Raw genomic sequence first — 57,671 nt, forward strand, 5'->3', positions numbered from 1 at the left:
TAGCAGCTGGAACGATCGTAAAAGTCTACGATTTGGAAACAGCAGGCAAAGTGCTGGGCACAGCAACGGTAGCTGCAGGTAAAAAGGAAGCGATCGTATCGATTGCCCAAGTTGGCACAGCCGAAACAAAAGTGTATGTAAGTGCAACGGAAGCAGGCAAGCTGGAAAGTGATCGTTTGGAAGTAACGGTAGCAGCGGAAGCGAAAACTGCGAAAGTAGCGGCATCGGATGTAGTAGCCGTGAACAACGTAGGTAAAGCAGATACACTGACCGTAACGGCAGCGGCTGGAACGATTGTAAAAGTCTACGATTTGGAAACAGCAGGGAAAGTGCTGGCAACAGCAACGGTAGCGGCAGGTAAGACCGAAGCGATTGTATCTATAGCTCAACTCGGCGCAGCCGAAACAAAAGTGTATGTAAGTGCAACGGAAGCAGGCAAGCTGGAAAGTGATCGTTTGGAAGTAACGGTAGCAGCGGAAGCGAAAACTGCGAAAGTAGCGGCATCGGATGTAGTAGCCGTGAACAACGTAGGTAAAGCAGATACACTGACCGTAACGGCAGCGGCTGGAACGATCGTAAAAGTCTACGATTTGGAAACAGCAGGGAAAGTGCTGGCAACAGCAACAGTAGCGGCAGGTAAAACGGAAGCAGTTGTATCGATTGCCCAAGTTGGCACAGGCGAAACAAAAGTCTATGTAAGTGCAACGGAAGCAGGCAAGCAAGAAAGTGATCGTCTGGAAGTAACGGTAGCAGCGGAAGCGAAAACTGCGAAAGTAGCGGCATCGGATGTAGTAGCCGTGAACAATGCAGGCAGCGCGGATACCTTCACGGTAAAAGCGGCAGTTGGAACGATCGTAAAAGTCTACGATTTGGAAACAGCAGGCAAAGTATTGGGCACAGCAACAGTGGCTGCAGGTAAAACGGAAGCGGTCGTATCGATTGCCCAAGTTGGCACAGCCGAAACAAAAGTTTACGTGAGTGCAACCGAGACAGGCAAGCTGGAAAGCGACCGTCTGGAAGTGACACTAGCGGCAGAAGGCAAGACTGATAAAGTAGCAACAGGGAATATTACGGTAGCGAACAATGTGGGTAAAGCAGATACGATTACAGTTCCAGCAGCAGTTGGTGCAGTTGTAAAAGTATATGATGCTGCTACAGCTGGTAAACTTTTAGGCTCTGCAGCGGTAGCTACTGGCAAAACAGAAGGAATCGTTTCTATCAGTCAATTAGGTGTGGATGCGACAAAAGTTTATGTATCTGTAACGGAAACCGGTAAACAGGAAAGCGAACGTGAGGAAGTGGCGGTAGCAGCAGAAGCTGTAACAATAGCTCCAGCAGAAAGTGCAATTACAATTGTAAATAATGCTGGCAAAGCAGATACTATTACCGTTACAGATGTCGTTGCAGGTGATATCGTTAAAATCTTTAGAACGGGTACGACTACGGTTATCGGTTCTGCTATAATTGCAGCTGGTAAATTAGAAGCAACTATCTCGATTGCTCAATTGGGCGTGGACGCTTCCAGCGTAGATGTGACGATCACAAGCAAAGACAAACGGGAAAGTACAAAAACAACAAAATCGTATGATGCAGAAGCTTAAGCAATAAATAGCTAAAGAAAAACCACCTTCCTGAAAATGGAAGGTGGTTTTTCTCATTTATAACAGGTTCATGTTATTATGAACTTCATATTGGGTCATTTATAACCGATAAATGAACTATAGCTTAAAATCGAACGATGTCCCGAAGAAGTAAGACTTAGGAGGAACACATGAGTAAATATGGAAAAGTACTAGTGACTGGAGCAGATGGATTTATTGGCTCCCATTTAACAGAGACGCTTGTTCGTCAAGGATACGATGTGCGAGCTTTTACATTGTATAATTCGTTCAATACTTGGGGCTGGCTGGATGAATGTGCAGAAGACGTTCGTGGACAATTTGAGGTTTTTGCAGGGGATATCCGTGATGCATATGGGGTTCGGGAGGCATTGAAAGGTTGTGATGCTGTACTGCATTTGGCTGCTCTTATTGCCATACCCTACTCGTATCATTCCCCAGACACTTACGTAGATACCAATATCAAAGGAACATTGAATGTATTGCAAGCTGCACGTGAATTAAAGCTTTCTAAAGTAATACATACGTCTACAAGCGAGGTTTATGGAACTGCGCGCTTTGTTCCTATTACGGAAGAGCATCCATTGACTGGACAATCGCCATATTCCGCTACAAAAATTGGTGCCGATCAAATGGCTATGTCATTTTATCGTTCCTTTGAAACGCCGGTTGGCATTATCAGACCTTTTAATACATATGGACCGCGTCAATCAGCAAGGGCAGTTATACCGACCATCATTACGCAAATTGCAGCAGGTCAAGAGAAAATAAAGCTGGGAACTATTCATCCTACAAGGGATTTTAACTATGTTGCCGATACAGTGAACGGCTTTATAGCAATGCTGGAGTCGGATAAATGTATTGGAGAAGAGATTAATATTGGAAGCAACTATGAAATATCTATTGGTGACACGGCTAAGATCATCGGTGAAGTGATGAATAAAAACATTGAAATCGTGAGTGACGAAATACGTCTGCGTCCAGAAAAAAGCGAAGTGGAACGCCTATGGGCAGATAACTCGAAAGCAAAACGGTTATTACAGTGGCAGCCAGAATACGCTGGATTAGAGGGATTTAGGCGAGGACTTGGGGAAACGATTGAATGGTTCACAAAACCAGGCGCCCTAAGCAAATACAAAGCCGGACAATACAATGTATAGCTGACATTATGGAGGCTTTAGTTATGAAAACAGGAATTTTAGCCAAGCAAATAGTAGAGTCTTTGAAGCAGGCTTTACCCAATCGTCAGGCTTTTACAGCGCTGCACGAGCCCGTTTTTCAAGGAAACGAATGGGACTATATAAAAGAGTGTCTGGATACCGGCTGGGTGTCTTCAGTAGGGAAGTTTGTTGATCGTTTTGAACGAGATATTGCGGCTTATACCGATTCACCTTATGCCATAGCTGTTGTGAATGGTACAGCGGCGCTGCATATTAGTTTGCTGCTTGCAGGTGTTGAGAAAGACGATGAGGTTCTTATACCCTCTCTAACTTTTGTGGCCACAGCAAATGCTATATCTTATTGCCAGGCCGTCCCCCATTTTGTTGATGCTGCAAGAGATACATTTGGTGTAGACCCCATTAAATTGGACGAATACTTACAGGATATAGCAGAAATTCGTGCGGACGGTTTTACTTATAACCGGAAGACACAAAGAAGAATTACGGCTGTTGTTCCGATGCATGCGTTTGGACATCCTGTAGATCTAGATACGTTAATGGGTGTATGCGAACGTTACCGTCTGGTTCTAGTGGAGGATGCTGCAGAATCACTTGGTTCGTATTATAAGGGGAAGCATACAGGTACTTACGGCAAATTAGCAGCTTTAAGCTTCAACGGCAATAAGATAATTACGACAGGCGGGGGCGGCATCATTTTGACGGCTGACGAGGGGCTTGCCAAACAGGCAAAGCATCTTACAACTACGGCAAAAACTCCGCATCGATGGGCTTTTCAGCATGATCAAGTGGGTTACAACTATCGTCTTCCCAATTTAAATGCAGCGTTAGGCTGTGCTCAACTTGAGAAGCTCCCGCATATTTTGAAGAAAAAAAGACAGCTGGCTGAGCATTACAAAGCGGTTTTTTCACAGCTAGAGGGTGCGGCTTTTGTCGAAGAAAAGGAAGAAGGAGCTTGCAACTACTGGCTTAATACGTTATTGCTGGATCAGCCAGATGAGCTTGTTCGCGATCAGATTTTGGAGTTCACAAACGATGCTGGATTTATGACGCGTCCCATTTGGACACCGATGCATCGTCTTCCTATGTATAGTCATTGTCCTCAAATGGATATGACAGTAACGGAAGAGTTGGAGCATCGTGTTATCAACATTCCAAGCGGTTCTTCTTTGTTCAGTGACATAGTAAGCGAAGAGGTAACCAGATGAGGAAAATATGCGTAGTTACTGGTTCTCGAGCTGATTATGGGCTGTTGTATCCTCTGTTAAAGGAAATTAAAGCAGATAATGAGCTGGTTTTACAAATAGCTGTCACCGGCATGCATCTTTCTCAAGAGTATGGACTTACCTATCAAGAAATTGTAAGCGATGGTTTTATCATTGATGAAAAGATAGATATGCTGCTTGCAAGTGATACGCAGGCAGGAATTACCAAATCCATGGGTATGGGCTTAATTGGGTTTGCTGATGCTTATCAACGACTTAAGCCTGACATTGTAGTGGTACTAGGTGATCGCTATGAAATTATGATTGCTGTACAAGCGGCCATGATGGCTAATATACCAATTGCCCATTTGCATGGAGGCGAAAGTACCGAAGGAATGGTTGATGAGGCAATCAGGCACTCGATATCAAAAATGGCACATTTGCACTTTGCATCAACAGAAAAATATCGCAAGCGCATCATTCAACTCGGGGAGAATCCCGCCAAAGTATTTAATGTTGGAGCCATCGGTTTAGACAATATCCGTGATTTGGATTTGCTTTCTAAAGAAGAGTTCGAACAATCTATCGGCTTCAAATTGTGGGCGGTTACCTTTTTAGTTACTTATCATCCATTAACGCTTGCCCATCGAAGCTCGGAGGAGCTGACGAACGAGTTGCTTGCAGCGTTGGATCAATTTCCACAGGCTGGCATCATTTTCACGAAACCAAACTCAGATACGGATGGACGAATCATTTCAAGAATGATAGACGATTATGTGAAAAAGAATGCTGAGCGAAGTGTTTCCTTTGAATCACTCGGAAAGCTGAGGTATCTAAGTGCCTTACAGCATGTGGATGTTGTAATTGGTAATTCATCCAGTGGCATTATCGAAGTGCCTATGTTCAAAAAACCAACGGTTGACATTGGAATTCGTCAGCAAGGCAGAATAAAGGGAACGACGGTTATCCAGACAGGTGAGACGAGGGAACCTATTATTCAGGCGATTAATCAGGCAATGGATAAAACATTCCTCCAATCATTGGTGGAAGGCTCCTCTTCTTTGTATGGAAATGGTGGTACTGCCGTTAAAATCAAGGAACAGTTAAAACGGACGGACTTAACTGGCATTTTGAGTAAAAGGTTTTATGATATTGCGGATTCAACGGATTAAGGAGGTTATCAAATGAAAGTATTCATCATAGCTGAGGCTGGCGTTAATCATAACGGCTCGCTGGATCTTGCCAAGCAGCTCGTTCATGCAGCTGCAAATGCTGGGGCGGATGCAGTGAAATTTCAAACCTTTCAAGCCTCCCAACTAGTCAGCAAACACGCTTCGAAAGCGGATTATCAGAAAAAAACGACAGCCTCTGATGAATCACAGTTGGAGATGATAAGCAAGCTGGAGCTTTCTGCCGAAGATCATGAAGAACTACAGAATGAATGTGATAATGCGGGTATTGCGTTTATGTCGACGCCGTTTGATTTTCCAAGTCTGACTTTATTAACAGAAAAAATGAACCTTTCGATACTCAAGATATCGTCTGGAGATTTAACCAATTTGCCTTTACTTTATAAGGCTGGAAAAAGTGGAAGGGATATTATTTTATCAACAGGGATATCTACTTTAGGGGACATTGAGGAGGCGCTTGGCGTCTTGGCTCATGCTTATTTATCAATGACGGAGCCCCCTACTGAAGCCGCTTTTAGAGCAGCCTATTTCTCTGATGCTGGCCAAGCCGTGTTGAAGCAAAAGGTTTCATTGCTGCATTGTACGACGGATTATCCCGCCTCATATGAAGATGTTCACCTGAATAAAATGCTTACGCTGAGGCAGGCTTTTGGTTTGAAAACCGGTTATTCCGATCATACGATTGGAAATGAGGTTTCAGTAGCAGCTGTGGCGCTGGGGGCACAAATTATAGAGAAGCATTTTACATTGGATAAGCAAATGGAAGGGCCGGATCATCAGGCTTCAATGAATCCTAGTGAATTAGTGAGTTTAGTAAAGCAAATTCGAAATGTCGAGCAGGCTATGGGTATTTCCTCCAAAATTCCAGCGGTTTCCGAATTGCGCAATGCTGCACCTGCTCGTAAAAGCATTGTAGCTGCCGTGCCAATTAAAAAAGGAGAGATTCTGCAAGAATTCCATCTTACGTTGAAACGGCCGGGAACGGGTATTTCCCCTTCGAAATACTGGAGTATTTTGGGTAAAGCGGCTGCTGAAGATTATGAAACCGATGATCTAATAGAATGAGGAGCAAATCGTTCATTATTATAGGTGGCAGCGGTCATGCCAAAGTATGTGCAGACCTATTACTTCGGCAAGAGTGCAAAATCTTGGGTTATGTTGATGTGAGCGATCAGGGTCTATTGCTTGGCAGTATTCCCTATTTGGGTGACGATTCAGTCGTGTTTTCTTTCGATCCATCTGAAGTTGCTCTTGTTAACGGAGTAGGAAAACTAGGTAGCTCTTTAAAAAGAAGTGAGCTGTATATAAATTTCACTTCACAAAATTATATATTTGAAACAATCATTCATGATTCTGCCACAGTCTCCTCCTTCGTCGAAATTAAGCCTGGCGCACAAATTATGGCTGGAGCCATCGTCCAAGCAGGTAGTTACCTGGGCGAAAATGTCATTATTAATACAAGGGTAGTAATAGAACATGATTGTAAGGTAGGTGAGCATGCTCACATCTCTCCAGGTGCAATTCTTTGTGGGAATGTAAGTATCGGAGAACATACACATATTGGAGCTGGGGCAACTGTGATTCAAGGTATGTCCGTCGGGAGGCATGCGTTAGTAGGCGCAGGTGCATTAGTACGCAAGCCCGTATTAGATCAAACTACTGTATATGGTGTTCCGGCAGAGGAGGCTCTTCGATGAAACATACAGACCAACTATTTATTTCTCCTAATTCCTCTATACTTGAGGCCATAAAGGTCATTGATCGCGGATCGGTTCAAATCACTCTTGTCGTTGATGAAGATCAACGGTTGTTAGGCACAGTAACAGATGGGGATATCCGTAGAGGGATATTGAAGAATATCGACTTAAATGATGAAGTTCGACAAGTTATGAATACACAGCCCGTCACTTCGCGTGAGGAAGATAGCAAAGAATATATTCTTTCAATTATGCGGCATCATAACTTGAAGCAGATACCTGTGTTGGATAGATTGGGACGAGTTGTTCGGCTGCATTTGCTTGAGGAAATAATCAAACCGGAACGCTGCGATAACTGGGTGGTGCTGATGGCGGGCGGTCTTGGAACAAGACTAGGGGAATTAACAAGGAATTGCCCTAAGCCTTTGCTCCTAGTAGGCAATAAACCTATTTTGGAAGTCATCCTTGAAAACTTTATTGCAAATGGTTTTCATAGATTTATGATATCCGTTAACTATAAAGCAGAAATGATTATGGCTCATTTTGAAGACGGCTCCAAATGGGGAGTTGAAATTGAATATATAAGGGAAGATAAGCGTCTGGGTACTGCGGGTGCTTTGAGTCTGCTCCCATTTGTTCCAGAAGAGCCGCTGCTTATTATGAACGGGGATTTATTGACCAAGGTTAACTTCCGGCAGCTGCTTGATTATCATAATGATTCTGAAGGACCAGCTACTATGTGCGTTAGGGAGTATGAATATCAGGTCCCGTATGGCGTTGTAAAGGTTGAAAATAATAGGCTTCAAAGTATTGAAGAGAAGCCGCTGCAGCGTTATTTTATTAGTGGAGGAATTTATGTCATTTCTCCCGAAGTCTTGCCTTACATACCTAGCGACACTTTTTATGACATGCCAACCCTGTTTGAGAGGCTAATAGAAGAAGGGGCCTCTACCTCGGTGTTTCCGATTAGAGAATACTGGTTGGATATCGGCAGAATGGACGATTTCAATCGGGCAAATGGAGAGTATTCGGAGATATTCAAATGAGGGCCTTAGTCGTGGGGTACGGGTCAATTGGTGAACGTCATACCCGGCTTTTGCAGCAGTTGCAGGTTGAGACGGCTGTTGTCAGCAGTAGAGCAATCGATTTTCCGGTCACTTTTCGGACGTTGGAACAAGCCGTAGCAGAATTTCAGCCCCATTATATTGTTATTGCCAACAAAACGTCAGAGCATTTTGCGTCATTATCTATTTTGGCGATGCTTAAATGGCAGGGCAAGGTGCTTGTGGAAAAGCCGCTGTTTCACACGAATACAGCATTGGAAAAGAAATCGAATTTACAAGTTTATGTAGCGTATAATCTTCGGTTTCACCCTATCCTGCAGCGTTTAAAGTCTGTGCTGGCACAGGAAAAGATATTATCCGTTGCTGCATATGCGGGACAATACTTGCCGGATTGGAGACCGCAGCGGGATTACCGGCTTAGTTATTCCTCTAATAAAGAAGAGGGCGGCGGTGTACTTAGAGATTTAAGCCATGAGCTTGATTATTTGATCTGGTTGTTTGGTCCATGGTCAAGGCTGACCGGTCTTGGCGGGCATTACAGCACTTTAGCAATGACAGGTGATGATATTTGTGGTGTCATGATGGAGACCCAAACAACGCCGCTTGTGACGCTTCAACTGAATTATATGGATAGGCCTGGCCGCCGCGAAGTAGTGGTTGTGACGGATCGTCATACATATAAAGCGGATTTAACGAAAGCATCGCTCGAAAGAGATGGGCAAGTGGAGTATTTTCAGGTGGAGAGAGACTTTACTTATCTTGCACAGCATAAGGCGATCTTGAACGATACGGTTGAGCATGTATGTTCTTATGATGAAGGTTTGCAAACCGTTCAAATGATTAATAGTATCGAGCAAGCTATCGTCAGTAAGGAGTGGGTTTATAATGAGTAGGCTTTGCACCATTTGTGCAAGAGGCGGTTCTAAAGGAGTAGAGAACAAGAACGTTCGAGAAATGCATGGCAAGCCGCTTATCGCGTACAGTATCGAGCAAGCCAAGCTGTCTGGGCTATTTGACTATATTGCTGTGAGCAGCGATTCTGAAGATATTTTGAAAACTGCGCTACAATGGGGAGCGGATTTTGTCATTAATCGTCCATTAGAAATGGCACAGGATACATCGGCTAAAATACCAGCAATTCAACATTGTGTATTACAGGTGGAGGCTGAATTGAAAATCTCGTTTCCGGTTATTGTTGATTTAGATGCAACCTCTCCGCTAAGAACCGTTGATGATTTAATTCAAGCTGTCCGGTTGTTTGAGCAGGAGGATGTATCTAATCTCATCACAGGGATGCCCGCCCGACGTTCGCCCTATTTTAATTTAGTAGAGCAAAATGATGCTGGATTTATTACGCTGTCCAAGCGGCTGAACAATCCAATTGTGAGAAGGCAGGACGCGCCTAAATGCTTCGATATGAATGCATCTATTTATATTTGGAAAAGAGAGAAGCTTATTAACGAACCGGCTGTATTTTATCCTGACACGGTGCTATATGAAATGCCAGAGGAGCGTTCCGTAGATATAGACAGCCCATTGGATTGGATGATAGTAGAGCTGTTAATGAGCGCTAGAAAAGGGGAAGCCAGCTATGATTGAAGCCTTTAGTTTAAAAGGAAAAACCGCATTTGTAACCGGAGCTATGGGGATTATTGGTCAAAAAGTTTGCGCGGGCCTAGCAGAAGCAGGAGCTAATATCGCGGCCGTCGATTTAGATCAAGTGGTTCTGGGTAAATTTGCAGAGCAGCTTCAAGCAAAATATGCTGTAAAGGCCATTGGGATAGCTGGAGATGTATCGAGCCCTGAACAGGTAGTTTCAATGGTCGAGCAAGCTGTAGAAGCACTAGGGGCTATACATATTTTGCATAACAATGCTGCAAGCAAATCTTCCAATCTAGAGGAGTTTTTTGCTCCTTTCGAAGAGTATTCGCTTGAGCAATGGCGTGAAGTGATGTCGGTCAATTTGGATGGCATGTTCCTTGTAGCAAAAGAAGTGGGCAAGCAGATGATCAAGCAAGGAAGTGGAGGAGCCATTATTCAAACAGCCTCTATTTATGGCATTATGGCTCCTGATCATCGCATCTATGAAGGTTCATTTTATATGGGAATGCCAATTACTTCCCCAGCCGTATATGCGGCATCCAAAGGCGGAGTTGTCGCATTAACGCGATATTTGGCTACATATTGGTCGAAACATGGAATTAGGGTGAACACGATTACACCTGGCGGGGTGAATAGCGGCCAAAATGATGAATTTGTTCAAAATTACTCTAATCGCATACCGTTGGGACGGATGGCTGAAGCAGACGAAATGGTCGGTGCAGTTCTTTATCTTGCCTCTGATGCTTCGCGTTATGTTACGGGGCATAACTTAATTGTAGATGGCGGATTGAATGCTTGGTAAGCCTGATATGCATGCAATGTATTCGCTTACAATAAATTGTTTGACAATTCTAATAACGCGGTGTTATAGTCAAATTGTGGGCCAGATGAGTGTGGTCTTTACAGTATTTGAAGATGAAGGGACTGTTTATGCATGCAAGGTAAAGTTAAATGGTTTAACGCGGAGAAGGGTTATGGATTTATCGAGACTGATCAGGGCGGCGACGTATTTGTTCACTTCTCTGCTATCCAAACAGATGGCTTCAAGACTTTAGATGAAGGCCAAGCGGTTGAATTCGACATCGTAGAAGGCGCACGCGGTCCACAAGCTGCTAACGTCACTAAATTGTAATCATCAGGCTGCAATAGCCAGTCTATAGGATTCATTTATATGTAAACTTTAAGCTCCGGGCAACCGGGGCTTTTATTTTTGCTAAAAGTGCCCTTGGATCGCCATGATTTACCCGAATAAACCTCTCGTTCAAACCTTCGACATAAATTATTAGAAAATTCTAAATAAATAGAAAATAGTTTTACTGTACCTCCCTTACTATGTTATAATAAGAACATGTAAAGGAGGCATGCCCCATGGAATACATCATTCGAGGTCAACATTTACAAGTGACAGATGCACTCAAGGAATATGTCGAGAAGAAGCTCGGCCGCTTAGAGAAGTATTTTGAAGCCCCTACCTCCGAAACAACCGTAACTTTATCGGTAACGAAAGGCATACACGCTGTCGAGGTCACGATTCCGATTGCCCGCAACTTTTTGAGAGCAGAGGAGAAAAGTGCCGACATGTACGCCTCTATTGATACAGTTGTGGATAAACTGGAAAGACAAATTCGCAAGCACAAAACGAAAGTCAACCGTAGATTCCGCCATGATAGCGGTGTGAAATCGCTATTCAGGGAAGAAGGCTCCGCCGTAGGCGTTCTCGAGCATGAGGAAGAGGATTTTGAAGTTGTCAGAACGAAGAAATTCCTGCTCAAGCCGATGGATGTGGAGGAGGCCATTTTGCAAATGAACATGGTCGGCCATAACTTTTTCGTATTCGCCAATAGCATCAATGAAGAGGTGAACGTCGTATACAAACGCGATGATGGGACATATGGACTAATTGAACAAGGCTAATAGAAGGCCAGTCGTACTTATACATTTATTGCAAATTCAAGCCTTTCCTCCTGCGGGAGGGAGGGCTTTTTCATTTTTTTGAAATATAGGAAAGGATATGATTTTCCCACCCTTTCTCTATATTTCTCGGAATGAAACGCGCTGCGCCGTCAAAGGACGGCGACAGCCGTTTCACCTTGAAATATAAGACTTTATAAGTTTTACACTTATAAATGGGCTTATATTCCACCCTCGAAACGGCAGCTTAGCTGCCAGAGGACGGCTTCAGCCGTTTACGCTTGACATGGTGCATTTATCCATAGGAGAGAGGGGCGTCTTTTAATAGGAAGTCGTTTTGATTTCGCCCTCTGCGCGATGTATAATTAACTCAGTTGAAAACGTAGGCGGTACGCCTTTTTTCCTTTTGGTAAAAATGGTTATATTCTTACCTGAAAATAATGGTGATGCGTTGCGGTGCATCCTGCAAACTGTTACAATTTAAGGCAAACAAGCGTAAGGTGAAAGGGGAAGCCCCATGCTCGGATTAGTGAAAAAAATATTTGGTGATGCGAACGAGCGCGAGGTTAAGCGCCTCACGCGTAAAGTAGAAGAAATTAATGCGCTGGAGTCAACCATCTCGGCTTTGTCCGATGAGGAGCTCGCAGCTAAAACGGTACAATTCAGAGCTCGCCTCGCTAAAGGGGAGACGATTGATCAAATATTGCCAGAGGCTTTTGCGGTTACGCGTGAAGCTTCGAAGCGTACGCTCGGCATGCGTCATTTTGATGTGCAACTGATGGGCGGTATCGTTCTCCATGAGGGCAAAATCGCTGAGATGAGAACCGGTGAAGGTAAAACACTCGTGGCGACACTGCCTGTGTATTTGAACGCGCTGCTGGAGAAAGGCGTACATGTCGTAACGGTCAATGATTATTTGGCTTCTCGTGACAGCCAGCTAATGGCTCAGCTTTACAATTTCCTCGGCATGACGGTCGGCTGCAACTTGAACGGCTTGTCGCATGAGGAGAAGCAAAGCGCCTATGCTTGCGATATTACGTACGGTACGAACAATGAGTTTGGCTTTGATTACTTGCGCGACAACATGGTTCTCTACAAAGAACAAATGGTTCAGCGCCCGCTTTATTTCTCGATCATTGATGAAGTTGACTCCATCCTTGTCGATGAGGCGCGTACACCGCTTATTATTTCGGGACAAGCTGCCAAGTCGACGGAGCTTTATTACTCAGCAGACCGCTTCCTGAGCCGTTTGAAGGTGGAAGAGGATTACACGATTGATGTGAAGCTGCGCAACGTCATGCTGACGGAAGAAGGCGTGGAGAAGGCTGAGAAGGCGTTCCACATTGAAAATCTTTTTGACCATGAGAATGTGACGCTCAATCACCATATCCAACAGGCGCTTAAAGCCAATGTCATTATGAAGCGCGATGTCGATTATGTCGTTCAAGATGACGAAGTCATCATCGTCGATGAGTTCACTGGACGTCTAATGTCAGGTCGTCGTTACAGCGATGGCTTGCATCAAGCGATTGAAGCGAAGGAGCAGCTCAAAGTACAAAATGAGAGCATGACCTTGGCGACGATTACGTTCCAGAACTATTTCCGGATGTATCGCAAGCTTGCGGGCATGACGGGTACAGCGAAGACGGAGGAAGAAGAATTCAAGCGGATTTACGGACTGGACGTTATTCAAATTCCAACGAACCGCTCCATGATTCGTAAAGACCTCCAAGATGTCGTTTATAAATCGGAAAAAGGCAAGTTTAATGCCGTTGTTGAGGAGATCGTTGCTCGCCACGCGAACAACCAGCCGGTGCTGGTCGGTACGATTTCCATTGAAAATTCCGAGAAGCTGGCAGAAATGCTTAAACGCCGCGGAGTTGGACATAAAGTACTGAATGCGAAGTTCCATGCGGAAGAGGCTGAAATTATTTCCCGTGCCGGTCAAGCGGGATCCGTTACCATTGCAACTAACATGGCAGGACGCGGTACCGACATTATGCTCGGTGAAGGCGTAGCTGATTTTGGCGGCCTTCATATTATTGGTACGGAGCGCCATGAGAGCCGCCGGATCGATAACCAGCTGCGTGGTCGTGCCGGACGTCAAGGCGATCCAGGCTCGTCCCAGTTTTATTTGTCGCTGGAAGATGAACTGATGCGTCGTTTTGGCTCGGATAACATTATGGCAATGATGGATCGTCTCGGTCTGGAAGAGGATCAACCGATCGAGAGCCGGATGATTACCCGTGCCGTAGAATCGGCTCAGAAGCGTGTAGAAGGAAACAACTTCGACCTGCGGAAAGTCGTTCTCCAATATGATGATGTCATGAACCAGCAGCGTGAAGTCATTTACAAGCAGCGTCTGGATGTGCTCACTTCCGATAACATTCGTGAAATCGTCATGGAGATGATTAAAGCGGTAATTGGCCGCACGGTTGAAGCTCACTGTACGGAGGATATTCCGGAAGAGTGGGATTTGGAAGCTATTATCGACTACGTAGATGCCAACCTTCTTAATGAAGGCACCGTCACGAGAGACGACATTTGGGGTAAAGAAATTGAGGAAATTACACAATTTATTTATGACAAAGTCGTTGCTTACTATGATGAGCGTGAAGCTGAGCTTGGCGAAACAACTATGCGTGAATTCGAGAAGGTCGTTTCGCTCCGTGCGGTTGACAGCAAATGGATGGATCACATCGACGCAATGGACCAGCTGCGCCAAGGTATCCACCTTCGGGCGTACGGCGGCACGGATCCGCTTCGCGAGTACCAATTTGAGGGCTTTGAGATGTTCAAGGCGATGATTGATACGATCCAAGAGGAAGTTGCCAAATATATCATGAAGTCGCGCGTAGAAAGCAACCTGGAGCGCCAAGAGGTAGCTCAGGGCCAGACTACGACGAACAGCCCAGGCGAGAGCCAGGAGAAACGTCCGGCGAAGCGTTTGGACCGGGTTGGACGCAATGATGATTGCCCATGCGGCAGCGGCAAGAAATATAAGCAGTGCCACGGTAAATAAGGTGCTGATTCGATAGGCAAGGCTTAACGCGCCAGTGTGCGGAGAAATGCGGCAAAGACTGCAGCGCTTCGCAGCAGGCGCGTTTATGCCATCAGGCAGCATAGCAAATAAAAGCTGGGCAACCAGACAAGATAAGAAATTTGAGGTGAAACGTACGCTATGATAGAACCAACGGTGAAACAAGATTTGCGAGAAATAGCGAAGCGGCTCCAAGATCTCAGGGGGTCTCTTTGACTTAGATCTTAAAAATGAGCTAATCGCAAACTATGAAGAAAAAATGACGGCGCCTGATTTTTGGGACGACAATGACAAGGCGCAAAACGTCATTTCCGAAATGAATGCGGTCAAATCGGTCGTCGATCAATATTTGCGTTTGAACGGCGAGATGGAAGATTTGCAAACGATGCTGGAGCTTGCGGAAGAAGAGCAGGACGAGACGCTTGAGCCTGAGCTGCTGGAAGGAACGTCCCAGCTGCTGCGCAAGCTGAATGATTTTGAGCTGACGCTGCTGCTCAACCAGCCGTATGATAAGCTTAATGCTATCGTTGAGCTGCATCCTGGTGCCGGCGGCACAGAGTCGCAGGACTGGGGCCAAATGCTGTACCGGATGTATACACGCTGGGCGGAGAAAAGCGGCTTCAAGGTGGAACTGCTTGATTATCTTCCAGGTGATGAGGCAGGCATCAAGAGCGTCACGATTTTGGTCAAAGGCTACAACGCCTACGGCTATCTTAAAGCGGAGAAGGGCGTACACCGCCTCGTTCGTATTTCGCCTTTTGATGCATCAGGCCGTCGTCATACGTCCTTCGCATCTTGCGATGTAGTACCGGAAATAACCGATGACATCGAAATCGAAATCCGCAGCGAGGATTTGAAGGTCGATACATATCGTGCGAGCGGGGCGGGCGGACAGCACGTCAACAAGACGGAATCGGCGATTCGTATTACGCATATTCCTTCGGGTATCGTCGTTGCCTGCCAGCAGGAGCGTTCGCAAATCCAGAACCGTGAGCGGGCCATGAATATGCTGCGTTCCAAGCTTTATGAGCGGAGAATCGAAGAGCAGCGGCAGCATCTCGCGGAAATTCGCGGCGAGCAATCGGATATTGCCTGGGGCAGCCAAATTCGCTCCTATGTTTTTCATCCGTACAGCATGGTCAAGGATCATCGCACATCGGTGGAGACAGGCAATGTGGGTGCCGTTATGGATGGCGATCTGAATGCCTTCATTAACGGATATTTGCGCCATCAAATTCGCCACGACTAAACGGCTGGCGATTATGGCGTTCCTATTGGCTAGGCAGAGCAACAGGCAAATGCGGTTATAGGAAATAGGATATGGATGAATACGCATGGATCAAGCCATATTGACGTAAGCTAAGAAGAGTTCCGACTCAAACAAGGGTGGAACTCTTCTTTTTTATGAGCGTTTTACGTAAGACTTTATGAATTTGGGTGGGATTCGATATGATGAAAGAAATGAATGATGAACGCAGCCGCAAGCCGCATGCAGCCAATTCGACGGTAATAAATAAACGGGTGAAAAAAACGCTCAGCCCCGGCAAGCAGCTCGTTTGGAGCATGCTTCAGGTGCTGCTGGGCTCTTTTATAATGGCGGCAAGCTTTAATTTATTTCTGGTACCGAACGGCATTGCCTCGGGTGGTGTATCTGGCATTTCGATTTTAGTCCAGCGTTTTGCTGACATTGCGCCAGCTTATACCCAGTGGGCTGTTAATATTCCCTTGTTTTTTGTAGGGCTGTGGCTGCTGGGCAAACGTTTTGCGCTCAAAGCGGCGCTCGGCTCCGTTGTGCTGCCGTTATTCGTTCTGCTTACATCCGATTGGACGACACCAACACATAATCCCTTGCTTGCAGCTATTTATGGCGGGATCGGCGTTGGGCTCGGGCTTGGCATCGTCTTTCGCGGACGCGGCTCGACGGGCGGGCTCGGTCTGGCTGCGCAAATTTTACATCGTTATACGGGATTGTCGCTCGGGCTCGCCGTTGCTATTTTTGACGGGTGTGTCATCATTGCGGCTGGCCTGCTTATTTCGCCGGAAGTGGCGTTATATGCTTTAGTCGGGCTATTTGTAACGAGCAAAACGATTGATATTATACAAAGTGGGCTGCCGGTTTCGAAGGTCGCTTTTATCATTAGCAGCGAGCCTGAAAAAGTGTCAGAGACGATTCTTTATGATCTCGACCGCGGTTTGACGAAGCTTGATGGGCATGGCGGCTACAGCGGGGAAGGCCGGACCGTACTGATGGTCGTCGTGGGGCAAATGGAGGTGGCGAAGCTCAAGCAGCTCGTTCGGACGGTGGACCCTTCTGCATTTGTCATCATTAGCAATACATCAGAGGTAGTAGGGGAAGGGTTTAAGCTGGAATAGGAATAGCGATATGGAGCATAACAGCAGGTGGAATGGCATGCGAGGAACAAAAATACATCCATCCGCTCATTGTATTAATATGAAATGACATGTATAATAATACGGAAAAACAGTGTATTTTAATCGACTGCTGAATCATGTACAATATACTTTTAGATAGTCTCATAGGGAGAGATGATGGATATGAGCGAAAAACTGAAAATAGCTATTATCGGTTCAACTGGCTACGGCGGCGTTGAGCTTATTCGATTGTTAGCCTCACATCCTCTTGCTGAGGTGACCTCGGTTATTTCATCATCCAGCGCGGGGACGCCGATTACAGAAGGATACCCGCACTTAACGGGCATTCGCGAAGAACTGCTAGATGATGTAGAGCCGCAGACGATTCGCAGCAAAGCGGATGTTGTATTTTTGGCAACACCAGCGGCTGTCGCTTCCAAGCTGGCACCCGATTTGCTGGCGGCCGGCCTTAAAGTGATTGATTTATCTGGCGACTACCGCCTGCAAGATAGAGATTTATATGAAAAATGGTACAAAAAGCCCGCAGCAGACGAGGAGTATTTGAAGCAAGCGGTGTACGGATTGGCTGAAGTTTACGGCGACCGTGTGCTGGGTGCGAAGCTCATTTCCAACCCTGGCTGTTACGTTACGGCGGCGCTTCTTGGTCTGGTTCCGGCCGTTCAAGCTGGCTTTATCGATCCGGACAGCATCATTATTGATGCAAAATCCGGTGTTTCCGGTGCGGGACGCGGTGCGAGCCTCGGCACGCATTATTCGGAGCTGAATGAGAGCTTAAAAGCGTACAAGCTGAATCAGCATCAGCATACGCCGGAAATCGAAATGGTGCTTTCTGATATTGCGGGCCGCCCGGTTGTGACGACGTTCTCGACGCATCTCGTGCCGATGACGCGCGGCATTATGACGACGATGTATGCAACGGTGAAAGACAGCAGAAGCGCGGATGATTTTATGGAGCTGTATCGCAGCTATTATGAGAACCGCCCATTCGTGCGTATTCGTCCTGAAGGACAATTGCCTGCTACGAAGGAAGTGTGGGGCTCCAACTATTGCGATATCGGCTTTGCGTTCGATAGCCGCACAGGCAGAGTGACGATTGTTTCGGTCATTGATAATTTGGTCAAAGGCGCAGCTGGACAAGCGATTCAGAACATGAACCTCATGATGGGCTGGGATGAGACGCTTGGGTTGCAGTTTGTTCCTGTTTATCCATAAGAAGCAGCATAACCTATTTTAGAATGAAGCGAAGGAGAACGATGTAATTATGGGACAGGGACACACTGCACCCCTTTATACGGTTGTGGCGGAAGGCTCGATTACAACACCGAAGGGCTTTACAGCGGGCGGCATTCACTGCGGCTTAAAAAAAACCACGCGCAATGACCTTGGCGCGATCGTATGCGAGGTTCCGGCGGCAGCGGCGGGCGTTTACACGACAAATGTTTTTCAGGCGGCACCGCTTAAGGTGACGCGCGAGAGCATTGGCGAAGGCGGCCGCCTGCGTGCTGTGCTGGTCAACAGCGGCAACGCCAACGCTTGCACAGGCGAGCAGGGCGAAGCGGATGCTTATGAAATGCGCAATAAATTCGCTGAGCGTGTTGGCATTGCAGCGGATGAGGTAGCGGTAGCTTCTACCGGCGTTATTGGCGAGCTGCTCAAAATGGACAAAGTGCGCAGCGGCATCAGCGAGCTGCCAGCGAAGCTAGCTTCGGACAAGCAAGCGGCAGAAAGCTTCTGTCAGGCGATTTTAACGACCGATTTGGTGCAAAAAATGGTCTGCGTATCCGTTGAAATTGACGGACAGCTCATTCATATCGCTGGAGCGGCGAAAGGCTCCGGCATGATTCACCCGAACATGGCAACGATGCTTGGTTTCGTTACGACGGATGCGGAAATTGGCAGCGAAGCGCTGCAGCAGCTGCTGCGTGAAGCAACGAACCATACTTTTAATATGATTACGGTAGATGGCGATACAAGCACGAACGATATGCTCGTTGCCATGGCAAGCGGACTTGCCGGCAACAGCGAGCTTAATCCGCAGCATGAAGGCTGGGCAGCTTTCGGCGCGGCGCTTCGCCATGTGTGCGAGGTGCTTGCGAAAGCAATCGCGCGTGACGGCGAAGGTGCAACGAAGCTTGTCGAGGTTCAAGTACGTGGAGCGGTTAGCGATGCATCGGCACAGGCGATTGCGAAGACGGTCATTGGTTCTTCCCTTGTGAAATCGGCGGTGTTTGGCGCAGATGCGAACTGGGGCCGGATTATTGCGGCAGTAGGCCGCGCAGGTGAGCCTGTCAACCCGGATACGGTCGATATTTCACTGGGCAGCATTGTGACGCTGCAGCAGTCGAGGCCGGTCGCTTTTGACGAGGAGAAGGCGCTGGAGTATTTGAAGGGCGATACGGTCGTCATTCATGTGGATCTGCATATGGAAGAAGGCGCAGCTACGGCTTGGGGCTGTGACCTGACTTATGACTACGTGCGAATTAATGCGGCTTACCGTACATAACGGTGCATGAGGCGGGCATTAAGCGATAAAGGAGCTCATAATAGCATGAAGCAACGATTTGTAATGAAATGCGGCGGCAGTACACTTGCCGCGCTGCCTGAATCTTTCTTCGGCGAGCTGCGGGAGCTGCAGCAATCCGGCGTTAGCCCGGTTATTGTGCATGGCGGCGGACCGGCGATTTCGGAGACGCTGGCGAAGCTTGGCATTGAGACAGAGTTTGTCGGTGGTTTGCGCAAGACGAGCGAAGCGGTGCTGGATGTCGTCGAAATGGTTTTGTCTGGACGCATCAACAAGGAGATAGTGCGAAAAATGTCCTCTTGCGGCGCACAGGCGCTTGGCTTGTCGGGCGTGGATGGCCAGCTGATTACCGCTCGCCTTGTCGCAAACGCCGATGAGATTGGCTTTGTAGGCGATGTGACGGACATTAACGCTGCTGTTATAGAAGGCGTGATGGCAATGGGGTATATTCCCGTTATTGCGCCTGTAGGCATTGATGCACAGGGGCAGCGCTACAACATTAACGCGGATACCGCGGCTGGAGCTGTAGCTTCCCACCTCGGTGTGCACCAAATGATTGTAGTAACCGATGTGCCGGGCATTATGCGTGCGGTTGATGGTGTGAAGCAGGTGCTGCCTGTGGTCACCGTTGCCGATATTGACGAGATGATCGCAAGCGGAGAAATATATGGCGGAATGATTCCGAAAGTCCGCGCAGCTGTACAATGTATTCAAGGACAGGTGCAGGAAGTAGTCATCGTCAGCGGCGAGGAGCCAGGCGTATTGACCAAGGCTGTACGCGAGGGCGGAGTAGGTACGCGTATCGTCAAAGGGGTTTAAATCGCGAGAGCGGGAGGGAGGATATAAACGATGAGTGAGAAAACAACGTCAGCGGTAACGGCAAATTCGCTGTTGCCTACTTATGCGAGATACCCAATCGCGCTGGTGAAGGGCGAGGGCAGCTGGCTGTGGGATGATCAGGGCAAGCGTTATCTCGATTTCATGAGCGGCATTGCCGTTACGAATTTGGGACATGCGCCTCGTAAAATCAAGGAAGCTTTAGTGAAGCAGCTGGATGAGCTGTGGCATGTATCCAACCTGTTTCATATTCCGAATCAGGAGGAAGCTGCGCGCCTGTTGACGGACAACAGCAGCGGCGACGCTGTATTTTTCTGCAACTCGGGCGCAGAGGCGAACGAAGCGGCAATTAAGCTGGCGCGCAAATACCAGCAGAAGATTAAAGGCAATGGCCGTTATGAAATCATTACATTCGAAAATTCTTTCCACGGACGGACGCTGGCAACCTTGACTGCGACGGGCCAAGAGAAGGTAAAGGAAGGCTTTGCTCCGTTGCCGGAGGGCTTCCGCTACATTCCTTACAATGATATTGAAGCTTTGGAAGCGGCAATCAGCGATAAAACAGCGGCAGTTATGCTGGAACTGGTTCAGGCAGAAGGCGGCATTTATCCGGCTGATCCGGCATTTGTGCATGCACTGTGCAAGCTGTGCCGCAAGCATGGCATTTTGCTTATCATCGATGAAATCCAGACGGGCATGGGCCGTACAGGCAAGCTGTTCGCTTACGAGCATTACGGCATTGAACCGGATATTTTCACGCTGGCGAAAGGGCTTGGCAGCGGTTTCCCGGTAGGGGCGGCAGTGTGCAAGGAAGAGCTTCGTGAAGCGTTTGGTCCAGGAAGCCACGGTTCGACCTTTGGCGGAACACCTATCGCAACAGCTGTTGTGAAGGCGACGCTGGAGACGATTGTCGGCGACCGTCTGTCTGAGCGTGCGGAGGAAAAGGGCGACTACTTGACGTCGCAACTGAAAGCGCAGCTTGCAGGCAATCCATTCGTGAACGACATTCGCGGCAAAGGGCTGCTCGTAGGTATCGAATGCGCGGCGCCAATCGCTGGATTGCTCACTGCAGCGCAGGATAAAGGGCTGCTTGTCATTTCGGCGGGACCGAATGTCATCCGTCTGCTGCCAAATCTGCTCGTTACGAACGAGGAGATTGATCAAGCCGTGAGCATTTTGGCAGAGCTGCTGGCAGGCGCAGGCGACAATAAATAACAGCTATCATAAATGAAACGCATAGATGGAAGTGGAGGAGATACGTTTGCAAGAAGCAGTAAAAGAAGAAATGGCTGCGAGCCTGAAAGGCCGCGATTTTCTCATGCTGGTGGATTATGCGCCAGCGGAAATCCGTTACCTGATCGATCTCGCTATCGAGCTTAAGCAAAAGCTGAAAGCGGGTGAAACGCATCATCTGCTTAAAGGAAAAACACTCGGGATGATTTTTGAAAAATCCTCGACGCGTACGCGCGTATCGTTCGAGACGGGCATTTACCAGCTCGGCGGACACGGACTGTTCCTGAGCGGCAATGATTTGCAAATCGGACGCGGCGAGTCCATTTGGGACACGGCACAGACGCTTTCGCGTTACCTGGACGGTATTATGATTCGTACGTTCGCGCATCGCAAAGTAGTGGAGTTGGCGCGCGGCGCAACGATTCCGGTTATCAACGGCTTGACGGACCTTTCACATCCTTGTCAGGCGCTGGCCGACTACCAGACCATTCTGGAGCATAAGGGCAAGCTGGAAGGGCTGAAAGTGGCTTATATCGGCGACGGCAACAACATGGTTCACTCCCTGCTCATGGGAGCGGCTAAGCTCGGCATTGATATGTCGGTAGCAACTCCAGAAGGCTATGAGCCGGATGCGGACATCGTGCAGCAAACGAAGGATCATGCAGCAGAGACAGGCTCGCGCATTCATGTATGCCGCGATCCGAGAGAAGCAATTGAAGGAGCTGATGTCGTCTATACAGATGTATGGGCGAGCATGGGGCAAGAAGCGGAGCAGAAGGAACGCGAGCTCGCCTTTGCCGCTTATCAAGTGAATGAAGCATTGGCTGCTCATGCGAAGAAAGACTATTTGTTCATGCACTGCCTGCCTGCACATCGCGGCGAGGAAGTGAGTGAGGGCGTTATTGACGGCGACCACTCGATTATTTTTGATCAGGCGGAAAATCGTCTTCATGCTCAAAAGGCCATTATGGCCGCGATTATGTAATAAAGCTTAACTCGGCGTTATTCGGTTTGCCACCCGCACAGCGGAATATTCGCCGAGATTATTCATCATGATTTTAAGGAGTGCGACAATTACAATGGCTAAGGAAAAAATCGTATTGGCATATTCGGGCGGTCTGGACACGTCCGTCATTCTCAAATGGCTGAAAGAAACGTATGATGCGGAAATTATCGCGTTCACAGCTGACATCGGACAAAAGGATGAGCTGGACGGACTGGAAGCAAAAGCGCTTGCGACCGGCGCTTCGAAAGTTTATATCGACGATCTGCGCGATGAGTTCGCGTCTGATTTTATTTTCCCGATGTTCCAAGCTGGCGCTTTCTATGAAGGCCAATATCTGCTTGGTACTTCGATTGCCCGCCCGCTAATCGCGAAGCGTATGGTTGATATTGCCCGCGCTGAGGGTGCAACAATTATCGCTCACGGCGCCACTGGAAAAGGGAACGACCAAGTTCGTTTTGAACTCGGCGTTGCCGCACTTGCTCCTGATATTAAAGTGATCGCGCCTTGGCGTGAAGAGCAGTTCCGTGAAGAGTTCCCAGGACGCGCGGAAATGATCGCTTATGCGGAGAAGCATAACATTCCGGTTCAAGCTTCGGCTGCAAAGCCATATTCCACTGACCGCAACCTGCTGCACATCAGCTTTGAGAGCGGCATGCTGGAAGATCCTTGGTTCGACCCAAGCTCCGATGAGAACAAAGATATGTTCGTGCTCAGCGTAGCGCCGGAAGATGCGCCGGATCAATCCGAATACGTGGAGCTGTCCTTTGAAGCGGGCAACTGTACGGCGATTAACGGCGAGTCGTTGACTCCGCTGCAAGTCATGGACAAGCTTAACGACTTGGGTGGCAAGCACGGTATTGGCCGCGTGGATATGGTCGAGAACCGTTTTGTCGGCATGAAGAGCCGTGGTGTGTATGAGACGCCGGGCGGCACGATCCTATTCAGCGCTCACCGCAAAATGGAGTCGCTCACGATGGACCGTGAAGTCATGAATCTGCGTGATTCCCTTATTGCAAAATACAGCCAGCTTGTATATAACGGCTTTTGGTTCGCGCCTGAGCGTCTTGCGCTGCAAGCTCTCGTGCTGGAATCGCAGAAAAACGTTACCGGTACTGTACGCCTGAAGCTGTACAAAGGCAATATCATCGGCGCTGGCGTACAAAGCCCAGTGAGCCTGTACAATCCGGAAATTGCAACGATGGAAGCTGATCCGACGCAAGCTTATGACCAAGGCGATGCTACAGGCTTTATCCGCCTGAACGCGCTGCGTTTGAAAGTCGGGACGAAATACAGCGGTAAATAAGAATAAGAGTACGTCATTTATTAATAGATGCCGGAAGCAAAGGAGAGGCCGCTGCATGCAGCGGCCCCGCGCCTTTTCCGGGAGGGAGTGCGATAACGTGAGCAAGTTATGGGGCGGCAGATTTACGAAGAAGACCGATCAGCTGGTGGAGGAATATACAGCATCCATTCTGTTCGATAAGGAACTAGCGGAAGAAGACATTCAAGGCAGCTTGGCTCATGTGACGATGCTGGGCAAGCAGGGCATTTTGCCGGATAAAGATGTAGAGACGATTCAGGACGGCCTGCACCGCGTCTTGCAGCGCATTAAGCGCAATGATCTGGAGTTTTCGGTATCCGACGAGGATATTCATATGAATATCGAGAAAACGCTTATTGACGACATTGGCTCAGTAGGCGGCAAGCTGCACACCGGACGCAGTCGTAATGACCAGGTTTCGACCGATATGCATCTTTATTTGCGCAAGCGCGTTGTAGAATTCGTGGATTTGCTGCAAAAGCTGCAATCGTCGCTTGTGGAGCAGGCGAAAGCGAATACGGCAACAATCGTGCCGGGCTACACGCATTTGCAGCGTGCCCAGCCGATTTTGTTCGCCCATCATCTGATGGCTTACGTAGCGATGTTCGGACGCGACATTGAGCGCCTGCAAGACAGCTATAAGCGCATCAACATGCTGCCGCTTGGCGCAGGCGCGCTTGCGGGAACGACGTTCCCAATCGACCGCCATTTTGTAGCGAGCCAGTTGAAATTTGATCGTGTTTATGAAAATAGTCTGGATGCAGTCAGTGACCGCGACTTTATTTTGGAATTTCTCTCCCATGCTTCGATTATTATGATGCATCTGTCGCGTCTGAGCGAAGAGCTCATCCTGTGGTCCAGCACAGAGTTCAATTTCGTTGAGCTGGATGATGCTTTCTGCACGGGCAGCAGCATTATGCCGCAGAAGAAAAATCCGGATGTGCCTGAACTGGTGCGCGGCAAAACAGGCCGTGTCTATGGCAACCTTGTTGGTCTGCTGACGGTTTTAAAATCGCTTCCGCTGGCGTACAACAAGGATATGCAGGAAGACAAGGAAGGCATGTTTGATACGGTTCGCACGCTGCAAGGCGCGCTTCAACTGTTCGCGCCGATGATCGCTACGATGAAGGTCAACAAAGACCGGATGCGCCAAGCGGTCAATCAGGATTTCTCCAATGCGACCGATATTGCCGATTTCCTCGTTGGCAAAGGGCTTCCTTTCCGCCAAGCGCATGAAGTTATCGGTAAAACGGTGCTTTATTGCATTGAGCAGGGCAAATATTTGCTCGATCTGAAGCTGGAGGAATTCAAGCAATTTTCCGAGCTGTTTGATGATCGCATTTATGCGGTGCTCCAGCCGGAGCAGGTTGTTGATGCCCGCAACGTCTATGGCGGCACAGCGACCGTCCAGGTTGAAGCAGCCATTGGCCGTGCCGATGAGGAACTGCTGAAGGTAGCGGCATGGGTAACGGAATACGCGGAGCGCAGCCGTTAAGCTGTGCTTATGGTATAAAATCAAAAATCTCCAAATCCACTGTAAAGGCGGATTTGGAGATTTTTTTTTGCTTTTTCGCGTGAGCTTGTAATTATGGCAATCGCATGCGTATGTGCTGCTTCTTTAAGGGGCAAGTACAGGAGCGACGCGATGCTTCGTTCCTTGCTCGTAAGAGTAAGCCAGCTTGATCAGCGTTGGCTCGCTGTATTCGCGGCCGAGGAATTCAATGCTCGCTCCGAGGCCTTCAGCTGTGTAGCCAGCAGGCACTGTAATAGCTGGGAAGCCAGAGAACGGGCTGAGGCGATTGTTACCGCCCGCACTTTGCGCTTCGCCAATCAATGCGGCTGTTTGCGTAGTGGAAGGATATACGATGGCATCAAGCTTATTGTCAGCCATCACTTTCAGCAGCGCATCTTTCGTCGTTTTGGTGCGGAACAGCACGATATCTTTGTAATCTTCCGTATTCAGAGATTGTCTGGCATCGCGTGTTTTGAGTGAAGCTTCCATCGACTTGTCGAATTGACCGGAAGCGATAATTTCAGTAAGCGAGTGGTAAGGGGCTCTGGAGCCCAGCTCTGCTAAATATTCATTCAGCTGGAATTTGAATTCGTAGCCGCTGAGGCTGGGGTAAGCCATAATTTCCTTCAGGTTCGGAATGGTAATATCGACAGTTACCGCGCCTAGTTTAGCTAAATCTTTAACAGCCGCTTGCACCACTTCAGTGGTAGGCTGCTCCGCTTCCGCAGTGCCGAATAGCTCTGTGGCCACTCCGATGCGTGCGCCTTTCAAACCTTTTGCATCCAGATAGCTCGTGTAGCTGCTTGGAATGCGGCTGATGCTTGCTGCTGTCGCCACATCGTCAGGGTCATAACCAACCGTTGCATCGAGTACGATGGCTGCATCTGCCACGGTACGGGTCATAGGTCCGCCTACGTCCTGCGACAGGGCGAGCGGGATGATGCCGTCGCGGCTGGAGAGGCCGATCGTTGGACGAATGCCGACCAGGCTGTTATAGGTCGAAGGGATGCGGATGGAGCCGCCAGTATCGGTGCCCATGCCGATGACGCCGAAGTTCGCTGCGATGGCAGCGCCTGTGCCGCCGCTGGATCCGCCAGGGTAGTGGTCCAATGCATAAGGGTTCAAGGTTTGGCCGCCCAGGGAGCTGCTAGTCGTAATGCCGAATGCAAACTCATGCAAATTGGCTTTGGCTAAAATAATGGCGCCTGCCGCCTTAAGCTTGGCAACCTGATCGGCATCCTCGGAAGGAATGGAATCCTTCAGGCAGAGGCAGCCTGCTGTCGTAGGCATGTCATTCGTGTCATAGTTGTCCTTCACAATGACGGGAATGCCGTGCAGCGGGCCGCGAATGCCAGAGGCCGCACGTTCTTTATCCAGCTCCTCGGCGATTTCAAGCGCCTTTGGATTAATTGTCAAAATCGCATTCAGCTTAATGCCTTGGTCATCGTATTTCTCGATGCGATCCAGATATTGCTGAACTAGCTCTTTATAGGTGAGCTTGCCTTGGCCGACAGCCTGCTGAATGCTGGCAATCGTCGCTTCTGGCAGCAGGAATGGCATGCTGTAATTATAAATGCGATAAGCAAGCGCATAGGCCCCCGCATAAGTCAGCGATTGGTTTGGTGCAAAATTGGTTTGGTTTACGCCAAGCATCAGCTTCGCTTCCATGACCGCTCCAACTGATGAAGCATATGACGCTTTATCCGGCACGTCTTTGTATGGCTCGGCAGCTGGGGACAAATGAAGTCCTTCTGCGATCATAACTGCAGCATCCTTGCGAGTGACGGTCGTCCCTTTTGTTGCGGCTTTAAACGTGGCGTCTCCGCCTGCAAGCTTGGCGCTTTGGTCAAACAGTTTTTTTAGCTCCGCCGAAGGAATAAGCTTGTCAGGGGCAATGCTGGCATCCCCCAGCTTAAGCTCTATCGCTTTCGAAGATTCTCCTTGATAGACAGCTGCTGCCGCAGCAGTAGAGGCTGTTAGAGGCCCTGTGAGCAGCAATGCGCCAGCAAGCAAAGCAGCACTGTGTTTTTTCCATGATGAAAGAAGATTTGGCATCTTTAAACTCCCTCTCTATTATGTAATGTAATCTTACATTCATAAAGAGTATAGTAGGAAGCATAGAGAGCGCAAGGCTTGAAAATCATCCAAGTAAGCGATTGAATAAGTGAATTACTAGGTATATCGGCGATTTAATCCCTTTCTCTTATTATGTTAATAATCATGACATTTATTATAGATTTGAATCTAATCACGTCATATTTATGTTATATAATTACGGGATTTAGCTAATGCCATCCTCAAGCAGCGGTTCTGTCGGTGTGCCCGATCCATTGGGTGTGCTTGGTGCCGGAGCGGGTTGTGGGACTGGCGCTTGATCGGCGCTCCCTGCTTTCCCCGTGCCAATATGAATGACAGTAGGCTGGGCACGGTAAGTGTCGCGCGAAATACGTTCCTTTAATGGAGGTTTGCCATTCTCCAGCGTCACTCTGAATGTGTCAACGACGTAGCCATTGCGTCCTGGAGCAATCACCTTGCGTGTACCCGCTGGCAGCGCAGGGTCTTGAAGCTGCTGCACCTCTGGAGACAGGGTGCCGACGGTAACCGATTCAATGCGATACTGGACATCCTCGGACATTTTTCCGAATAGCTTGACTGTCAGCTTGCGACCCGCAGATGAAGCGCGAATGATGATGTACTTGTCCGTTGAATTGCGAAACCGAAAGTTAATGGCGCCGTCGGCATAGGTAGCGTCTTGTCCAACGGGCAAATAAGAGACGGGAAGCGAGTGGTTGCGTCTTTCGACAATTTCAAGGCCTGCGCGCAGTGCGGCGTTGTAAAGCGTGCTGGACACTTGGCAGATGCCGCCGCCGATACCGGGAACAAGCTTGCCGTTCAAGATGACGGGTGCTTCCCGAAAGCCGTATTTTTCCTCGGCCCTGCGAATGACTTTGCTGTAATCAAAAACCTCGCCCGGAGCCAGCAGCCAGTTGTCGAGAGCAGCCGCCGTTGAGGCGACATTATAGGCGCGGCCCTCTGCGCTCGCAGCGAAGTCGGTCGTGAACGACATCATTTTGCGCTCGACCCCCTGCGCCTTGAGCTGCTCCAGCGTAACGGAAGGAGACAGGGTGAGGATAGGAAGCTCGGTGCGATAAGCCGCCTGCTCCGCAGGGGCTTTAGAATCCGCGGCGAGCCAAAGCCAGCTTTTTACGTCTGCGGACAGACGGCTCATTTCAATACGGTACGCCTCTGCTTCCGGCTCATAAAAAATGTCATCCTGATCCGTGATGATGCGGACGGCATCTTTGGGCTCATTTTGCTCCAGCCAGCCCCATTGCTGGCGAATAAGCTTTTCGAACAAAGCTTGATTGAACGTCTGCGCAAGCTCAAAGGTTCGCGGAAAATGATAGCGGTATTTCGCTGCTTCCCACAACGTTCCTTTGCCGAGCTGCTGCAAAGCCTCGCGTACTTCCGAGATATCTGCCTTATAGCCAAGCTCCTCCGCCTTCCACGTGCGCCTGTCCGAGCCACCACTGCCGGTAGCAACCGTCAGTTCACGCGCTCCAAGAGCCTGTTCATAGTCACTCAGCAGTTTAATTGCTTCTGGGATAGGCAGCCCGCCAATATTCAGCCCACCCGCCGTTACGCCTGCTGGCACGGTACGCTGCTCGGCATAATACGTGAGTCCACCCCAACTGACGGATGCCGCAAGCAGCAGGGCAAATACAAAAATGCTGGTGAGATGCAATTTTTTCAATGGGACAATCCCCCTTCCTCCGGGTCAAGGTGAAACGGCTTTCGCCGTCCTTTGGCGGCGCAGCTCGTTTCACTCCGAGAAATATAAGCCCATTTATAAGTGCGTAACTTATAAATTCTTATATTTCAAAAACGACTCTGTTATGTATATGCGAACAGCTAGATTGAATATGAGAATTGTGAAAAATGAGGAAAGAAACCGTCGAAAAGAAAAATTTACTTGCACTATTATACATATTTCGGAGGACAGCATGAGAGTCGAACCCTTAAGATCGCCGTTAGATATTGAACGCATGGAACACGCGCTTCGCTGGTACGGTTATCGCAATTGGATGTTTTTCAAACTTGGCATTAATACGGCGTTGCGCGGTGGAGACCTTATCCGTTTGCAGGCTCGCCACGTTCGGGCGTCTCATTTGATGCTGAAAGAATCGAAAACAAGGAAGCTAAATCGTTTTTACCTGAATGATTCCATGCGTCCATTCTTGGACGACTACGTGAAATATATGGATGATGATGATTACTTGTTTCGCTCCCGTTATCAAAATGTTCCGATGACAATCGGCTCTGCTTATCGCATGATGGCGGTGGCTGCCGAACGGATCGGGCTTAAAAATATTGGGACGCACACTTGCCGAAAGACGTTCGGCTATCATTTTTACAGGCAGACCCAAGATATCGCCATGCTGATGGAATTACTTAACCATAGTTCGGAACGTGAAACTTTATACTACATAGGCGTTTTGCAGGATGATGCAGATTCAGCCGTAAAGGGGTTTTTTCTTTGAGTGATGAGCAGCAGCGTGAACATTTGATCGTTTTGGTAGACTGGGCTAGTTTTACGCTCAAGGGGTTGACGCTCACGCAAGTTTTTGAGCTGATCGGCATTCCTGAATCGGAATTTGTAGACTTGCCCCGTGGTCTTCATTTTTACGCCAAGCAAAAGATTTGTGGGGACATTCGGGTGCTTTGGGAAAGTACAACGGGGATGGATTTAGGCATACACGTTCAAATGTCAGGGCAAGGCTGCCGTGAGTACGAGACGTTTTACAACGGCGATTGGTATGAATTGTTTGCCAAGGTGATCAATAACGGCGGCAAGTTTAGTCGTTTCGATTTGGCAGCTGACGAATTTCGTTACAATGGCGAGAAGCCATATTACACGGTCAACCAGCTGATCCGTAAGGTGAAGCGCGGTGAAGCCAGGAGTAAATGGAAAAATCTTAACCGTATGGAGAAGATACGCATATCTGATGGATTGAGTCAGGGCGACACGGCTTACTTCGGATCGGCGCTCTCCGACATCCAGCTTCGCGTGTACGAGAAGAACAAAGAACGGGAAAATGCAGGGAAGCAGCTCGAAGAGCATTTGACCGTTTGGAATCGTGCGGAGCTAGAACTCAAGGATGATCGGGCGCAGGATGCCGTGGCAGCTCTCCTGTACGGGGACGACGGCGGTTTGATTTTCTTCCGGCTTGTCAAAAACTATTTAAACTTTGTTGATCGGGGTTGCGATAGTAATAAGGCTCGGTGGCCTGTCTGTGATTGGTGGCTGGACTATCTTGGTGAAGTTGAACGTCTCCAGCTCTCCCGTCAGGCTCCCGATAAAACCATTGAACAAAAGGAAGATTGGGTTAATAGACAGGTCAATCCTACTCTAGCTGAAATTTGGTATGCGCATGGTTCTCCTGGGCCGGAAATGCTTTGGGACATGATTAGCGACGGCCTAGAGCGTATGACAGACGCACAGGTGGCGCGTGCGACGGATTTCCAGAATAGGAAGCGGAAAGAAGCTGGAGAGCATTTGCAAAGGCGTATCGAGCGTAGGGCAATGCAACTGGAGTTCACCAAGGATGCGAGTCGGACGTTTGTTGCGGAGCTGGCAAAGGCTCATCGGCAAAATGAGGACAGCAAAAAAGAGCCGTTCGCAGCGGCTCCTTCGAATGACCCACGCATATAGGTCGGTGATACTAAGTGTAGCTAAAGAAAGTATTGCCAACTCATCCATAAAGCGTTTATACTAGATATAGTTTAATTCGGAAGGACTGCTGCAAGCTTTGGTCGGCACAGCAGTCGCTTCCTATGAGGCATCCCATAGCAACTGGGGTGTCTCTATACATGCATTATAGTACAATTGTTCTGTTTTCAAAAGGGAACATCCGTTCTTGTCAAGTGCCGACCATTTCTCATGGTAGGCACTTTTTTTGTTTTCTCCTTCCATTCTCATTTTCACGAATGTACAAAAAGTGCAAATGAGTGGTGCCCCCAAAATGCTTCGTTTGACCCCGAAAATTTCTTTTCCTCAAATGTGACAATTTTGTGAACCACGCTCACCCCGAGCTGTTCTTATAAAACTACTAAAAAAAGGATGTGCTGTTATGAAAGCAAGAGTTTTGATTCTGGGTGCAAGCCGTTATAAATTTCCTCAAGAAGGTACAGGCGAAATTATTGAAGGCTGCAAAGTTCACTTTGTAGAGGAAGACGGTGGCGAAGAGGAAAACAACATCGGTCGTATTCCTCAAACTACGATCATGGATTATGAATTTTACGAGTATGTGAAGAAGCAGCCTTTGCCTTCCATTTTTGAAGCCGACATGATTGTTTCGATGCGCGGTAAAAAACCAACACTCAAAATTGCAGATTTCATTTTCGTCGAGCCGATTAATTTTGCCAAGTCGAAAAATCAGCAAGCGTAATGCGCGTTATCTTAACGGGTGTGGTTAGTGCCTTTCGGCTGGTCGATATGCCAAAAGGCAGCAGCAAGGTCGGACAGATCGACATTGTACAGGCTGGTGATAAACGTTATGCAACGAAAGTCGTTAGCGTCTATATTCCAAATGGAGCTTATTGCCGTTTGATTGCCGAACATTTGCAGGAACATGTCGATCCGATCATTAGTTTGCTTTGCTGGCTGAAAGAAGGAAAAGAGCTTGAGATTGAAGTCGTCGAAATGCTGACGTTAACGGAAGGAGTGCTGCCAAGTGGAAGAAACGCCAATACCAACAGAAACACCGATTCTAACACCGACCCCGACTCCGATCCCGACCCCAACGCCGATTCCGACGACCCCACCTTATGCGCAGGATCAAACGGATTGGCTCCAGCAAATTAGTGAGCAGCTTTCTACGATCATTCATATTGGTTGGCTTTGTTTTATTGTCTTAAGTATTTATTGTGGCTATAGTTTGGCTGCTAGGATGGTGAGCCGTCGATGAACATTTTATATCTTTGGATTTTGTCTCTTGCTTTTGCTTCAGCTGGAATCCTTGTGCTTTCCCTGATGTCTTTATCGGAATGGATTTATAGAAAGTGGGGTGGCTATTACTAATGGATTTGTTCATTGTGCTATTGCCTACTTTCATCCTTTCTTTTGGTGCTAGCTTCTTGATTAATATTTTTAAGGATTCGATGGATTCTACCGCTTCGGATTCGAATGAAGTAAAGCCTGTAGAGGTGATCAATATTGGAGACTTTGGCAGGAGATGAGCTTTTTATTTTTTACGCTTCGTTTTTGATGGGCTTAATGTTTGGCCTTCTTAAACTGGTGTATCGCGAAAGGGGGTGATAGCACATTAAAGTGCGTATCCTGATTTGTTCGTTGCTGCTCATGACTCTTTTTGTTTTCGGTGGACAAGCTTTTGCTTATGATGGTGGTTTGTTGAACGGTCAGCCTGGTCAGCTGTATCTCCCAAGGGATGCTACCTTGAACGGTACATACACGGATGCAGTTACGGATAATGACACTTCCACACAGGTTTTTTTGCCCTATCTTAGTAATAATTCGATCTCTTGGACGTTATCAGCTACGGCGAATATCACAAGCTATCGTATTCAACGAAGTGGTTCAGGTGGAGCTACGGTTACTTTTTATAATGCTGCTGGTACTTCGATTCATGCGGTCAGTCGGGCTACAGGTACCTTTAATGTCAACTTGGTTGGTGTTAAAAAAGTTAGTATCATAAATGGTTCTTCTGGCTCTAGTACTTATATTCAGGAGTTTGATATTTTTGGCGAATTTGTCTATCCTGTCCCATCTGCCCTTGTTGCTACGCCGGATACCCGATCCGTTAAGTTGGCTTGGAACGATATTCCTGACGCTGGTCATTTGGGTTATGTCGTTTATATGGATAATCAGCTAATCACGGCGACTCCTATTACGAATAAGAATTATATAGTGACGGGTCTTGCTCCTGATGTGCCCCATAAGTTTTATGTGAAGTCGGTTTATACGGGTGGGTTTTACAGCCAAATGTCAAATGAAGTGACGGCTGCTGCTTATGGTGATCCGATTAACAAGCCCCAGCTTTCAGGTACGGAATTTCTGGATCGCATCGATCTGCAATGGACGGCTGTAATAGGTGCTCAATCCTATCGCCTTTATGCTGTTGACGTTGGTCAGTTGTACGCTGGAACTAACCTTACTTACAGTCATACGGGATTGCCTTTAGGTACAGCATATACTTACTATGTTGTTGCTTATGATGAATATGGTAGGACGGTCACGAGTGATCAAATTCAATTGAAGACTCGTGAGCCACCTGATCCCGTTTATCCGATTATCGAAGTGCTTAGCAAAACGCATGATACGGTGCAGCTGCGTTTTAAAAATGGTAGTCCACCGTACACGCTGTACCGCGATGATGATTTGATATCGAACAATCTGTCTACGAATGTTTTTACTTTCAATGGCACTCTGACATCGGAAACGCTTTATCATTTTCGGGTCGGTTACACGGATGTTTACGGACGTTATTTAGAGTCGCAGCTTGATGTGACGACTGGAACTCTACCCGATGCTGTTATGCCTGTTTTGACGGCTAATAATGTGACGGCAGAATCTTTACGGCTTACTTGGAATCAGGTGGGTGTGTCGTATAAGGTTTTGCAGAATGGTGTTGAGCTTGGTGAGCAAACGACAACGTTTCGTGCTGTTTATGGCTTGACGGAGAAAACGGCATATACGTATCAGGTTATAGCGATTGATCGTTTTGGCCGTGAGAATGCATCCAACGTATTGACGGTTACGACATCTGCTAGGCCTGTGCCGACTGATCCTCCAGCACCGACGGGAACGCCACCGCCTATTAGCCATTCGGATAATCCGGATCTGAACAAAGCTAATGACCAACTCATTCAAGGCGCGAAGGATACGAAAGAAAGTAGCATGGTCATGATTTGGGTGATCATCGGTATTTTCATTTTGATTTTCGGGGCATGGTGGCTTATCCGAATTTTCAAAAAGAAGATGACGGCTGTTCATCAAACGAAGTCTTCTGGAGCATCAGCTTCGGCCGGATCGGCCGGATCGGGTGGATCGGCTCCAATGAATTTATCTTTAAAATCGGTTAGAAAAACAAATTACAATGCCCAGAAAGGGCACGGGAGGAACAATTATTATGTGGAAAAAACTCGGTACAGCAGTAGGCAAGGTAAACAAAGGTATTAGTGCAATGATGATGGCGATTGCTGTTATGGCTATGATGGCTGTTCCGGCGTTCGCTGCTAACCCTGATCTTGATACAGTAACGGGTAACTTGACTGACGGTGCGAATGACATGAAGGTCAACGCGATGGAAATTATCGCAGTCTGCATCGTCATCTTTATCGTCGTTTTCGGTATCAGCTGGTTGATGAGCATCTTCAAGAAAAAAATGTCCAAAGCAGCCTAATATGCTGCGATTTATAAGAATCATGTTGATTGGGGTAATAGCGCTTGCGCTATTTCCCTTTTCTACTTATGCAGCCGGAACGCCATACTTCGGACCACAAGGGCAAGATGATTTTTTGTGGTACGGGGACGATGAATTTCCCAAGTCGGAAGAACAAGGCATTACCCTGAATGTGGATGAAACGTCATTATCGTTTCAGTCGGTGATCGGGGAGGTAACGATGTCTCCTAGCATCGTTGAAAATCGGGAGATCGTCCGATTTTACGTGACAGCTAACAATCGGATCGTTGATTATTTTGATCCGGCATGGGATCAAACGACGAATCAATATCGGTCAACGTATTGGCTGCGCATTGCGATGGATGACTGGAACATTGGTACCCGTGTCTATTTTAAAATTGTTGCCGTCACAAGCAGCAGCAGCTTTGAAATTGGCGATCCGTTTGTTGGGTATGTGGTTGCCTGGTCAAATCAAACGCCAACCTATCAGCTCAAACCGCTGCCTGTATCGGACAGTGATACACACGGCTGGTTAAAAAAAATCTTTGACCTGTTGGAAGAGCTGCTCACGGCCATGAACAGCAAGCTGGCCGAAATTAATGCGAATGTGAAAAAGATTTATGAAATTACACCGCAAACGCAAGCGAAGTTTGATGCAGCAATGGCGAATTTGCAAGCCAAGCTCCCCACGGAGCAAATGAAAAATGAAATGCAGAATGCGCAGCAAGTGGTACAGAATAGCGCAAATAGGATCGAAAACACACCCCAAAAAGTCAAGTTTGGCGAAATCCATTGGATGGGGGTCGTGACAACGGATGCGCTGGATTTTACGGATTTTATGGAACTCATTGATAAAATTCGAACGATTGTGAAAATAACGTTATGGTGCGAATTTTTTTACTTTGTCATTCTGATTTTACGACCACGCCTTGTTGCTTAAGGGGGTTAAATAGTTGATAGATAATATGATGGATACGATGGCGAATTTCATGAATCGGGTAGCTGAGTGGCTTACCCTTCCAGCGATTGACTGGGCGAAGTTTGCTGAGAACTGGAACAAATTAATTGATACGGTGGCTGCATGGAATAAGATTTTTCCGCTCACGGATCTGATGGTCATTATGGGATTGGTCATAGCCTTCAGTATTGCGTTGATGATTTTTTACACGGTTGTCCTGATTAAAAGCTTTATACCGTTTTCGGGAGGAAAATAGCGATGATGGCATTTTTGTACAAGTTGTTTGCCAAGGTGACGCGTAAAGGGCTGCTGACCTTCGCGATCAAGCGTTTGCCTGTGTACTTGGCTGGATTAACCATATTAATGATTTGGGGAGTGCCTGGCGTTATGATGACTTTTTTGTTGGTAATGGCCTTTTTCTTCGGGTGGTTCCTGAATAAGTTTTTAGCAGCCATTAAGGATTACAGACTGACGCAACGGTTGAATCGGATACATTTCACTCATATTGAATTTGACACGATGCGTCGAGAACGGGACATGGCCATTCAGGCGTATCAAATGGTGATGGAAGCCGATTCGAAGGGGCGACGGGTTAAGGCGGCTGGCATGCCGCCGACGCCCGTTCCCCCTTCGAATCGTGCCTATGACCCCGATACGATTAGGGAGTACATGCGCCAGCACGGCAATGGGGAGGAAATGGCATGATAGAAGTGTTGACCGGGCTTCCGGGGTTTGGTAAAACAGCTACGGCTGCTAAGTGGTCGTTCAACAAAATGCGCGAAGGAAAGGTCGTATACAGCAATTTCCCCTTAAAAGGGGCTATTCCCTATCATGACCCGTTGCAAGTTTTAGGGCGCGTTAAAAACGCTCTGATCGTCATGGATGAAGCTGGTATTCTGCTTGATGGTCTGCAAATGTACAACATGCCGTATGAAGTGTTTTATGAGCTTAGGCAGCATCGGAAGGACGGCGTGGATTTATTGTTAACGGCGCAAAGCATATTGGATATTGCCTACCCGTTCCGGCGCTTAATCCAATTTGAAAATCGGATTACCATGAAGCTCGCTAATTTTGTACAGGTATCGGTAAAAGATCCTCAGCCAGCTGGGCAGATTTTTGGTAAGCGACTTTGGTACCTGAATAAATGGATATTCGACGTGTATCGGACAGACTTCAAAGTCAAAACGCCTGACTACCTTGGCCTGAATGGCTTGATCGATGCAGAAGATATGCCGGAGCCGGATTATGAAAAATGGCGCCGTGAGTATGAAGTTTTGAAACAGCTTATGAATGAAGGTCTGCATTTGAATGGCTATGATCCAGCGAGGAGGTTGTTTGTGGCATGAATCACAATGTCTTTCGGCAGATCGGCTTGCGCTTAGGGGTATTGGGTGCTATTTTCGGCATTCTTACCCTGATCGCTTTTTTCATGGGTTTACCTCAACCGTGGGTGTGGGCTGCAATGTTTACCATGTTGTCATGGACAACGGTAGTTAGGAATTTAATATGAAGAAGAAAATTCAGTATGGTGCCATTATTATTTCGGCATGCTGCTTCGTCTATTTGTTTATCATGCAAGTCTTGAAGGTCAAAGGTATTTTTACGAACGTCGAAAAGTTCACCTTAATGCCGTTACTGATCGCCGTTGTGCTGCTGGTTGCGTTGTTGTGTCATGGTGGACTATATGTCCTGATAATGGATCGCAAGGAAATGCGTCATGTGGTGGTGGATGATGATGAGTGGTGGACAAAATGGGACAGGGTGTAAGCTGATGTATGAAGAACCGAAAGGCTGCTACCGTTGTCATGTCCCAATGGATTCGGAATGTGGCAAGCATCATGTGGTCATTTATTCATGTCGTTTATGTGGCTTGATCGTAGAAGGCGTTCTCCAGCCGTTGCCGGAATGGGATGAGTTTCCGCTATGATGCCGCTGGTCGATATTATGAATGTCCCTGATGTAATGCCGATTCCGACGACAAGGGAAATTATCAGTTTGATTCTTTTTTATCTGATTGTGCTGGTCGTAGGTATCCGGCTGCTTAAGCGGAAGAAGTGAACGTTAACAAATTGCCACCTTCAGCAGCTGCGCCCGGCGTCAAAATGTTAACAAATGAGTGGCAGCCGGCGCGCCAGGCGTGCTTTAAATGTTAACAAAATAAAACGGCAGCCGGACGGATCGTCGCCAGCTGCCGTAAAGAATGTTAACTTACATACTCGATTGATTTATGATTTCATGCATTCGTTTTATCGCTTCCTGATGTTGGACATGCGTTAGCTTGTCTTTGTGTAGTTCGCGTATGGCTGCCAGATAGGCAACGGTTTCGGATTCGGATTTCAGCTCAAGTTCCTTTTTTAAATCTTGCACGACTGTTTTTACACCCGTATAGACTTGCATCATCTTATAATTGCTCATCTAAAGATCATCCTTTCTTTATAGGCATAATAACACAACTTTCTAAAGAAAATCAAGTACATTCTATAGACGAATCTAAAGAAAATGTGCTATAATATAAACAAGGAACAACAAAAACTTTAGATTGGAGTGGGCGAAATGACTGAAAAGCAAAAGGCTGAGTGGTTCGAAAATCATCGGATGCTTACTCGTCAGGTTGACATTTGTTTGGAAATGCAGAGCGTCATGTTCGACGATCCGGCTTTTGAAGCGTTGGCCGCTGAATGGAACGAATTACAGTCGGCTTTGTATCCAGCGCATGAATAAGTTCCTATGTTGCGATTTTCCAATGCCGTACCGTGCCATCTATCCTGTGTATGACCGTGCGATGATTGGTCATGATAAATCGCCATGCTGCAAAGTTGAATTGGTCGTTATTGATTTTGGTTCGGTCAAACTGAATGCGCAAGGTCGGCAGCTGCCGCGATATTTGGCACGTTGCTTCCGTTGTGCGAAGGATTATCCGGCGCGTGGGTGGGAGTATGAGCAGCAGCTTGCTGCTGTTCAGCCACCAATGACCCCACCGCTGGAACTTGCTGCTTCATCGCAAAGGGTTTGATCGTATTGAGCAGCTACAGTTCTTTTAGCTCGTAAAATAGTTGGCGTTCAGGCATTGACAAAATCCGGCCAGGGTTTACCCTTATCCCTTTTAGGGCAATTGTCTGAGCTGGAGCCGACAACGAAAGTAGTATGAAGGAAGGCCGTCTTTGCCCTTTAGGCCTGACGGCGTGAAGCCAAGTGCGATGTTAACATTTCGCACGTTCATGGTTGCAGCTGCAGCACTGAAATGTTAACAGAAACGCACGCTGCAGCGAGATCTGGACGTTTGATTTGTTAACAAATTAAAGAGCTGCCGCGGCGATCCGTGAACCGGTTAAAAGGAGAATGTTAACATGTCGATGGATTTAACCCACATTCGTGTTACTACTGATATTAAGTTGGAGCTTGAAAAAATCAAGTCGCGTTATTCTCATGTTTCAAGTGTTTCCGATGCCATAACGCATTTGATAGAAGAGAATAAAAGATTTCAGCGCCGAATGGAAGAGCAGGCGAAAGAGTTCCAGAAAGAACGTGAGCTGCGGAATTTGAACGATTTGACGCTTGGTGTTGATCGCAAGAATCATTTGCGCACGTTGCAGGATGAGCTTTCTTTGCGAAATCCTGAACAAATTGTCGATCTGCTTATCCATCATTATGAAAATAATGATAAGCTTGACCGATCTACTCTATTATTTTTTGCATCTTTAAAATCTTGATGGAGGTTTTCCTATGAAAAAGTTGCTTAGACATTGTTTGGTGCAATCTGACTCTCATCGAGAGGCGGCTGAATGGATTCAGCAGAACCCTGATACTTTATCTGCTGGAATGTCGTATCAGTGTCATATCGCGAAGTCAGAAGCTTACCTTGAAATGGCGGTAGAGATTGAAAGAAGGATGGAAGAAACGAAGGTTCATCCACTTTTTGGCTCCTTAAAGACTTTTTTTAATCAAGACCCTTTAATTATTGTAGCTAAACTTTTGGGATTTTTCGGTTTGATTCTTTTTCTACAGCATCTAATTGATAGGCTATTTTGATTGCTGGAAGAGGTGGAAACATGACTTTTGATGATTTTGCTGTAGCAGCTTTCTATGTTTTTTTAACTACTTTCTGGCTTCTTGTAGCGTTTATGGTTGGCTGCCTTTCTCTTTCATTTTGCATTAGATATTGGAAGGGAAAGAAGGAAAATGTTTAAGTCTGCGTTTGCACTATTTCGCAAAAACGCGCCGCGCCAGCGGCGCAACCCCCGGATTGTAACACGGGGGTAGAAAATACACAGTACCTCGACGGACGCCTTCATACGTCTGTTTTTTTCTGAAAATTCGCTAATAATCGTACTTTTGAAAGGATTTGCCACCTCATTGTCGAATTACTAATGCTGACTAAAAACAGGATGTGATAACGTGATTGAAATGCAAGACATTTGGAAGACTTACGTCGACGGTACCCATGCTCTGCGAGGAGTGTCCGTACGCATAGATCGCAATGAATTTGTGTATTTGGTAGGGCCTTCCGGGGCAGGGAAATCAACCTTCATGAAGCTGATCTATCGCGAGGAAGTGCCTACGAAAGGGCAGCTTTCCGTAAATGGTTTTAATATAGGCAAGCTTAAGCCGCGCAAAATTCCATTTGTACGGCGCAACATAGGCGTTATTTTTCAGGATTTTAGATTGCTTCCGAAGCTGACCGTGTTTGAAAATGTCGCTTTTGCAATGGAGGTTATCGAAGCACCTAAGCGGATTATTAAAAAACGGACGATGGAGGTTCTCGATCTCGTCGGTCTCAAGCATAAGCATGCCAGCCTGCCGGCCCAGCTTTCAGGGGGAGAACAGCAGCGTGTGTCGATTGCCCGGGCAATAGTGAATAACCCGTCGGTTATTGTAGCAGACGAGCCTACCGGCAACCTGGACCCGGAGACGTCCATGGAGATTATGGCTTTGCTGGAGGAAATCAACTTTCGCGGCTCGACCATCGTAATGGCGACGCATAACCGCGATATTGTAAACAGCTTGCGCAAGCGTGTCATCGCTATCGAGAATGGCTTGGTCGTTCGGGATGAGGCAAGAGGGGAGTACGGTTATGAAATTTAGAACCCTGCTCCGCCACCTTAGAGAAGGCTGTAAAAATATTATTCGCAACGGCTGGATGTCGTTTGCTTCCATTAGCTCGATTTTTATTTCGTTATTTTTGCTCGGGGCTTTTATGCTGCTGGCGCTGAATGTAAACAATTTTGCCTCCTCGGTGGAGAGCAAGGTGGAAATTCGCGTATTTCTGCAGCTGGATATAGACAAGGCGAAGATGGATGAGGTCGAGAATAAAATCCGCCTCATTCCTGAGGTGAAGAAGGTTACGCTGGTCACGAAGGAAGAGGGGCTCGAGGAGCTTCGCAAAAACCTGAGCGATGAAGGCTTGCTTGACGGCTATGATGATGCGAGCAATCCGCTGCCGGACTCTTTTACCGTAGAAGTATTTAAACCCCAGTCTGTCAGCAATGCAGCCACACAGATCGAGGCGCTTAACACAGGTGATGAAACAGCGCCAATTACGAGTGTGAAATATGGGGAAGGCAAAATCGAGACGCTGTTCAAAATTACGAATGCGGTACGTACAATTGGCCTCGTAATCGTGCTGGCGCTTACGGTTACGGCTATGTTCCTCATTTCCAACACGATTAAAGTGACGATTGTTGCCAGACGCCGGGAAATCGGCATTATGAAATTGGTAGGCGCGACGAATGCGTTTATCCGCTGGCCTTTTTTCATTGAAGGTGCGCTTATTGGCATGATTGCTTCGATATTGACGACTGTTGTACTGCTTGTCAGCTACGCGCAGTTTGTGAAAGTGACACAGGAGGGACTTGGGCTGATGATGCTTAGTCTCGTGTCGTTCCAGCAAGTTGGACTTGAAATTAGCGGTGTATTGATTGGACTGGGCACCTTGATCGGCATATGGGGAAGTACGATATCCATTCGAAAATATTTGAAAGTGTAGGTGGAAGCGTCGGTGAAGAGAAGAAATCTAATCGTTCTTATGGTGATAATGACGGTATTGCTGGTACAGCCACTCAGCAGTAGTGCCGCATCGCTGGACAGCATTAACAAGCAGCTTTCAGATGCCAAGAAGGCCATTGACAAAGCGCAGAAGGAAGCTGACGCGACAGAGCAGCAAAAGACGGAAGTATCGACACTCAAATCTGATGTACAAGCCTCAATTAAAGCGGTATTGGCACAGCTGGATGCTGTTGTAATCAATATGAATAATACGCAAGCAAAGGTTGATCAAACAGAATCGGAGCTTCAACAGGCTGGCGCGGAGCTGGTCGAGGCGGAAGGCCGCGTAAAAACGCGCGACATACTGATCCAGCAGCGTCTGCGGCTTATGTACGAGAACGGCTCGGTGTCGTATCTTGACGTCTTGCTGAATGCGAGCAGCTTTTCCGATTTTATTGACCGTTTTGATTCGCTCCAGCTTATTCTAAGCCAGGATCGCAGCATTTTAGAGCAAAACAAAGTCGATCAGGCATTGGTTGAAGAGAAAAAAGCTGAGGTCGAACAAAAGCTTGAAGAAGTCAAAACGATGTACACCAAGCTGCAAAATTACCAAAGCGATCTAGCGAAAAAAGAAGCACAGAAAAACAAGCTGGTTGCCGAATACGATCATCAGCTTGAGGATCTCGAAGATATAAGCGCAGAGCAGGAAGCGTTAATGATTGAATTCGCGCAAAAGGTATCCGAGCTGGAAGCTGAGAAGGTAGCGAAGCTAGAGGCGGAAAGAATCGCGCGTGAAAAGGCGGCAGCCGCAGCGGCAGCTCAAGCGGGCACAGGAAATGGCAGCAGCGGAGGCGGAAGCGGCGGTGCGGTCTATACAGGCGGCAAGCTGGGCATGCCTATTTTTGACTCGTATCGTGTCAGCTCGGGCTACGGCTACCGGATTCACCCGATTACGGGCGCTAAGAAGCTCCATACTGGCATCGACTTTGCAGCTCCGCAGGGAACGGCTATTCATGCAGCGGAAAGCGGCGTTGTTATTCTGGCGCAGCGCTGGAGCGGTTATGGCAATGCCGTTATTATCGATCATGGCGGCGGCATGTGGACGCTGTATGGCCACATTCGCGAAGGCGGCATTAAAGTAAGCAAAGGCGACAGTGTTACAAAAGGACAAAAAATTGCCGAGGTTGGCAGCACGGGCAATTCCACCGGACCGCATTTGCATTTTGAGGTGCGTATTAACGGTACAACAACTGATCCAAGCAGCTATTTAAAATAGGGCGATCAGCAACAACCGGCAGCCTTCGTGCTGCCCTTGTTTGAAATATAAGCATTTATATGTGATTTATTAATAAATTAGCTTCTATTACTTTGTTAAACGGGCGTTGCCGCCAAGGATGGCAACGCCGTTTTACGCTTGTCTTGAAAAATATGGAATAAGCAGGTCGCTGGGCAGACGCAAATAAATGAACAGAACTTGTCATATACTAGGGCATGTCTTCCAAGCGGGAAGGCATGAACTGAAGTAGGTTCTATTTGATGCTGTGGTCAAACGAGAAGGTGGTGTCCTGGATATGCAGTTTAGAGGCCGTACAGTCATTGCTTTTGTAATGATTACGATGCTCGCTTCTGTTCTGGTCACGCTTGTAGTCGCTCGCGATCTTGTCGTGAGCAGTTATCAGGCGTCGGGCTCCGCTCCGGCAGCTGCCGAAACTAGCGGGCAACATGATCTGAAGGAAGCTGAGATTGACAAAATGAATGCGGTGCTGGATTTGATTGAAACCAAATACGTGAAGAAGACGGATCGTGAAGAGCTGGTAGACGGCGCAGTCAAAGGCATGCTGGAATCGCTGGATGATCCTTACTCCGTTTATATGGAGAAGACGTCGGCGCAGCATTTTTCCGAGTCCATCGAAGGGTCCTTCACCGGTATTGGTGCGGAAGTGACGCTGCAAAACGGGAAGCTCGTCATCGTATCCCCGATCAAAGGCTCTCCTGCCGAACGGGCTGGACTGCTGGCGAAGGATGTCGTCATTTCGGTCAACGGAGAGAAGCTGGAGGGCCTTGGACTGAACGAGGCGGTAGACAAAATTCGCGGCCCGAAAGGGACGAAGGCCAAGCTGCAAATCCAGCGGGCAGGCACAAGCGAATCGATACAGCTGATTTTAATACGGGATGATATTGATGTGGAAACCGTATATGCCCATTTGTCCGATGACCGGATTGGCGTCATTGAAATCAGCCAATTTTCGCTCAATACTGCTGATCGCTTCAAGGAAGAGCTTGCTCGTCTGGAGCAGGAAGCGAAACAGCAGGCAGCAAGGCAGGCTCAAGCACAGTCTGGCGCCCAAGGCGGCGAAGGAGCAGGCGACAAGGGGCAGCAAGGGCTTAAAGGACTCGTGATTGACGTCCGCAATAATCCTGGCGGCGTACTGCCAGTCGTTGTGGAAATTGCCGAGCAGTTTATTGCGAAGGGCGATGCGATTGTCCAGGTGGAGGATCGCGACGGCAAGCGGGAGAAGACGTTGTCCAAGGGCAGCAGCAAAGCTTATCCGGTCGCCGTAGTCATGAACAAAGGCAGCGCCAGCGCCTCGGAAATATTGGCTGGCGCGCTTGGCGAGGAAGCAGGTGCGATACTTGTTGGCGAGACGACGTTCGGTAAAGGAACGGTACAGGTCAGCTATAATAAAGCGCTTGGCGATGGCAGTCTGGTTAAAATGACGATCGCCAAGTGGCTGACGCCAGAAGGCATCTGGATTCATGAGAAGGGTGTTGAGCCGACCGTTGCCGTAGCTCCACCTTCGCTCTACACCGTTGCGCGGCTGACGCTAACGGAAACGTTGCAGCGCGATATGAACAATGAGCAAATTCGCAGTGCGCAAATTATGCTTAAGGGGCTTGGGTATGAGCCTAAGCGTGACGATGGTTATTTCAATGAGGAAACCGTGCAGGCGGTTAAGCAATTCCAGCGAAAATCGAGTCTGCCGGAGACGGGACAACTGGACAAGACGACGGCCGCAGCATTAGAGAAGGCGGTCGTTGCTTGGATTAAAGACAAGAACAACGATGTACAGCTTCGAGAAGCGATTGAACGTGTAGGCAGGAAATAACGCCTCGTTGTCGAATCCATTACAAGGTTGACTCTGTCTTCGGAGTCAGCCTTTTCTTTTGAATAGACCGTATGTGTAAGACAGGAAAAAGCTGCTAAGGCGGATATAGGAACAAGTTGGTTAAAATGAAGGAGTGTATGCGGTGAATCAGGCTCTTGCTTTGTTGCAGCAATTCCAGCTGGCGTTGCTTCAACTGCTGGTACAACCTTTTTATTATGTGGCTATTTTATTTATTTTGCTCCAATACACGAAGCAGATCAAGCTTGAACGGCAATTGTTCGCCGTCAAGCTGCATATATGGCCCCGGCTGCTCGGCCGGGCAATCGTCACAGGCTTGCTGGTAGGCATAGCTGTATCTCTCATAGGCGCTTTTATCGGCGTTACCGTTACCCAGCAATCGGTGATGTGGCTATGGGGCGTATCAGCGCTGCTGATGCTGTTTCGCATTCGTTACTTATGCTTTGCTTATGCAGCAGGCGTACTTGGCCTGCTGCAATGGATCGTTGGATTTACGCCGCTGGCTTCGGGCGAAGGCCTAGTCGGTCAAGCTGCGGCTTCACTCGCCGCCATGGATATGACAGGGCTGTTCATGCTGGTAGCTCTGCTGCATTTGGCAGAGGCGCTGCTCGTGCGAAATCAGGGCGGCAAGCTGGCGACGCCACTGTTCCTCTCGGGCAAAAGAGGAAAAATTGTCGGCGGCTACATGCTGCAAAGCTTCTGGCCGGTGCCTTTGCTGCTGCTCGTTCCCATTGGCGGTGGTGCAGGCGCAGGCGCTTCAACAGCAGCATTGCCTTGGACCCCTCTGCTCGGCGCGGACTGGTCCCAGGGCTGGACGATTGCCGCGCTGCCGATGATTATTGGCTTTAGCGAATTGACACGCTCGATGCTGCCTGAGGAGAAGGCAAGGCACGCCGCAAAAGGCTTGCTGCTTTACAGCGTCGTACTCGCGGCTGCAGCTTTGCTGGCTTGGTGGCTGCCCATGCTGCTGCCGATTGCCGCGCTTTGCTCGCTGCTGCTCCATGAAGCGATCATCTGGCGCAGCCGCAGGCTGGAAAATGCCAGCAGCCCGCTATTCGTTCATGACCAGCGCGGCTTGCGCTTGCTGGGCATTTTGCCGCAAACGCCGGCTGAGGCGCTGGGACTTCAGGCAGGCGAAATTATTTCCAAGGTTAATGGCGTGCGTGTACATTCGAAAGCCGATCTGCATGCCGCGCTGCATCTCAACTCCGCTTTCTGCAAGCTGGAAGTGCTGAACTATGCGGGCGAAGTCAAGTTTGTGCAGCGAGCGCGTTATGAAAATGAGCATCATCAGCTTGGTGTTATTTTGGCTCCGGATGAGGATGCGAATTTCTATGCGGCACCAGGGCCTGCTTCGCTGATCGACTTGTTGAGGCGCAAGCGTACTGCGCATCGTCGGGGTTCATCTTCAGTGCCAGCTCCTGTGAAAAGCGCAGCTTCTGGTGAAAAAACATCAGTATAGCACAAGCTGCGGTACTAACGTTCTTAATAGCTTTTGTCCGGGTTTGCTGGACGGGCTGAATCGCAAATATCGTTCGAAAAGCGTTCTGACAGACTTCTGTTTCTGTCAGGACGCTTTTTTTATTTGACCTAACGTAGGGGAATTTAGCTGGTTGCAACGGAGAATGCTTAGAGCTATAATAAACGGGAACACATATTCTTATAAAAGAGCAGACTTGTCAGCAACAAGTGGAAGTACTTGTAACAGCCTGAACGAATGGAGGCATGCTGCTTCTTTTGCACGATATAGACTATAATGATAGATAGCTAAGGAAGGAAGAAGGAGTGGATGGCTGAAGTGAGTAATCTTACCCCGCAAGCCCGCAACTTTGAGATTAAGTCCGATTATACGCCGCAAGGCGACCAGCCGCGTGCCATTAAGCAGCTGGTTGAAGGCGTTGAGGCAGGACAGAGGTTTCAAACGCTGCTGGGTGCGACTGGAACGGGAAAAACCTATACGATTGCCAATATGATTGCGCAGGTTAATCGACCTACGCTCGTTATTGCGCATAACAAGACGCTGGCAGCGCAGCTGTGCAGCGAATTTAAGTCATTTTTCCCCGATAATGCCGTGGAATATTTCGTCAGCTATTACGATTATTTTCAGCCGGAAGCTTATATTCCTTCAACAGATACGTATATTGAGAAGGATTCGAGCATCAATGAAGAGATTGACAAGCTGCGCCACTCGTCGACCAGCTCGCTGTTCGAACGCAGAGACGTCATTGTTGTAGCCAGCGTCTCCTGTATTTATGGCTTAGGTTCGCCAAAGGAGTACGGCAGTATGCTGCTGTCGCTGCGCGTAGGGATGGAGAAGCCCCGTGATGCGATCTTGCATAAGCTTGTCGATATTCAATACCAGCGCAACGATATTAACTTTATTCGCGGGACATTCCGTGTCCGTGGCGATATTATAGAGATTTTCCCCGTTGCCAATAATGAGCGGGCGATTAGAATTGAACTGTTCGGCGATGAGATTGAACGGATTACGGAAATCGACGTTCTGACCGGCGAGATCGTGGGCGAGCGTGAGCATGTAGCGATTTTCCCGGCATCTCACTTCGTTACCCATGAGGATACGATGAAGCTAGCGCTCATTAATATTGAACGTGAGCTGGAGGAGAGGCTTGCCGAGCTTAAGGAAGCGGGCAAGCTGCTGGAAGCGCAGCGGCTTGAGCAGCGTACTCGCTATGACATTGAGATGATGAGCGAGATGGGTTTTTGCTCAGGCATCGAGAACTATTCGGGTCCATTGACGTTCCGGGAACGGGGAGCGACGCCTTACACGCTCTTCGACTATTTTCCGGATGACATGCTCATTGTTATTGACGAGTCGCATGTATCTTTGCCACAGATTCGGGCGATGTATAATGGCGACCGGGCAAGGAAGGAAATGCTCGTAAATCACGGCTTCCGGCTGCCATCGGCGATGGACAATCGGCCGCTTAAATTCGAGGAGTTTGAGGCGAAGGCGAAGCAGACGATCTATGTCTCCGCTACGCCTGGTCCTTTTGAGCTGGAGCAATGCCCGACAATGGTAGAGCAAATTATTCGGCCGACTGGCCTGCTTGATCCGATCATTGAGCTTCGTCCGACGAAGGGACAGATTGATGATTTGCTGGGCGAAATCCGTGATCGGGTTGCGAAGGATGAGCGGGTATTGGTCACAACGCTGACGAAGAAGATGGCGGAGGACCTGACCGATTATTTTAAGGAAATTGGTGTGAAGGTGCGTTATTTGCACTCGGATATTAAGACGCTGGAGCGGATTGCGATATTGCGCGACCTAAGACTTGGCGTTTTCCACGTGCTAGTTGGCATTAACCTGCTTCGGGAAGGGCTTGATCTGCCTGAAGTATCACTGGTAGCGATTTTGGATGCGGATAAGGAAGGCTTCCTGCGCTCAGACCGCTCGCTCATTCAAACGATTGGACGGGCGGCACGCAATAGCGAAGGCCGGGTTATCATGTATGGCGATAAGGTGACAGATTCGATGGGCCGTGCGATGAAGGAAACAGAGCGTCGTCGGACGATTCAAGAAGCTTTCAATGAGAAGCATGGCATTACGCCGCAGACGATTCGCAAGAAAGTGCTGGAAGTGATTGAAGCGACCAAGGTCGCTGAGCAGAAGGCTGATTATTTGGCGGATGCCGGATCTGGCAAGATGTCGAAGAAGGACCGTCAGTCGATGATTAATCGATTGGAAGTCGAAATGAAGGATGCAGCGAAAAACCTGCAATTTGAGCGGGCAGCCGAGCTTCGGGACGCGTTGTTGGAGCTGCGTGCGGGAATGTAGAAGCGAAAGAAGAGAATGGATAGGAAAGAGGAGGCAATAAGATTGGGTAGCGACAAAATTGTAGTAAAAGGCGCTCGTGCACACAATTTGAAAAATATTGATGTCACCATTCCGCGCGACAAGTTTGTTGTATTAACGGGACTGAGCGGCTCAGGCAAATCATCCCTAGCTTTTGATACGATTTACGCCGAAGGACAGCGCCGCTATGTGGAGTCTTTATCTGCCTATGCCAGACAGTTTCTCGGCCAGATGGAGAAGCCGGATGTGGATTCCATTGAAGGTTTGTCTCCGGCCATTTCGATTGATCAGAAGACGACGAGCCGCAATCCGCGCTCCACTGTAGGTACAGTAACGGAAATCTACGATTACCTTCGCTTGTTGTTCGCACGAATTGGCAAGCCTCATTGCCCGGAGCATGGGATCGAGATTACTTCGCAGACCGTTGGGCAAATGGTTGACCGCATTATGGAATATCCCGAGAAGACGAAGCTGCAAATTTTGGCGCCGCTCGTATCCGGCCGCAAGGGCGAGCATACGAAGCTGTTTGCCGACATTCAGAAGCAGGGCTTTGTCCGCGTTCGCGTAAATGGCGAGCTGCGTGAGCTAAGTGAGAAGATCGAGCTGGAGAAAAATAAAAAACATAGCATTGAGGTCGTTGTTGACCGCATCGTTGTGAAGGCAGATGTGCACAGCCGCTTGGCTGATTCAATAGAGACGGCGCTTAAATTGGCCGATGGCCGGGTGCTCGTTGACGTAATGGAGAAAGAAGAGCTGTTGTTCAGCTCAAACCTGGCTTGTCCAGTGTGCGGCTTTAGTGTAGAGGAGCTCGCTCCGCGGATGTTTTCGTTCAACAGCCCGTTCGGTGCTTGTCCTGATTGCGACGGACTAGGTGCCAAGATGATCGTTGATCCGGATCTGCTCGTTCCCGATATGAGCAAATCGATTAAAGAAGCGGCTTTCCTTGCCTGGGCCGGAAGTACATCCAATTATTATCCTCAGTTTTTAAGCTCGGTTTGTGAGCATTATGGCATTCCACAGGATGTGCCGGTTTCTGAGCTTAGCGAGGAGCAAATGAATAAGCTGCTTTATGGTACCGGAGGAGAACGTGTTCGCTTCCTATATGAAAATGATTTTGGCCATCGTAAAGAGGCTTATGTGCCGTTTGAAGGTATCGTTAACAATTTGGAACGGCGCTACCGCGAGACGGCGTCTGATTCCATGCGGGAACACATTGAAGCTTATATGAGTGCCAAGCCTTGTGGCGGCTGTAAAGGCCAACGACTGCGCAAGGAAACACTTGCTGTAACGATTGCCTCCCAGAACATCGCCCATGTCACTTCGCTCTCGATTGGCGATTCACAGCGCTTCTTCGAAGGACTGGTATTAACGGAGAAGGAACAGACGATTGCCAATCTGATTTTGAAGGAAATCAACAGCCGGCTAGGCTTCCTTGTCAATGTCGGGCTGGAATATTTGGCGATGAACCGGGCGGCTGGAACATTGTCCGGCGGTGAAGCGCAGCGGATTCGATTGGCAACGCAAATCGGTTCGAGCCTGATGGGTGTTCTTTATATTTTGGATGAGCCGAGCATCGGCCTGCATCAGCGGGACAATGATCGGCTGATTGAGACGCTCGTGCATATGCGGAATATCGGCAATACGCTTATTGTTGTAGAGCATGATGAGGATACGATGCTGGCGGCTGACTACATTATCGACATTGGCCCTGGTGCGGGCATTCATGGCGGTACCGTTATCGCCGAAGGAACACCGGCGGAAATCATGAACAATGAGCATTCGTTGACGGGCCAATATTTGAGCGGGCGCAAGTTTATTGAGGTGCCGCTGGAGCGTCGTGCTGCGGGCGACAAATGGCTGGAGGTTCGCGGTGCGAAGGAAAACAATCTGCGCGGCGTCAATGTAAAAATTCCGCTTGGCATTTTTACGGCGGTTACTGGCGTATCGGGTTCGGGCAAATCGACCTTCGTCAATGAAATCGTATATAAGACGCTGGCGCGCGATTTGAACAGAGCGAGAACACGTCCAGGACAATATAAGGAAATGCGCGGAATCGAGCATTTGGAGAAAGTCATTGATATTGACCAATCGCCAATTGGTAGAACGCCACGCTCGAATCCCGCTACGTATACAGGTATGTTTGATGACGTGCGCGACCTTTACGCCTCGACGAATGAGTCCAAGGTACGGGGCTATAAGAAGGGCAGATTCAGCTTTAATGTGAAGGGCGGCCGCTGTGAGGCTTGCCGTGGGGATGGCATTATCAAGATTGAAATGCATTTCTTGCCTGACGTGTATGTCCCTTGCGAAATTTGCAAAGGCAAGCGTTACAATCGCGAAACGCTGGAAGTTAAATATAAAGGCAAGAGCATTTCCGATGTACTCGAAATGACAATTGAGGATGGCTGCAAGTTTTTCGAAAATATTCCGAGAATCCAGCGCAAATTGCAGACACTGCTTGATGTAGGCTTAGGTTATATGCGTCTGGGACAACCTGCTACGACATTGTCTGGGGGCGAAGCACAGCGTGTTAAGCTGGCTTCCGAGCTGTATCGCCGGAGTACAGGGAAAACGATGTACATTTTGGATGAGCCGACGACAGGCCTGCATGCTGATGATATTGACCGTCTGTTGATGGTGCTGCACCGCCTAGTTGATTCGGGTGAATCGGTACTCGTCATTGAGCATAATCTGGACGTCATTAAGACAGCCGATTATTTGATCGATTTGGGACCGGAAGGCGGAAGCGGCGGAGGAATGATCGTTGCAACGGGAACGCCGGAGGAAGTGGCGAAGGTAGACAAGTCCTATACAGGGAAATACCTGAAGCCAATTATGGAGCGTGACCGGGAACGAACCATTCAGCGGCGTGAGACGGAATCTTCCGTTGCTGCAGCCTCTAATTAAGCTTGGTGTTGCAAGGCTAGCTAACCGATGTTGGCTAGCCTTTTTTTTCTATGTCTGATTTTGCCTCTATTCACATTCCATAACGGTTTCAGGTTATAAGGTTGGGCAAAGCTGGACAACGTATAAGGAGATAGTTAAAGCCGCATCGCAAGCATTTCCTTAGTGTCCGCCTAAAGCGTTCTGTAAGAACGCAGCTTCGTAAGCATCAACTATTGTTTTCGGATTTCACCCTTAGCGAGGAAAAGAATCAAGAAATCAGAAAACAAAGCGGCCGGAAGTTCAACCTTTCTAGCAGTGGCGACCAACTCCCTCATGCTAATCAATCGTTCAGCTTATATGGATGGACAAACGTGACAAAGTTGTTACGAAAACAGATTCGGACTTGCGTCAGGCGCATGGAAAAGATAACATATAGGTTAGGATAGGATGCGTATGGCCAAATAGATTTTTTAGTTTGGAAGACAGGTCCTAAAGCAAGTGGAATGGAGCAAAAGCTTAACTGTGGGAGGGGTCATTCAAATGTTTTTGGCAGAAGAAGCAGCACAAGCGACCAGCAACATTAATACGTTTGACTGGTTCATGCTTGCGTTTACAATTTTGTTATTGATCGGCTTTGTCCGGTTGGTCAGAGAGCGCAAGAAGAACATTTTCGCGATTGGTTTCACAGCTGTATCTTTGGGGTTGTTCGTGTTTATTGATTACATCATGATCACCAAAGTATGGTTGGCATAAGGAAAAACAAAAAAAGTCCGCCCAAGTTGAATCCAACCTGGGCGGACTTTTTTTGATAGCTACTTGACAATATACTAGTGATCCGATAGGATTTAAATCAAAACTGACTGACGAGTCAATCGATGGAGGCGATGCTGTTATCGGGACCGTAGATCGCAATACGGCGAACAATGCGGAGCGCAAACGCCAAATTATGGAGTCCGCACTGAAACGTTTTGCCCTTCATGGTTACCATTCGACGAAAGTATCGGATATCGTAGCGGATGCAGGTGTCGCACAAGGCACTTTCTATTGGTATTTTAAAAGCAAGGAAGCTATAGCTATAGAAATTGTTCAGGATGGCCGGGAGAGGCTGCTTACGGTTATTGGACAAGGCTACCGTAAAAATGCTGGTTCGGTGCAGGATATGGTATCGGCCTCCGAGCATCTACTGACCGAGCTGTTTCATTTTGCCAAGCAAAATCGTTACTTAATGGGCATGCTGCTTGATGGCACGGGCTTCAGCGAAGTCGTTAGACAGGAAATAACGGTAACTCAAATGGCGATGGAGCAATCTTTTGTGCTAAATATTGAACGCGCCACTGAGCTGGGCATGCTGCCGGGTACCATTGATGCCAAGCTGCGAGCGGCATTTCTGATGAGCCTCATTGAAGGCGTGCTGTCTCGTTGGCTGTTTCGCAGTTCGCCGGAAAGCGATGCTATTGCGGTAAAATCTGCGGAATTGCTGGCTGCGGAAACGGCGCGATTTGAATTTTTCGGATTATTAGGCATTTAGCTGCATTTCCCTGCGAAAGCCGGACACATTAATAAGCAACCATACAATATTAGAGAAGCTATGAAGGAGAGAGTGGAAGATGAGGATTCAAACGAAAAAAACAACATTATTTATGATGACAGCTATTTTGCTGTTGGCTGTTATTGTGGCGGGCTGCGGCTCGAAGAGCGGCAACAGCGAAAATGCAGGTTCGGCTTCGCCTACAGCGGAAGCAGGGACAGCGGCTCCTGCCAATTTGCTGGAGCAGGTGAAGCAAGCTGGTGTAATCAAGGTAGGCTTGATGGGAACTTATGCGCCGTATAACTTTTTGAACGACAACAAGGAAATGGATGGCTTCGATGCGGATATTGCAAAAGAAATAGCCAAGCGCCTTGGTGTAAAAGCCGAGTTTGTCGCACAGGAGTTTTCCGGTATGATTGCCGGTCTGCAAGCGAAAAAATTTGATGTAGTCATCAGCCAAATGACGATTACGGACGAGCGCAAGGAGCAAATGGATTTTACAGAGCCGTATATTACGAACTCCGTTAAAATCATCGTTGCCGAGAAAAACGACACGATTACGAAGCTGGCTGATTTTAAAGGCAAAAACATTGGAGTAGGACTCGGCACAAACGATGAAACGTATCTTCGCAAAACGGTGCTTCCTGAAGTCGGCGACTTCACCATCAAAACCTATGATGATGTAATCACGTCGCTGCAGGATTTGAATGCAGGCCGTATTGATGCGACGATCAACAACATGTATGCACTAAAACCGATCGTCGAGAAAAATAGCTTCAAAATCAAAGCAGTTGGCGACCCAATCAAATCGGACCAAGCAGGCATCGCGGTGCGCAAGGACAATCCGGAATTCCGCGACGCGCTGAACGAAGCTTTGAAGGCGATGAAAGCTGACGGCACATATAAAACTATTTTTGTAAAATGGTTCGGCGAGGAGCCAGCGGCGGAATAAGCCCGGCTCTCGTCACAATATATGGATTTATAAGTTTCACCTTGCAAAACCACGTAAACGGAAGGGAACCTTCACGTTATGAATCTCGTTTTTGAAAATTTCTTTTTTCTGCTCAAGGGCGCTTATTATACGCTGCTGCTGACGATTATGTCGATGTTTTTTGGCCTCATCATCGGTGGAGTAGTAGCGATTGCCCGTTTGAAGGGCAACCGCCCCATTCGGCTATTGGCGCGGGGTTACGTCTCAATTATTCGCGGAACCCCGGTGCTTATCCAAATTTTTGTCGTTTATTATGGGCTGGTTGATTACGGCATTGTGTTCGGTCCGCTGACGGCGGCAACTCTGGCGCTGAGCATTAATGTGGGGGCGTATTTATCGGAGACGTTCCGCGGGGCGATTTTGTCCATTCCAAAGGGACAGATGGAGGCCGCTTATGCGACGGGCATGACCTCATGGCAGGCGCTGTACCGGATCGTGCTTCCGCAGGCGGCGAGGGTGGCCATACCGCCAATGGGCAATACGTTTATCGGAATGCTCAAGGAGACATCACTTGTTTCTTTTATTACCGTAACCGAGCTGCTGCGACAGGCGAATTTGCTTATTGCGCAGTATTACGTCAATATGCCGTTTTATATCGGAATTGGAGTTATGTACTGGGTGATGAGCACCGCTTTTTCAGCTATTTTGGAAGCTATTGAGAAGCGCTTGTCCAAGGCTTATTAAGGTTGGGGCGTGAGAAATACGATGATTAAGACGGAGAAATTAACGAAATCTTTTCAGGGCGCCGAGGTGCTAAAGGGCATTAATCTTCAGGTCGATGCGGGGGAGATCATTGTGCTGCTTGGGCCAAGCGGTTCGGGAAAAAGCACGCTGCTTCGCTGCCTGAATGGGCTGGAGACGCTAAGCGGAGGCAGTATTGAGATGAACGGTGTTCGCCTGGATACACAAATGAAGCCACGCGAGCGCAATCAGAATGTCCGAACCATACGACGTCATAGCGGGATGGTATTTCAGCAGTTTAACTTGTACCCGCATAAAACGGCGCTGGGCAACGTCATTGAATCGCTGCTCGTCGTGAAAAAGCTGCCAAGAAGCGAAGCCGTCGCTATCGGCAAAAAAATGCTGGAGCGCGTCGGGCTTGAAGGCAAGCTGGATGCTTATCCATCAAGGCTGTCTGGCGGGCAGCAGCAGCGGGTAGCGATTGCCCGGGCGCTCGCGATGGAGCCGGATGTTTTATTGTTTGACGAGCCTACGTCTGCGCTTGATCCGGAATTGGTCGGCGAGGTGCTCGATGTGATGCAGCAGCTGGCACGCGAAGGGATGACGATGCTGGTGGTGACGCATGAAATGGCTTTCGCCCGTCATGTAGCGAACCGGGTTGTGTTTATGGATGACGGGCAAATTGTCGAGGAGGCTGCGCCGGAGGTGTTTTTCGACCATCCGGCTACCGAACGGGCTCGCCGATTTCTGAACAAGCTGGGCCAGCACAGAGGATTGCAGCAAGAGCAGCAATAACGAACAACAAAGTTAAAGTAGGAGGCTTGGCCTTCGATTCTTACGAAAGAAAGAGGGTACACCGCAATGAAGGTTACAACAACATGGACAGGCAAACGTGCATTTACATCTGTAGGGCCATCAGGCTACAGCGTTGGGATGGATGCGACAGCAGCATATGGCGGCGACGGGCAAGGAGCTACACCGATGGAGCTGCTGCTGGCGGGCCTCGCGGGCTGTATCGGCATCGATATTACGATGATTATGGATGCGTTCCTTGGTTCAATCACCAGCATCGAGATTGATGCGGAAGGCACGCGCAAAGAGGAGATGCCGAAGGGCTTTACGGCCATCGATCTTATTTTCAAAGTGAATGGCGATGTGCCGGATTACCGCATTTGGAAAGCGATTGAGCTGGGCAAGGAAAAATATTGCGCGGTCTCGGATTCGCTGAAAGCGGACATTCGTTACCGGCTTGTGCTTAACGGGGTAGAAATGACGCGGGGATAAGCGTGTTGGAGCATATATAAAAGAAAGAGTCGAATTCCAAGGCAGCCGTGAGCGGTCCGGAATTCGACTCTTTCTTTTAAAGAATAGATCATCTAGATTGGGAGGTTAAGAAAATTTTTATGGAAATAAGTAGGGATATTATGAGTGTTATTATCACTAAAAGCAGTAAGCCGCATGCTAAAAATAATGGATGAATGGAGACTAATGTATCGAAAGTTAGCGTTCCAGAGTTAATAAGAAAAGCACCACCAGAAAAGGACAAAATAAAAATCAGCATCACAATAGAGCTGCCATTTGTTCCACTATAGTAAATAGAGGGAATGAGCAGTGATAAGTAAATAAAACCCATGGACAACGCTGCGAATAAGGTAAGAATATGAACCGAGAATGAAAGATCGCTAAACAAGTAATAATAAAATATATTCAGCAATAATAAGCATAAAAACATAATTATGCCATCCTGCTTTCTCATCTTCCTGATATACAGGTATTATAAGAGCGCAGAAATAGACAGGGATAAACACATTCAAAGCTAACACGCCAGTCGAACCAAGATAATAAATAGCCAAAATAGCCACAATAGCTAAAAGTATAAAGGGAATGGTTTTCACCTTGCTTTTTAACACTAATAAATCTTTAATAATTAGACCTTGCATCAGATGACTCCCCTTTAATATATGATCTCATGATGTTTTCAAGGTTCCCCTGCTGAGTTATATTTGAAACTTTTTCTGTGAATACTATTTTTCCTTTATGCATGAATGTAATTTTATTCGCTATACGTTCAACATCTGATAATATATGAGATGATATGAGAACGCAGCTGTTATTTTCTGTAACAAATTCTTTCAGAACATCTAAAATTTCAATTCTCATCACAGGGTCTAGCCCGCTTGTAGCTTCATCTAAAATCAATAAATTAGGCCGATGCGACAACGCAACAGAAAAATTTAATTTTACTTTCATGCCTTTAGAAAATTCATTTATTTTTTTGTGTAGGGGTAAATTGAAATTTTCTAAATAATGATAGTAAGTCTTTTCATCCCATCGTTCATAGATGTTAGACATAATCAAATTAAATCGTTTTGGAGTTAGCAGTCCGTGTAAGTAATTTTCGTCAAAAACCACTCCTATTCTATTTTTAATGTATGATGAATTATCTGCGTAACTTTTATTGAATACTATAAGTTCTCCTTTTTCTGGACTCAATAGGTTCAGAAGTAATTTCATTAAAGTAGTTTTTCCAGCTCCGTTTTCTCCAATTAACCCCATGATATCGCCTTGCAGCAATTCTAGATTTATATTATTTAAAGAGAAATCTGAATAACTCTTGTAGAGTTCGTTCACAGTTAGTACTTTTTCCAAGCCTAGCCCTCCTCATTTTGTATGATGAATTTCCAAGTTAAGTGCTACACTTGTCTCCCGGTTGCCGCAAGTTCGTAGGTTTACGCAGTCCATCGCTGGAGGGTGGCTTGCTGCTATGCTGTCCAAGCAACGCATGAAAGTTATTTGCGATTTCATGATTGCCTTTGCAGATTATATGAATCTGTTCATGTGTGAGCTCCATCCCTCAGGCTCCCTTTACTACTCTGTCCTCTCTAACTTCGACAGGTATTTATGGAAACCCTTGTAATAAAAAGGGCTCTCTGGATATTCACAGAGACACCTA

Annotated in this window: 57 protein-coding genes and 1 pseudogene; 53 read left to right on the forward strand and 5 right to left on the reverse strand. The window is 47.8% G+C overall.

Translation table 11 applies throughout. The features are described from left to right. From WH37_RS33390 to argH, 22 genes and pseudogenes are all read left to right on the forward strand, one after another. Window positions 1-1,601 (forward strand): annotated as a pseudogene (locus WH37_RS33390) (hypothetical protein); the annotation flags it as partial. Between the two features lie 170 nt (window positions 1,602-1,771). Continuing rightward, window positions 1,772-2,779 carry an NAD-dependent 4,6-dehydratase LegB gene (locus tag WH37_RS06145; RefSeq protein WP_046229703.1) on the forward strand — a complete coding sequence of 336 codons (1,008 nt, stop codon included), beginning with the start codon at window positions 1,772-1,774 and terminating at the stop codon, window positions 2,777-2,779. 23 nt (window positions 2,780-2,802) lie between these two features. After that, window positions 2,803-4,005: a LegC family aminotransferase gene (locus WH37_RS06150; RefSeq protein WP_046229704.1), complete on the forward strand. Its 1,203-nt coding sequence runs from the start codon at window positions 2,803-2,805 to the stop codon at window positions 4,003-4,005. Then, on the forward strand, window positions 4,002-5,174 hold the full coding sequence (neuC, locus tag WH37_RS06155) for a UDP-N-acetylglucosamine 2-epimerase (protein WP_046229705.1): 1,173 nt from the start codon (window positions 4,002-4,004) through the stop codon (window positions 5,172-5,174). The genes WH37_RS06150 and neuC overlap by 4 nt, the downstream gene beginning before the upstream one ends. A gap of 12 nt (window positions 5,175-5,186) precedes the next feature. Then, window positions 5,187-6,257, forward strand: coding sequence for an N-acetylneuraminate synthase (gene neuB / locus WH37_RS06160; protein WP_046229706.1), 1,071 nt, complete (start codon window positions 5,187-5,189; stop codon window positions 6,255-6,257). After that, the gene (locus tag WH37_RS06165; protein WP_046229707.1) at window positions 6,254-6,889 is read left to right on the forward strand and encodes an acetyltransferase; all 636 of its coding nucleotides are present in this window, start codon (window positions 6,254-6,256) and stop codon (window positions 6,887-6,889) included. Before neuB ends, WH37_RS06165 begins: the two co-directional genes overlap by 4 nt. After that, a complete protein-coding gene (locus WH37_RS06170) occupies window positions 6,886-7,935 on the forward strand; it encodes a nucleotidyltransferase family protein (protein WP_046229708.1) in 1,050 nt (349 codons plus the stop codon). Before WH37_RS06165 ends, WH37_RS06170 begins: the two co-directional genes overlap by 4 nt. Before the next feature lie 11 nt (window positions 7,936-7,946). Continuing rightward, window positions 7,947-8,846 carry a Gfo/Idh/MocA family protein gene (locus tag WH37_RS06175; RefSeq protein WP_197091347.1) on the forward strand — a complete coding sequence of 300 codons (900 nt, stop codon included), beginning with the start codon at window positions 7,947-7,949 and terminating at the stop codon, window positions 8,844-8,846. Continuing rightward, window positions 8,839-9,552, forward strand: coding sequence for an acylneuraminate cytidylyltransferase family protein (locus WH37_RS06180; protein WP_046229710.1), 714 nt, complete (start codon window positions 8,839-8,841; stop codon window positions 9,550-9,552). The genes WH37_RS06175 and WH37_RS06180 overlap by 8 nt, the downstream gene beginning before the upstream one ends. Continuing rightward, on the forward strand, window positions 9,545-10,357 hold the full coding sequence (locus WH37_RS06185; RefSeq protein ID WP_046229711.1) for an SDR family oxidoreductase: 813 nt from the start codon (window positions 9,545-9,547) through the stop codon (window positions 10,355-10,357). Before WH37_RS06180 ends, WH37_RS06185 begins: the two co-directional genes overlap by 8 nt. A gap of 132 nt (window positions 10,358-10,489) precedes the next feature. Then, window positions 10,490-10,687, forward strand: coding sequence for a cold shock domain-containing protein (locus WH37_RS06190; RefSeq protein ID WP_046229712.1), 198 nt, complete (start codon window positions 10,490-10,492; stop codon window positions 10,685-10,687). Between the two features lie 236 nt (window positions 10,688-10,923). Continuing rightward, a complete protein-coding gene (gene hpf / locus WH37_RS06195) occupies window positions 10,924-11,469 on the forward strand; it encodes a ribosome hibernation-promoting factor, HPF/YfiA family (RefSeq protein WP_046229713.1) in 546 nt (181 codons plus the stop codon). Window positions 11,470-11,983: 514 nt separating this feature from the next. Then, complete coding sequence (gene secA, locus WH37_RS06200) at window positions 11,984-14,488, forward strand: preprotein translocase subunit SecA (RefSeq protein ID WP_046229714.1); 2,505 nt, start codon at window positions 11,984-11,986, stop codon at window positions 14,486-14,488. A gap of 159 nt (window positions 14,489-14,647) precedes the next feature. After that, window positions 14,648-15,755, forward strand: a protein-coding gene (gene prfB, locus WH37_RS06205) for a peptide chain release factor 2 (RefSeq protein WP_143088734.1) whose coding sequence is annotated in 2 segments (ribosomal slippage) — window positions 14,648-14,719 and window positions 14,721-15,755 — 1,107 coding nt in all. Because the reading frame shifts where the segments join, the coding sequence is not laid out codon by codon here. Window positions 15,756-15,955: 200 nt separating this feature from the next. Next, window positions 15,956-16,879, forward strand: a complete 924-nt coding sequence (locus WH37_RS06210; RefSeq protein WP_082110676.1) for a YitT family protein — start codon at window positions 15,956-15,958, stop codon at window positions 16,877-16,879. Between the two features lie 183 nt (window positions 16,880-17,062). Next, entirely contained in the window at window positions 17,063-18,112 is a 1,050-nt protein-coding gene (gene argC, locus WH37_RS06215; protein ID WP_046229716.1) for an N-acetyl-gamma-glutamyl-phosphate reductase, read from the forward strand. 49 nt (window positions 18,113-18,161) lie between these two features. Next, the gene (gene argJ / locus WH37_RS06220; protein WP_046229717.1) at window positions 18,162-19,403 is read left to right on the forward strand and encodes a bifunctional glutamate N-acetyltransferase/amino-acid acetyltransferase ArgJ; all 1,242 of its coding nucleotides are present in this window, start codon (window positions 18,162-18,164) and stop codon (window positions 19,401-19,403) included. 45 nt (window positions 19,404-19,448) lie between these two features. Next, window positions 19,449-20,240 carry an acetylglutamate kinase gene (gene argB / locus WH37_RS06225; protein ID WP_046229718.1) on the forward strand — a complete coding sequence of 264 codons (792 nt, stop codon included), beginning with the start codon at window positions 19,449-19,451 and terminating at the stop codon, window positions 20,238-20,240. A gap of 30 nt (window positions 20,241-20,270) precedes the next feature. Beyond that, window positions 20,271-21,473, forward strand: a complete 1,203-nt coding sequence (locus WH37_RS06230) for an acetylornithine transaminase (RefSeq protein WP_046229719.1) — start codon at window positions 20,271-20,273, stop codon at window positions 21,471-21,473. A gap of 25 nt (window positions 21,474-21,498) precedes the next feature. After that, window positions 21,499-22,476: an ornithine carbamoyltransferase gene (gene argF, locus WH37_RS06235; protein WP_046229720.1), complete on the forward strand. Its 978-nt coding sequence runs from the start codon at window positions 21,499-21,501 to the stop codon at window positions 22,474-22,476. Window positions 22,477-22,570: 94 nt separating this feature from the next. Next, window positions 22,571-23,800, forward strand: a complete 1,230-nt coding sequence (locus WH37_RS06240; RefSeq protein ID WP_046229721.1) for an argininosuccinate synthase — start codon at window positions 22,571-22,573, stop codon at window positions 23,798-23,800. Window positions 23,801-23,897: 97 nt separating this feature from the next. After that, complete coding sequence (argH, locus tag WH37_RS06245; RefSeq protein ID WP_046229763.1) at window positions 23,898-25,313, forward strand: argininosuccinate lyase; 1,416 nt, start codon at window positions 23,898-23,900, stop codon at window positions 25,311-25,313. A 123-nt stretch (window positions 25,314-25,436) separates the two neighbouring features. On the opposite strand, the gene WH37_RS06250 is transcribed toward argH, so the two are convergent. Beyond that, window positions 25,437-27,386, reverse strand: a complete 1,950-nt coding sequence (locus WH37_RS06250) for an amidase family protein (RefSeq protein ID WP_046229722.1) — start codon at window positions 27,384-27,386, stop codon at window positions 25,437-25,439. Between the two features lie 226 nt (window positions 27,387-27,612). Next, window positions 27,613-29,085, reverse strand: coding sequence for a VanW family protein (locus WH37_RS06255; protein WP_046229723.1), 1,473 nt, complete (start codon window positions 29,083-29,085; stop codon window positions 27,613-27,615). Window positions 29,086-29,335: 250 nt separating this feature from the next. Between WH37_RS06255 and WH37_RS06260 the strand changes: the two genes are divergently transcribed. From WH37_RS06260 to WH37_RS36995, 13 genes are all read left to right on the forward strand, one after another. Next, window positions 29,336-29,872 carry a tyrosine-type recombinase/integrase gene (locus WH37_RS06260; RefSeq protein WP_046229724.1) on the forward strand — a complete coding sequence of 179 codons (537 nt, stop codon included), beginning with the start codon at window positions 29,336-29,338 and terminating at the stop codon, window positions 29,870-29,872. After that, window positions 29,869-31,044, forward strand: coding sequence for a replication initiation factor domain-containing protein (locus tag WH37_RS06265; protein WP_046229725.1), 1,176 nt, complete (start codon window positions 29,869-29,871; stop codon window positions 31,042-31,044). Before WH37_RS06260 ends, WH37_RS06265 begins: the two co-directional genes overlap by 4 nt. Window positions 31,045-31,462: 418 nt before the next feature. Beyond that, window positions 31,463-31,780 carry a hypothetical protein gene (locus WH37_RS06270; protein WP_046229726.1) on the forward strand — a complete coding sequence of 106 codons (318 nt, stop codon included), beginning with the start codon at window positions 31,463-31,465 and terminating at the stop codon, window positions 31,778-31,780. After that, window positions 31,780-32,196 (forward strand): hypothetical protein, encoded by a 417-nt coding sequence (locus tag WH37_RS35375; RefSeq protein ID WP_046229727.1) that lies wholly within the window; start codon window positions 31,780-31,782, stop codon window positions 32,194-32,196. Before WH37_RS06270 ends, WH37_RS35375 begins: the two co-directional genes overlap by 1 nt. A gap of 591 nt (window positions 32,197-32,787) precedes the next feature. After that, window positions 32,788-34,530 (forward strand): fibronectin type III domain-containing protein, encoded by a 1,743-nt coding sequence (locus tag WH37_RS06280; protein WP_156182237.1) that lies wholly within the window; start codon window positions 32,788-32,790, stop codon window positions 34,528-34,530. Beyond that, window positions 34,481-34,753 carry a hypothetical protein gene (locus WH37_RS06285; protein WP_046229729.1) on the forward strand — a complete coding sequence of 91 codons (273 nt, stop codon included), beginning with the start codon at window positions 34,481-34,483 and terminating at the stop codon, window positions 34,751-34,753. The genes WH37_RS06280 and WH37_RS06285 overlap by 50 nt, the downstream gene beginning before the upstream one ends. A gap of 1 nt (window position 34,754) precedes the next feature. Continuing rightward, window positions 34,755-35,693, forward strand: coding sequence for a hypothetical protein (locus tag WH37_RS06290; RefSeq protein WP_046229730.1), 939 nt, complete (start codon window positions 34,755-34,757; stop codon window positions 35,691-35,693). Window positions 35,694-35,706: 13 nt separating this feature from the next. Beyond that, on the forward strand, window positions 35,707-35,967 hold the full coding sequence (locus WH37_RS06295) for a hypothetical protein (RefSeq protein WP_046229731.1): 261 nt from the start codon (window positions 35,707-35,709) through the stop codon (window positions 35,965-35,967). A gap of 2 nt (window positions 35,968-35,969) precedes the next feature. Next, entirely contained in the window at window positions 35,970-36,416 is a 447-nt protein-coding gene (locus WH37_RS06300) for a hypothetical protein (RefSeq protein WP_046229732.1), read from the forward strand. After that, window positions 36,413-37,057 carry a P-loop NTPase family protein gene (locus tag WH37_RS06305; RefSeq protein WP_046229733.1) on the forward strand — a complete coding sequence of 215 codons (645 nt, stop codon included), beginning with the start codon at window positions 36,413-36,415 and terminating at the stop codon, window positions 37,055-37,057. Before WH37_RS06300 ends, WH37_RS06305 begins: the two co-directional genes overlap by 4 nt. Continuing rightward, the gene (locus WH37_RS35380; protein WP_156182240.1) at window positions 37,054-37,221 is read left to right on the forward strand and encodes a hypothetical protein; all 168 of its coding nucleotides are present in this window, start codon (window positions 37,054-37,056) and stop codon (window positions 37,219-37,221) included. The genes WH37_RS06305 and WH37_RS35380 overlap by 4 nt, the downstream gene beginning before the upstream one ends. Continuing rightward, window positions 37,218-37,478 carry a hypothetical protein gene (locus WH37_RS06310; protein WP_046229734.1) on the forward strand — a complete coding sequence of 87 codons (261 nt, stop codon included), beginning with the start codon at window positions 37,218-37,220 and terminating at the stop codon, window positions 37,476-37,478. The genes WH37_RS35380 and WH37_RS06310 overlap by 4 nt, the downstream gene beginning before the upstream one ends. A gap of 156 nt (window positions 37,479-37,634) precedes the next feature. Next, window positions 37,635-37,769: a hypothetical protein gene (locus WH37_RS36995; RefSeq protein ID WP_269431275.1), complete on the forward strand. Its 135-nt coding sequence runs from the start codon at window positions 37,635-37,637 to the stop codon at window positions 37,767-37,769. 150 nt (window positions 37,770-37,919) lie between these two features. On the opposite strand, the gene WH37_RS06315 is transcribed toward WH37_RS36995, so the two are convergent. Continuing rightward, window positions 37,920-38,126 carry a hypothetical protein gene (locus WH37_RS06315; protein ID WP_046229735.1) on the reverse strand — a complete coding sequence of 69 codons (207 nt, stop codon included), beginning with the start codon at window positions 38,124-38,126 and terminating at the stop codon, window positions 37,920-37,922. A 138-nt stretch (window positions 38,127-38,264) separates the two neighbouring features. Between WH37_RS06315 and WH37_RS35385 the strand changes: the two genes are divergently transcribed. The 18 genes from WH37_RS35385 (at window position 38,265) to WH37_RS06395 (ending at window position 56,002) form a co-directional block, all read left to right on the forward strand. Next, complete coding sequence (locus WH37_RS35385) at window positions 38,265-38,432, forward strand: hypothetical protein (RefSeq protein ID WP_156182242.1); 168 nt, start codon at window positions 38,265-38,267, stop codon at window positions 38,430-38,432. Between the two features lie 22 nt (window positions 38,433-38,454). Continuing rightward, window positions 38,455-38,724: a hypothetical protein gene (locus WH37_RS06320; RefSeq protein ID WP_046229736.1), complete on the forward strand. Its 270-nt coding sequence runs from the start codon at window positions 38,455-38,457 to the stop codon at window positions 38,722-38,724. A gap of 334 nt (window positions 38,725-39,058) precedes the next feature. Beyond that, window positions 39,059-39,421 carry a hypothetical protein gene (locus WH37_RS06325; RefSeq protein WP_046229737.1) on the forward strand — a complete coding sequence of 121 codons (363 nt, stop codon included), beginning with the start codon at window positions 39,059-39,061 and terminating at the stop codon, window positions 39,419-39,421. A 13-nt stretch (window positions 39,422-39,434) separates the two neighbouring features. Beyond that, complete coding sequence (locus WH37_RS06330) at window positions 39,435-39,740, forward strand: hypothetical protein (RefSeq protein ID WP_046229738.1); 306 nt, start codon at window positions 39,435-39,437, stop codon at window positions 39,738-39,740. Window positions 39,741-39,760: 20 nt separating this feature from the next. Beyond that, window positions 39,761-39,898, forward strand: a complete 138-nt coding sequence (locus tag WH37_RS35390) for a hypothetical protein (protein WP_156182244.1) — start codon at window positions 39,761-39,763, stop codon at window positions 39,896-39,898. A 208-nt stretch (window positions 39,899-40,106) separates the two neighbouring features. Further along, window positions 40,107-40,793, forward strand: coding sequence for a cell division ATP-binding protein FtsE (ftsE, locus tag WH37_RS06335; protein ID WP_046229739.1), 687 nt, complete (start codon window positions 40,107-40,109; stop codon window positions 40,791-40,793). Further along, window positions 40,783-41,694, forward strand: coding sequence for a permease-like cell division protein FtsX (ftsX, locus tag WH37_RS06340; RefSeq protein ID WP_046229740.1), 912 nt, complete (start codon window positions 40,783-40,785; stop codon window positions 41,692-41,694). Before ftsE ends, ftsX begins: the two co-directional genes overlap by 11 nt. A gap of 12 nt (window positions 41,695-41,706) precedes the next feature. Next, a complete protein-coding gene (locus WH37_RS06345; protein WP_046229741.1) occupies window positions 41,707-42,969 on the forward strand; it encodes a murein hydrolase activator EnvC family protein in 1,263 nt (420 codons plus the stop codon). A 295-nt stretch (window positions 42,970-43,264) separates the two neighbouring features. Further along, complete coding sequence (locus tag WH37_RS06350; RefSeq protein WP_046229742.1) at window positions 43,265-44,800, forward strand: S41 family peptidase; 1,536 nt, start codon at window positions 43,265-43,267, stop codon at window positions 44,798-44,800. A 142-nt stretch (window positions 44,801-44,942) separates the two neighbouring features. Further along, window positions 44,943-46,280 carry a PDZ domain-containing protein gene (locus tag WH37_RS06355; RefSeq protein WP_046229743.1) on the forward strand — a complete coding sequence of 446 codons (1,338 nt, stop codon included), beginning with the start codon at window positions 44,943-44,945 and terminating at the stop codon, window positions 46,278-46,280. A 336-nt stretch (window positions 46,281-46,616) separates the two neighbouring features. Further along, a complete protein-coding gene (gene uvrB / locus WH37_RS06360; RefSeq protein ID WP_046229764.1) occupies window positions 46,617-48,614 on the forward strand; it encodes an excinuclease ABC subunit UvrB in 1,998 nt (665 codons plus the stop codon). Window positions 48,615-48,656: 42 nt separating this feature from the next. Then, window positions 48,657-51,539, forward strand: coding sequence for an excinuclease ABC subunit UvrA (gene uvrA, locus WH37_RS06365; RefSeq protein ID WP_046229744.1), 2,883 nt, complete (start codon window positions 48,657-48,659; stop codon window positions 51,537-51,539). A 519-nt stretch (window positions 51,540-52,058) separates the two neighbouring features. Next, a complete protein-coding gene (locus WH37_RS06370) occupies window positions 52,059-52,271 on the forward strand; it encodes a hypothetical protein (protein ID WP_046229745.1) in 213 nt (70 codons plus the stop codon). A 193-nt stretch (window positions 52,272-52,464) separates the two neighbouring features. Continuing rightward, window positions 52,465-53,046, forward strand: coding sequence for a TetR/AcrR family transcriptional regulator (locus tag WH37_RS06375; protein WP_052736841.1), 582 nt, complete (start codon window positions 52,465-52,467; stop codon window positions 53,044-53,046). 79 nt (window positions 53,047-53,125) lie between these two features. Next, complete coding sequence (locus WH37_RS06380) at window positions 53,126-53,998, forward strand: transporter substrate-binding domain-containing protein (protein ID WP_046229747.1); 873 nt, start codon at window positions 53,126-53,128, stop codon at window positions 53,996-53,998. Window positions 53,999-54,076: 78 nt separating this feature from the next. Next, window positions 54,077-54,721 (forward strand): amino acid ABC transporter permease, encoded by a 645-nt coding sequence (locus tag WH37_RS06385; RefSeq protein WP_046229748.1) that lies wholly within the window; start codon window positions 54,077-54,079, stop codon window positions 54,719-54,721. A 21-nt stretch (window positions 54,722-54,742) separates the two neighbouring features. Then, window positions 54,743-55,513, forward strand: a complete 771-nt coding sequence (locus WH37_RS06390; RefSeq protein ID WP_046229749.1) for an amino acid ABC transporter ATP-binding protein — start codon at window positions 54,743-54,745, stop codon at window positions 55,511-55,513. 66 nt (window positions 55,514-55,579) lie between these two features. Further along, window positions 55,580-56,002, forward strand: coding sequence for an OsmC family protein (locus WH37_RS06395; protein WP_046229750.1), 423 nt, complete (start codon window positions 55,580-55,582; stop codon window positions 56,000-56,002). Between the two features lie 398 nt (window positions 56,003-56,400). Here the strand turns inward: WH37_RS06395 and WH37_RS06400 are convergent, their stop codons facing one another. Both WH37_RS06400 and WH37_RS06405 read right to left on the reverse strand, forming a co-directional pair. Beyond that, complete coding sequence (locus WH37_RS06400; protein ID WP_046229751.1) at window positions 56,401-56,658, reverse strand: ABC-2 transporter permease; 258 nt, start codon at window positions 56,656-56,658, stop codon at window positions 56,401-56,403. Then, on the reverse strand, window positions 56,639-57,367 hold the full coding sequence (locus tag WH37_RS06405) for an ABC transporter ATP-binding protein (protein ID WP_052736842.1): 729 nt from the start codon (window positions 57,365-57,367) through the stop codon (window positions 56,639-56,641). The genes WH37_RS06400 and WH37_RS06405 overlap by 20 nt, the downstream gene beginning before the upstream one ends. Between the last annotated feature and the right edge of the window lie 304 nt (window positions 57,368-57,671).

The organism is Paenibacillus algorifonticola (genome assembly GCF_000971975.1).
Lineage (GTDB): Bacteria > Bacillota > Bacilli > Paenibacillales > Paenibacillaceae > Pristimantibacillus > Pristimantibacillus algorifonticola.

What these genes read in the sequence shown, in the direction of transcription:
- WH37_RS06150 (WP_046229704.1), top strand. Translation starts at nt 2,803, where the DNA reads ATGAAAACAGGAATTTTAGCCAAGCAAATAGTAGAGTCTTTGAAGCAG.
- argJ (WP_046229717.1), top strand. Translation starts at nt 18,162, where the DNA reads ATGGGACAGGGACACACTGCACCCCTTTATACGGTTGTGGCGGAAGGC.
- hpf (WP_046229713.1), top strand. Translation starts at nt 10,924, where the DNA reads ATGGAATACATCATTCGAGGTCAACATTTACAAGTGACAGATGCACTC.
- WH37_RS06250 (WP_046229722.1), bottom strand. Translation starts at nt 27,386, where the DNA reads ATGCCAAATCTTCTTTCATCATGGAAAAAACACAGTGCTGCTTTGCTT.
- argB (WP_046229718.1), top strand. Translation starts at nt 19,449, where the DNA reads ATGAAGCAACGATTTGTAATGAAATGCGGCGGCAGTACACTTGCCGCG.
- WH37_RS06370 (WP_046229745.1), top strand. Translation starts at nt 52,059, where the DNA reads ATGTTTTTGGCAGAAGAAGCAGCACAAGCGACCAGCAACATTAATACG.
- WH37_RS06270 (WP_046229726.1), top strand. Translation starts at nt 31,463, where the DNA reads ATGAAAGCAAGAGTTTTGATTCTGGGTGCAAGCCGTTATAAATTTCCT.
- WH37_RS35385 (WP_156182242.1), top strand. Translation starts at nt 38,265, where the DNA reads ATGACTGAAAAGCAAAAGGCTGAGTGGTTCGAAAATCATCGGATGCTT.
- WH37_RS06290 (WP_046229730.1), top strand. Translation starts at nt 34,755, where the DNA reads ATGCTGCGATTTATAAGAATCATGTTGATTGGGGTAATAGCGCTTGCG.
- WH37_RS36995 (WP_269431275.1), top strand. Translation starts at nt 37,635, where the DNA reads ATGATGCCGCTGGTCGATATTATGAATGTCCCTGATGTAATGCCGATT.
- WH37_RS06170 (WP_046229708.1), top strand. Translation starts at nt 6,886, where the DNA reads ATGAAACATACAGACCAACTATTTATTTCTCCTAATTCCTCTATACTT.
- secA (WP_046229714.1), top strand. Translation starts at nt 11,984, where the DNA reads ATGCTCGGATTAGTGAAAAAAATATTTGGTGATGCGAACGAGCGCGAG.
- WH37_RS06315 (WP_046229735.1), bottom strand. Translation starts at nt 38,126, where the DNA reads ATGAGCAATTATAAGATGATGCAAGTCTATACGGGTGTAAAAACAGTC.
- WH37_RS06210 (WP_082110676.1), top strand. Translation starts at nt 15,956, where the DNA reads ATGATGAAAGAAATGAATGATGAACGCAGCCGCAAGCCGCATGCAGCC.
- WH37_RS06285 (WP_046229729.1), top strand. Translation starts at nt 34,481, where the DNA reads ATGTGGAAAAAACTCGGTACAGCAGTAGGCAAGGTAAACAAAGGTATT.
- WH37_RS06320 (WP_046229736.1), top strand. Translation starts at nt 38,455, where the DNA reads ATGCCGTACCGTGCCATCTATCCTGTGTATGACCGTGCGATGATTGGT.
- WH37_RS06185 (WP_046229711.1), top strand. Translation starts at nt 9,545, where the DNA reads ATGATTGAAGCCTTTAGTTTAAAAGGAAAAACCGCATTTGTAACCGGA.
- ftsX (WP_046229740.1), top strand. Translation starts at nt 40,783, where the DNA reads ATGAAATTTAGAACCCTGCTCCGCCACCTTAGAGAAGGCTGTAAAAAT.
- WH37_RS06330 (WP_046229738.1), top strand. Translation starts at nt 39,435, where the DNA reads ATGAAAAAGTTGCTTAGACATTGTTTGGTGCAATCTGACTCTCATCGA.
- WH37_RS06395 (WP_046229750.1), top strand. Translation starts at nt 55,580, where the DNA reads ATGAAGGTTACAACAACATGGACAGGCAAACGTGCATTTACATCTGTA.
- argF (WP_046229720.1), top strand. Translation starts at nt 21,499, where the DNA reads ATGGAAGTGGAGGAGATACGTTTGCAAGAAGCAGTAAAAGAAGAAATG.
- WH37_RS06240 (WP_046229721.1), top strand. Translation starts at nt 22,571, where the DNA reads ATGGCTAAGGAAAAAATCGTATTGGCATATTCGGGCGGTCTGGACACG.
- WH37_RS06165 (WP_046229707.1), top strand. Translation starts at nt 6,254, where the DNA reads ATGAGGAGCAAATCGTTCATTATTATAGGTGGCAGCGGTCATGCCAAA.
- WH37_RS06310 (WP_046229734.1), top strand. Translation starts at nt 37,218, where the DNA reads ATGAAGAAGAAAATTCAGTATGGTGCCATTATTATTTCGGCATGCTGC.
- WH37_RS06400 (WP_046229751.1), bottom strand. Translation starts at nt 56,658, where the DNA reads ATGCAAGGTCTAATTATTAAAGATTTATTAGTGTTAAAAAGCAAGGTG.
- WH37_RS06300 (WP_046229732.1), top strand. Translation starts at nt 35,970, where the DNA reads ATGATGGCATTTTTGTACAAGTTGTTTGCCAAGGTGACGCGTAAAGGG.
- WH37_RS06260 (WP_046229724.1), top strand. Translation starts at nt 29,336, where the DNA reads ATGAGAGTCGAACCCTTAAGATCGCCGTTAGATATTGAACGCATGGAA.
- neuC (WP_046229705.1), top strand. Translation starts at nt 4,002, where the DNA reads ATGAGGAAAATATGCGTAGTTACTGGTTCTCGAGCTGATTATGGGCTG.
- WH37_RS06390 (WP_046229749.1), top strand. Translation starts at nt 54,743, where the DNA reads ATGATTAAGACGGAGAAATTAACGAAATCTTTTCAGGGCGCCGAGGTG.
- WH37_RS35390 (WP_156182244.1), top strand. Translation starts at nt 39,761, where the DNA reads ATGACTTTTGATGATTTTGCTGTAGCAGCTTTCTATGTTTTTTTAACT.
- WH37_RS06380 (WP_046229747.1), top strand. Translation starts at nt 53,126, where the DNA reads ATGAGGATTCAAACGAAAAAAACAACATTATTTATGATGACAGCTATT.
- WH37_RS06180 (WP_046229710.1), top strand. Translation starts at nt 8,839, where the DNA reads ATGAGTAGGCTTTGCACCATTTGTGCAAGAGGCGGTTCTAAAGGAGTA.
- WH37_RS06375 (WP_052736841.1), top strand. Translation starts at nt 52,465, where the DNA reads ATGGAGTCCGCACTGAAACGTTTTGCCCTTCATGGTTACCATTCGACG.
- WH37_RS06305 (WP_046229733.1), top strand. Translation starts at nt 36,413, where the DNA reads ATGATAGAAGTGTTGACCGGGCTTCCGGGGTTTGGTAAAACAGCTACG.
- argC (WP_046229716.1), top strand. Translation starts at nt 17,063, where the DNA reads ATGAGCGAAAAACTGAAAATAGCTATTATCGGTTCAACTGGCTACGGC.
- WH37_RS35375 (WP_046229727.1), top strand. Translation starts at nt 31,780, where the DNA reads ATGCGCGTTATCTTAACGGGTGTGGTTAGTGCCTTTCGGCTGGTCGAT.
- WH37_RS06350 (WP_046229742.1), top strand. Translation starts at nt 43,265, where the DNA reads ATGCAGTTTAGAGGCCGTACAGTCATTGCTTTTGTAATGATTACGATG.
- WH37_RS06325 (WP_046229737.1), top strand. Translation starts at nt 39,059, where the DNA reads ATGTCGATGGATTTAACCCACATTCGTGTTACTACTGATATTAAGTTG.
- neuB (WP_046229706.1), top strand. Translation starts at nt 5,187, where the DNA reads ATGAAAGTATTCATCATAGCTGAGGCTGGCGTTAATCATAACGGCTCG.
- WH37_RS06145 (WP_046229703.1), top strand. Translation starts at nt 1,772, where the DNA reads ATGAGTAAATATGGAAAAGTACTAGTGACTGGAGCAGATGGATTTATT.
- WH37_RS06230 (WP_046229719.1), top strand. Translation starts at nt 20,271, where the DNA reads ATGAGTGAGAAAACAACGTCAGCGGTAACGGCAAATTCGCTGTTGCCT.
- WH37_RS06385 (WP_046229748.1), top strand. Translation starts at nt 54,077, where the DNA reads ATGAATCTCGTTTTTGAAAATTTCTTTTTTCTGCTCAAGGGCGCTTAT.
- WH37_RS35380 (WP_156182240.1), top strand. Translation starts at nt 37,054, where the DNA reads ATGAATCACAATGTCTTTCGGCAGATCGGCTTGCGCTTAGGGGTATTG.
- WH37_RS06190 (WP_046229712.1), top strand. Translation starts at nt 10,490, where the DNA reads ATGCAAGGTAAAGTTAAATGGTTTAACGCGGAGAAGGGTTATGGATTT.